Here is a 57,671-nt window from a genome sequence, read left to right as displayed (position 1 = left end):
AATTGTTAGAAATTCCTTTTAAATCAGAGGCAGTTCTTAATCCAAATTCAGGGATTGATGATGAACCGTACCTTCTTGGTTATGACTATAGTCATGTTGAGACAGATGCACTTTATTTCGATGAAACAAACAATACGATAAAACCAGAGGCTGAGCGTCGGAATGTTACTTACTTTTTTAATCGTGCTGAGTCCGAGGTGACAATTCATTACATTGATGATGCCGGGACAGTTATTTCGCCATCTGATACAATCATTGGTTATGTGAATGAGGAGCTAGAAGTAACGATTAAAGAAATAGAAAACTACAAGTTTTTATTTGAAAGAGACAATCAATTATTGAATACGGTATTTACTCGAGAGCAACAAAATTATTGGCTCGTTTATATCTTACAAGGCTCCATGCCACCAGTAGATCCATTGGATCCTGAAATAGAAGTGAGCCCAGAAAATAAACCAGAGCTGCCAGAAAATCAAGGGCTTCTGAGTATTGACTTCATTTCCTCCTTTAACTTTGGCTCGCAACCTATCTCAGTTCATGACCAAACCTATTACGCGCAACCACAACGTTTATTGAATGAAGACGGAACTGTAAATGAGATGGAAGAGCGTCCTAACTATGTTCAGATCAGCGATCGTCGATCAGCTACTGAGCGTAATGGCTGGCAGCTATCGGTTACCCAGACGAAACAATTTGAAGGATTAAAAAATCAACAGCTTACAGGTGCGAGTATTACTTTCTCAAATCAACAATTAGTGACCGCTCAAGGTGGCGATACCCCTTCTTTACAGACAGCCAACCCGTTAACGTTGGTACCAGGAAACAAGCGAGCACTGATTCGTGCAGAAGATACTGAAGGAACAGGCACATGGATCTATCGTTTTGGAGATGAGCATACAGCAAGGGAAAGTGTTACGCTCAACGTACCGAAAGGTTCAAATCCTGAAGCCACAAGCTATTCCACAACCCTGATATGGGAATTGAATGCTATTCCTGACAATTAAAAGAGAAATTTCTTTTTTCCTTTTTCTGCCATTTATTAATAAGACGGCTAGATTGGTTCGAAAAAAGATGAATAGTTCGTGTATGATCCTGGTTCATTCAAAAGAAAGTCAAGCCATGACGAACAAAGAATTAAAAGAGAAACTAAGCGTCATGCCACCAATAGTTAAAGGAAATATCAAACAAATCAAGACATATTTCAAAGAAATCTGTGGTTATGATCTAAGTGTAGAAAAGAAGAATTCTATCGTATTCAATGTGTCATAGAGTTTGTATAAATAAAAATTATCTTAAAAAAGGCTTCAAAAAAATTTTTTGAAGCCTTTTTTTGTTTTCCGCAAGTATTAAGATTAAGAACTAACGCTACTGTCTAATGACATAGTTAAGGGAAAACGTAAAGGTCTGTGTTAAAGCTAAACCTTAAAGGAAAAGATAGGAAAAAACGAATAATTTGGAAGTTACTATTTTTCGCTAATGAATTTAGACAGCAATATTATGGAGATAAAGGAATCACGATTAAGAAAGTTCACGATTGATAAAAACTTGCTAATAAATGAAACTAATTGACCTGTTCTTTCGTCATAACCTATAGAACAACGAAAGAGAGGAAATACTATGAGAAAAAAATTATTGTTAATAGCTATATTCTGTGCATTGATTCTTACGTTAGTAGTGGGTGTCACGTATAAGTACCTAATGAGTCAAGTGTATGGAGAAGAACAAACAAATTTTGAAACGCAAGTCGAAAAAACAATTAAAACTGCATTTTTTGATCGTGATATCACTCAGATTGAAGAATCAAAGAGTGGCGATAATCAATACAATAAATATTACCTGTACTATTCTGCGACTGAAAATAAAAATATTATAAAACAATTGGAAGCTCAAACTCAGGTTGCTTCGAAACAATTGAAGGATTCTCGGTCAATGGTGCTTTCCTATGTCAATGAGGAAAAGGTGAATGATGCCCTTATTAATCGACAATTAGTAACAAAGGAATATATTTGGGATGATAAAACAAAGTCTTTGAAATATTTAGGTGAAATAAAAGAACTATCTGAAATACTCTTATCCAAAAATCGAAATGAGCCTCGATTAAAAGATATTGTCAACGATGAATCAGACTTGCTTGCGATAAACAGAGTTGTACAAGAACAACTACTTAGTACTCGAACTAAATTAAAATCAACAATTGATGAGGAAGAATTAGATCAAGTGTTAACATATGACTTTTTAAGCAAGGATAGTAAGATAACCATTCTCCCTCACTCAATACAAATCGCTTTTGATAAAGAGGTCTTAGGGTTGACAAAGATGACTGTCGACATTGAAAAAATTCTGCCTTTTATTGATCCAGCAATCGTTTCTGATAATAATCTGCCAAAAAAATCCTTAGACCAAAAAAGAAACTATGTCGCGCTCACCTTTGATGATGGACCTAACGATACGTCTACGAAAAAATTACTAGGAGAGTTAAAAAAAGAAAAGATAAAAGCGACTTTTTTTGTTTTAGGTCAGATGGTTGATAAGAACCCAGAGGTCGCGAAAAAAATAGTGGGAGAGGGGCATGAAATTGGCAGTCATTCATACACTCACCCAGACTTAACTCAAGTAACTCTGGATAAAGTCAAAGAAGAAGTACTGAAGACTGATAAGGCAATATTTCATGCTACAGGGGTATTGCCAAAACTCTTTCGACCACCTTACGGAGCAGTAAACGGCGCCGTTGCCAAAACCATCGGATTGCCTATTATTCAATGGAATGTAGACTCTGAAGATTGGCAAGTCAAAAATAAAGATTTGATTGTAAATAAGGTAATTGATACTGTAGAAAATGGATCAATCATTTTGATTCATGATATCCATGAACGTTCCGTAGAATCCATTCCAGAAATGGTAAGTCAACTAAGAAAAAGAGGCTATGAGTTTGTGACTATAAGCGAATTGCTCTCTTATGGACAAAAACCACTAAATCAGTATTTTGGTTTAGCTGACCAAAGAGAAATTAAATAGCAGTCTTTTCTAGTCCCTTGGAGAGTTGTGGAAGGAGTGATCTTTATTTTTAAGAATAGAAGTCAAACAAAAAAAGTGCGCTATTATGAGCATCTACTAGAAGAACTGATAGAAGGTAAATATGATCAAATGTATCGAATTGCCTACAGTTATGTTTATGATCATGAAGATGCTTTAGATGTCCTGCAGGATAGCTTTCAAAAGGCGTTAAAAAGCTTTAGAAACACAGTAGAAATTGATAATTTTCAAGCATGGTTCTATAAAATTTTAGTAAGAACCGCGATTGATCAATGGCGAGTGAAGAGACTAAGACCATTTGGGTTAGCCTTTGAAGAAACTATAGAACTAAGTCATTTTCGTTTCGATCAAAGTGAATTTCTTGAACTAAAGGAAATTCTAGAGAGAACGCCTAGTCCGGAAAGAGATATCATCATTTTAAAATATTTTGATGGATTTACCTTGCAGGAAATTGCTCAAATACTTAATTTAAATGAGAATACGGTGAAAACGAAGATGTACCGTTCTCTTGTTCAATTTAAGCATCTTTTAAATTAGAAAAAACAAGATATGAAAAGGAGAATGAGCGAAATGAAACAGCACACGTTTGATGGAGAAAACCAGGAACAATTAAAGCGTGAAATAGTTGCGCGTTTTCAAATAGAAAAGGCAAAGGTATACGAAGAAAAGAAGCGAAAAGTACTTAGAAGAGGAGTCGAAAGCGTGATCTTGGTGGTTTTTAGTTTTTTGATTATGCTTCAAAATACTACCTTTAGAGGTTTTGCATCAGAAATACCTATTTTGGGGGATTTGGTATCAATTATAACTGGGGAAACGCTTCTGTTCAGTAAAGAGGAAGCAGAAATCACTATTGATGTGCCTAAGATAACAGAAGAAAATCAAGTGTATTCGCAATTAAATGAAAAATATCTCCGTGAAGGACAACGAGCATATCAAAGTTATATAGACGTAATAAATAAGGTGGACGAAAAACAAATGTATGTCAGTGGTACCTATGATGTGAAAGTCAATGATAATCGATTTTTAGTAATCGACCGTACGTTTGAAGAGACAGTGGGGAGCACCAATGTCGAACATCGATTTGATACATTCGATAAAAAGAACGAGGTCTTATTATCATTAAAGATGTTATTTAAAACGGAAAACTATTTAGAGGTGCTGGCTCAGGAAATTGAGCACCAAATGAAAGAGCGGATGAGAGTAAATAGCGATATCAAATATTGGGTTTTAGACTATAATGATACAAATTGGTTGGAGAATGATCCGAATTTTTATATTAATGAAAATCATGAACTAGTTATTTCGTTTGATAAATATGAAGTTTCGGCTGGATACATGGGGACACAAGAGTTCATAATACCTACTACAGTATTGAAGCCGATCTTAGTTGACGAAAATTTTTTTAATTAGATCGATAAATCAGTTTAAGCTTATTCAGAAAATGATTTCTGGATAAGCTTTCTTTTTTTCGCTAGCAAGAGCGGAAAATAAAGCCTACTTTTCTAATTGGCTTTGATACCATGAGGGGAAAAAATCGATGAACCCAGAGTCTCTTTTATACACGGTTACTACAAAGGCAATAAAAAGTCCCTTGTTGTCTGCTTTTGTGAGTAACTTTTCCACAGTGTGGAACTCCCTGAGCCTTACTACCATTATTGGATTTGAAAATAATTAGAGATCTAATTATTAGGTAGCGAATCTTTTTATTGACTTTCCTTTTTAACCGGTGTATATTCTTTTCGAATAGTTAGATACCTAACATTTGGCGAAGGGGGAGTCGTTTTGGAGGAACTGATCGTTTCGAATTTGATGCGTTCCATTATGAATAAGTCACGGGAATCGATGGAACTGCGTATAAAAGACCTGGATATCAGTCAGCAGCAAGGAAGAATGATTGCGTATATCGCACAAAATGAAGACAAAGGCTTGATTCAGAAGGATTTGGCCCAAGTGTTTCAACGTCGTGATGCCAGTATCACAAGTATGCTTCAAGGGTTAGAAAAAAAAGGGTATATCGAACGCCGCATCCCAAAAAATAATGAGCGGCAAAAAAATATATACGTTTTGCCCAAAGGAAAAGCGTTGATTGATCAAACCAATGAAGCTTTTTATGCGGCAGAAAAAGAACTGGTCCAAGCACTGAATGCAGAAGAAGTCGAAGAACTGACTCGTTTGTTAAGAAAAATCGATCAAAGTCTATGAGCAATAAGCAGTCAATCACTGCTTATTGCCTTAAAGTTAGATTTCTAACAGTTAACTATCTAATTAAAGGAGGAATCATCATGGAAGAAGTCACAATGAATGAATCCAATATTTACTACTTAAGCGAAAGTCCGGTGCGAAAGGCAATTGCCCATTTATCGATCCCGATGATGGTTGGTATTTCAACCACGACGATCTATAATTTGATTAATGCTTATTTTATTGGATTGATCCATGATACCAATATGATGTCGGCGATTACCTTGGCGATGCCCATTACGATTTTGTTGATGGCCGTTGGGAACATGCTAGGTGTTGGTGGAGGAAGCTATATCACACGACTACTAGGAAATGGAGACACTCAAAAGGGCAAGAAAGTTGCCGGCTATGCGTTTTACTCGAGCATCCTGCTCGGTGTGATCATAGGGATTGTCGCAGTAATTTTCATGGATCCGTTTATTCATTTACTAGGAGCAGGTGGTCAGACATTTTTGTATACAAAACAATATTCACTGATTTTGTTTGTTGGTGGAGCATCGTTCATTTTAAATTTTGCTTTGGAACAGTTGGTGCGTTCAGAAGGGGCATCAAAAGAATCAATGTATGGCATGTTTGTCAGTGTTGCAGTGAGTATCCTACTTGATGCATTATTGATTCTCGTCTTTAACCTACATGTGATCGGTGCAGGGCTATCACTGGTAATTGCGAATATCGCTTCAACAACGTATTATGTCTGGTTCCTAGAAACGAAAAGTGAGACATTGAAGGGCTTTTTAAAGAGCATGAAACTTTCAATCAAAGATCAGCTAGAAGTTTACAAAATAGGAATATCCGAGCTGTTTAAATCAGCTTTCATGATCGTCACCACATTATTATTGAACAATTTTTCTGCTGAATATGGGGACAATGTTGTGGCTAGCTTTGGTATCGCTGTTCGAATCACGCAACTACCGGAATTTTTAACAATGGGTCTATTTTTGGGCGTCATACCGTTATTTGCCTACAGTTTCTCTGCCCATAACACGAAACGAGTGAAAGAAGCACTGAAAGAAGTATCTTTGTGGATAGGTGGGATCTCCATCCTTTTTGCATTGATTGTGTATTGGTTGCGAGTGCCTGTGCTGGGGTTATTTACAAGTGATCCTCGTGTGATCCAAGTTGGCTTAACGATTTTAGGGGCACAGTTGGTTTCTTCGATCTTTAATGGTTTCTCTGGTTTATTCACGGGCATCTTTCAGGCATCTGGACTAGGTGCTCAGACCGGAGTGATGTCCACGATTCAAGGAACATTCTTTATTCCAATCGTTTTAGTGCTTCATCATTTCTATGGATTGGATGGATTGATTTGGTCAATGACGATTACAGAAGGTATCGCGTTTGTTGCGGGTGTCTTAATGATGATTCCTTATCTAAATAAACTAAATAAGAATGATCTGCCCGCCATGCAAAACCAGTAGCATATAAGAAGCAGGTACGTTTGAACTATTGGTTTCTGGTTGAAAAGATAGCGAAAGGTTTCTTTTCGAACATCCTATAAGGAAAGCCCAACGAAGCAAATTTCGTTGGGCTTCTTTACTTGCTATATATTTCCTTTTCGTTAAAGTAAGAGGAGATGTTGATTCTGTTATACTTACTATTGAAAAAAACTCCATTTCAAGGATAAACGATCTTTTTCATGTATCAATAGAAGAAAAGCGTCTAAAACAAATGCTATTAGCAAAATTATCAAGCGATTGAGGAATCTACTATGCAAAAAAAAATTTATAAAGTTGTCTCTGTCTCGAATAACAGTCGTCTGTTTGCGATTTTAATGGCTTTTTCAGGTGGGGCATTAGATGTCTATTCTCATAATTACTTTCATGGATTAGTTGCTACTCAAACTGGGAACATTATTTTGATGGCTTCGAATTTATCCCAATATAATTGGCAGCAAATGCTGCCTAAGATCGTATCGATCATTTTGTTTACGGTAGGATTTTTATTAGGTATTCTTCTAAAGCGCAGCAATTTCAGTCATTATTGGCGCAGTTACACCATGCTACCTGTTATTTTATCGAGCTTGATCATTCCATTGTTGTCTCAAAACTTGCACCTTTTTAAAATTGGTCTGCTTGCTTTTGGCAGTGGCTTGCTGATGCTGACGTTTACTGGAACGCAAATCGAAGGAAATCCTTATACGATCATGATGACCTCAGGAAATTATCGGAAAATGCTAAATGAATGGTATCTGTATCTGACCTCACGGAATAAAACGTCGCTTCAAAAACGCAATGCCCATAACTATACGATCGTCGTGCTCTCATTTGTCATTGGTGCTTGTTTACTAGCCTTTGTCAGTCTTGTTTTAAAAAAATATTCAATTTGGATCGTAACCTTCACGTTTCTGCTTGCTCTTTTTATTGAAATCCATCAAGCGAAAAAGACGATTCGATAGTCAAAGAAAAACCGTCAGAGGGACTCCTTCTGACGGTTTTTCTTATAAGCTGAAACAGGAATATTTTTTAGAATGTCCTCACAGCTCCGCAATCTTCCTTACGGTATTGATGGTTCGAATCGTAATCTGTTTGCCGACGCTAGTGCTGGCTGTTTTTTTCCACCAATTGGTTTTTTGATAGTCTTTGCGGAGGTAAGACCAGAAGACGACGTCTTTGTAAGGGAAAACCTGTTCAAGCTCGGCATTCGGAGCCCCGAGTTTTTCAGATAACTCCTCGTAGGTCAGCGAAGGCATCAAAAAGATCAGGTTGTCATAGATGGTTTTATCTTCCGTTCCTGACCAGTCGGGCATATGGGTCAAGCGTTCCTGCAGCTCTGATTGGCGAATGATATAAATAGCGATATCAAAGGAAAAGTCGCGTTTGACCATTGCTTTAATCGTTTCGGCAAGGGCTTGTGGATCATCCTCTTCACTGGAAAAAATCACATTGCCGCTATTCAAATAAGTGACCACATTGCTAAACCCCAATTCTTCAAAACCGGCTTTCAATTCTTTCATAGAAATTTTGTTCTTTCCACCGACATTGATGCCTCTTAATAAAGCGATATATCGTTGCATGGATAACCCCTCCTTTAAACCCCTTCTTTTAGCTGATTATAGAATGGATGGAGCGGAAGCACAATCCTGGCTTCTCAGCTACCCAAAATACGTGAGCGAGAAACGACGAATGCAAGCTTATTGGTGGAGTGGCTATGGCGCATGTATTTTTGCGCTGCTAATTAGTAAAAACGAATAAACAGCCTGTAAATGATAACAACCCTCACAAATCTGCTCAAGCAAGCGAATTTGTGAGGGGCACTTTCAGTCGTTTTCTCTGTTTCTGGCTTCGTTGTTAATCCACCGCAATCCTCACAGACACGGTCTGTACGGGGACATCATAAAAGGGATCTTCTCGTCGGCCTAAAAAGTCTTGGGCTTGTTGAGGGAAGAGGGCGTACATCAGCACGTCTTCTTCGCTTTTGGCATACTCAGCGATTTCTTCCCGAAAGGCTGGCAGTTGTGGTGCCAGTAGATCAGCTGGTCTGACGGTGATCACTTCAGCATCTCCGATGATTGTTTCTTTGATTTCGTCGGTGATGGGTGCTGGCGATTGACCGTAAAGTCCTTTGACGTAATCTTTGATCTCACTTGGGACAAGTTTGTAACGTTCTCCTGAAATCACATTCATCAAGGCTTGGGTACCGACCATTTGCGACAATGGGGTCACTAGAGGCGGATAGCCCAAGTCTGCTCTGACTTTTGGTACTTCTGCTAGGACTTCTTCATACTTGTCTTGCAATCCTTGTTCCGTCAATTGGCTGAGTAGGTTTGACAACATGCCACCAGGTACTTGATAGATCAAGGTTTTAGGTTCGATATCTTTGACTTTCGGGTTCAGTAGTCCTTCTTCGCGGAAACGATCACGAACGGGATTGAAGTGTTCCGCGATCTCAGCGACTTTCTGCAGATCAAGTCCTGTAGCAAAGCCGCAATCTTCTAAGGCGATCGCCACAGATTCGGTTGCTGGCTGACTGGTGCCGCCAGCAAAGGAGGAGATGGCGGTATCAATGATGTCTGCGCCAGCTTCCGCAACTTTTAAGTAAGTCATCTCAGCGATGCCGCTGGTGGCATGGGTATGGACTTCTAGCGGTAGATCGACGGCATCTTTGATTCGGCTGACCAGCTCGTAGCCAGTTTGCGGTGTCAAAACGCCGGCCATATCTTTGATACAGATGGAATCGGCGCCGAGGTTTGCCATTTTGTTGGCAAGGTCAACGAAATAGTCCACGGTATGGATCTGGCTAGTAGTATAAGAGATTGCTGTTTGACAGTGTCCACCGGCTGCTTTTGTGGCACGGATGGCGGTTTCCAAATTGCGGACATCATTTAAGGCATCAAACAAACGAAGAATGTCGATGCCGTTTTCAACCGATTTGGTCACAAAGTCAGCAACGACGTCATCGGCATAGTTTTTGTAGCCTAAGAGATTTTGTCCCCGTAAGAGCATTTGTAGTTTGGTCTTTTTCACTTCTTTGCGGATTGCGCGCAATCTTTCCCATGGGTCTTCATTTAAAAAACGCAGACAAGCATCGAAGGTTGCGCCGCCCCACATTTCCAAGGCATGATAGCCTGCTTGATCCATGGTTTTTAAAATCGGCAGCATATCGCTGGTAGGCATTCGCGTGGCGATCAGACTTTGTTGGCCGTCCCGCAAGACGGTTTCGGTAAATTGGATTTTTTTCATTCTTTCACTCTTTTCTGAATGATTTTACGGATCTGCTGCTGTATATCTGCTACGCTATGAGTTCTAGAACGGCCACAAACTTTGGCATCTTGTTCACAGACGTAGCAGCTTCTTGTCGGCAGTCCGATTTCGGTGCGGCTGATAGGTAAAAGCTGGTCTTGGTTTTTGGCTAAGACATCCAGATCCACCAATCGACCATAAGGATGATGGGTCTCAATCTGAACCATCATTCGTTTTAGTTCATAAGGATCTGTGGGCAGTACGAGATAATATTCCGGTCCGGTTTCCAAACTACGGTAGAGGTTTGCCAGTGGAATCAGTTCCTTGACGGCCTCTTCGATTTCCGTAATGAGTTCTTCAAAAACGGCGGTCAATGGGACAGAATTTTTCACGGGACCGGGAATATTCATGGTGGCAACAAGCAATGCCGCTTTTTCATCCGCAGCGAGAAGCTCCCGTTGAAGCGAGCTTCTATTTTCTCGTGCCTGCAGCATGTCGATTAGCGTCACAGGGGTTCCTGAAAATAGGGCATCAGACATTTTTGACCACATCAATGATCGTGCCATCGCGGTATTCGATCAAAGCGACGGTTTTTTCCCCGTACTTGATTGGTTCGGGTTGACCGACAATGCTGTAGGCTTTTTCTTTTAGCTCTTCAATGGTGTATTGGGGAATATCCAATGCTTCAAAATGGCTGATCAAGTCTTTGCGAGCAGGATTGATGGCGATCCCGATTTCCGTAACGATAACATCAATACTGGCGCCCGGAGTGACGATCGTGTTGACGGTATCGACGATCGTTGGGATCCGTCCCCGCACAAGAGGAGCGATCACTAAGCTCATTTTGCACGCCATACTGGTATCTGAGTGGCCGCCAGAAGCACCGCGGATCACACCGTCAGAACCGGTGATGACATTGATATTGAAATCCGTGTCGACTTCCAGTGCGGAAAGAATGGCGGTATCCAATTGATTGATAAACGCCCCTTTGCTTAATGGTGAGGCATACATATTGGCATCGATCTCGTAATGATTGGCGTTTTTCCCTAGCGATTGTGCGGAAGGGTGATCAAAGTCTTGGACATCGATCAGTTTTTCCACTAATCCTTCTTCTAACAGTTCCACCATGGCATTGGTAATGCCGCCGAGGGCAAAGCTGGCTTTGATCTCATCTTTGATCATTGCTTCGCGTAAAAAACGAGAAACGGCTAATGCGGCACCGCCTGTTCCGGTTTGGAAGGAGAAGCCTTGTTGGTAGTAAGGCGAGCTCGTGATGACCTTGGCTGCATACTCAGCGATCAGCAATTCTTTTGGATTTTTGGTAAAGCGGGTCGCACCTTTTGCGATCCCTGCAGGATCACCGATGGCGTCGACTTCCACGACATAATCGACATCCGTTTGGGGAATGCTGATTGGGGTATTTGGAAACGGTACCAGGGTGTCGGTGATGATCACGACTTGGTCGGCGTATTTTGCATCGACCATCGCATAGCCCAATGAGCCGCAGGTTGCTTTTCCGACGGTGCCATTGGTATTGCCATACGCATCTGAGCTAGGGGCCCCTAAGAAGGCGACATCGATGTGGATATCGCCGGCGGCAATGGCACGAGCCCGACCGCCATGAGAACGGATAATGACTGGAGCATCCATAATGCCTTCGGAGATTGCGGCACCGACTTTGTCCCGCAGACCGCTGGAGGTGATATTGGTTACGACGCCAGATTTGATATGTCCGATCAATGGTTCATGGACATTGGCGATGGAACTAGGGGCAATCGCAAGATTCTTGATGCCCATTTTTGCGATCTCGTCTAAAACGAGATTCATGATAAAATCCCCTTCGCGAAAATGATGGTGGAAGGAGATCGTCATGCCGTCCGTTAACCCTGTTTTTTCAATGGCTTCACGAATACTGCCCAAGACCTTGCTTTTGCCCGGCAGGACTGGCTCGATCTTGCGACTCGCTTCTTTGTAGGCATGGATATTGGCCGTTTCATTTTCAAAGACCCCGTATTGGTTGGCATAGCATTCAGGGATGTCTTTTCCTGCTTTGTTTAACACCATAATTACACTTCCTCCTCGGTAATCAATTTCGCTGCTTTGGCAAGGGCAATCACGCGTTCCGCTCGCTCAACGATTGGTTTATCGACCATTTTGCCATTCAAGGAGATCACACCAGAACCTTTGCTTTCGGCTTCACGAATGGCCCAGATCACTTCTTTGGCCTGTTGGATCTCGGCTTTTGAAGGCGCATAGATCCCATTAACTAGGGGAATCTGCCGTGGATTGATCACTGATTTTCCGTCAAAACCAAGCTGCTTGATGCGAGTCGTTTCAGCGAGAAAGCCATCGGTGTCATTGATATCAGAAAAGACGGTATCGATGGCGGCGATCCCTGCAGCTCTAGCTGCATGCAAAATCATACTGCGGGCAAACAACAATTCTTGCCCATCTGGGTAGCGACGGGTTTTCATATTGGTGACATAATCTTCTGCCCCTAAAGCGATCCCGATCAAGCGGTCGGAAGCTGTGGCGATGTCTCGGGCATTTAAAACGCCTTCGGCCGACTCGATGGCAGCCATCATTTTGGTGGTTCCTACAGGCAGATCGTTTTCTTCTTCTACTTGTGTGATCACAGCGGCAACGTCAATGATATCTTGGGCGGTTTCGGTTTTCGGTAGTCGAATGACGTTGACCCCCGCTAGGACCATCGCTTCGATATCAAGGGCACCCACCGTGTCGAGGCCGTTGATGCGCACGACGGTTTCGATGGCAGAATAGTCAAAGGTTTTTAAGGCAAAATGCACCAGGGTCCGAGCAGAGTCTTTTTCATTCAAGGAGACCGCATCTTCTAAATCAAACATAACGGAATCGGCGCCATACAATGGCGCATCCCGTAGCATGGCAGCATTGGCTCCTGGTACAAACATCATCGTTCTTCTTAAACGTTCCATGTGTCGATCTCCTTCCAAGCATACTGTTCTTGTTCGGCGGCCCGATGAACGGCGGTCAGAGTTCGGGCTTTGATGGTACAGTCCAATGCGCCTTTATCGGTGGCAGTGATTTTGGCCTGTGTCACGCCTAGATGGTTCAGCGTCTCAAGGATGACGGCGCGAATTTGTTTGCCGAATTGTTTTTCGACACTGCTATCGAGGGTCAGCTCGATGGTTTGGGTTGTGGTGGGCTCGATCGCGATCAAGATATCACTGGATTCAACGGAGCCGGCAACCGCACTTTTTTTGATTTCCACTTATTATCACCTCTAAATATAGTTATGCTGCATTAAAAATGAGAACGTTGTTTCTGGCAAAAATTGCTGCAAGGAAGGTAAATCTTTTTCTGCAATCGCTTTCCGAACTTTTGTAGCCGAAACGGTTGATTGGTTGATCTTCAGACGGTCAATCACGATCAGTTCAAGCTCGGGAGAAAAAACGGCAGCCATTGCCTCATTGTAGAGTTGGGTCACGGGTGAGTAAGGCTCTGAGCCTACAAAACGCGTGGTGATCGCCAACAGCGGGGCAATTTTTTCTTTGAAGAGGGTAGCATCAAAGGCGGCTTGTTTTTTGGCAATCGCCTCAGGTGCTTGCTCCTTTAAGAAATAACTGGGAAAGACCGCTGAAGAGACGAGATAGTTGTTGGTCGGCAGCACCGTTACATTTGACAGGTGAGCCAAGCCCTCCGTCACCATCTGCAGCCGTTCACTGGCAGAAAATTGTGAACGGTCTTCTGACAAAACGAACACATAAACCTGCTCCTTTTGACTCGCAGCTGTTTCAACTAAGTACAAATGTCCCTTGGTAAAAGGATTGGCGTTCATTACGATCGCGCCGTTGTTTTGTCCGATTCGTTGCCGTTGCAGTTGTTGGGCATAGCTTTCATAAGAAGGAACGCCTTGTTCCATGAACAAGATGTCTTGCGCAGCGAGCACTTCACGAAACCCGAGAGATTCAAAAAACAGACGATTTTTCGGTGCTGTATAGACGAAGGACTTAGTATAGCCCTCGTCTTTGATATGATCGCTAAGGTGCGAAATCAATTGCGTCAACAGCTGTTCGGAGCGTTTTTTTTCACAGACCACCACATACTTGATGATATTGGCATAGCAAGAAGCAGTAGCAATCAAGGTTTGCTGGTCAAAAATGCCTACGGTATAGGCAACTTCTTCACCGACGGCTAAGCCAGCACGGGTGATCAATTTTTGCCATTGCAAAAAGACTTCCGGATCTTTTTGCAGCCAGATTCTTTTTAGGGTATACATACAATGCCTTCTTTATTTTTTTACTGGGAAGAGCTTCGACAAAAGCAAGGATGCGAAGTAGATGATCAGGATCACGACAAAGACGCCGCCCCAACCGAATAACAACAATTCAAATGAAGTCAGTAAATCTTGACTCATAATTTTCCTCTCCTTTCTAGTGACCTAAGCAATCAGTGCCAGCAGTAAGCCACCGGCGATGACCGAAGCAATCTGTCCTGAAACGTTGGCACCGGCTGCATGCATCAAGATAAAGTTTTGCGGATCTTCATCTGTCGCCATTTTTTGGATGACACGGCTAGACATTGGAAACGCAGAGATTCCGGCTGCGCCGATCATTGGGTTGATTTTTTCTTTACGGAACAAGTTCAGCACTTTCGCAAACAACACGCCGCCGACCGAGTCCATAATGAAGGCAACCAGCCCTAAACCAATAACCATCAATGTATCGACTTGTAAAAATTCTTCATATTGCATTTTCACAGAAATTGATAAACCTAGGAGGATACTGATGATATTCACCAGTTCGTTTTGAGCGGTGATGGACAAACGATCTAAGACACCACATTCCCGCAAGAGATTTCCGAACATCAAAAATCCGACCAATGGCAATGAAACAGGAGCAATCAACCCTGCTACGATCGAGATCACGATCGGGAACAAAATTTTTGCCGTTTGCGAAACTTCACCGGCACGATACGTCATGCGGATTTTTCGTTCGTGCTTGGTCGTCACAGCTTTGATGGCTACCGGTTGAATGATCGGTACTAGCGCCATGTAAGAGTAAGCTGCTACCATGATCGCACCCATATATTTCGAGTTCAGCGTATTTGCGACAAAAATCGACGTTGGTCCGTCAGCGGCACCGATGATCCCGATGGAAGCTGCGTCGTTTAAATCAAAACCAAGCAGCACGGCAACGATGATCGTAAAGAAGATCCCGAATTGCGCAGCGGCACCAAACAATAAAAGAAATGGATTTTGCAGCAATGGACCGAAGTCGATCATCGCACCAATCCCGATAAACAAAAGCAAAGGGAACAATTCAGTTGAGATCCCCATATCAAACAATACTTGGAACGGGCCAGCTTCTCCACCAGCACTTAACACACCTGAGTTCGGGAAGTTCACTAACAACGTGCCCAATCCCATAGGGACCAACAAGGTTGGTTCATATTCTTTCTTGATCCCCAAATACATCAATAGACCACCGATGAGCATCATAACGATCCGTCCCGGCTCCGATCCTAACCCGACTACACCTTCAATTAACGTTTCCACTACGTCACTTCCTTTTCAATAAATTAGCCGATCGTAATCAGCAGTTCTCCTGGGTTGACCATGTCGCCCGCATTGACTGCAATGGCAACAACGGTTCCTGCTTTTGGTGCCACGATTTCATTTTCCATCTTCATGGCTTCTAAAATCATCAATGACTGGTTTTCTTGCACAGTATCCCCCACATTGACCAAGAGACGTAAAATCGTTCCCGGCATCGGAGAATGAATCGGCTCGCCATCAGCAGGAAGCGTAGCTGGCACTGGCTGTGGTGCTACTTCTGGTTCTGGTGTGCTGACTGCCTCTGGTTGAGCAGGTACCGCTGCAGGAGCCGGTGTTGGCACTGCTGGGGCAGGAGCGGTAGGTTGCGGCGCACCGATTTCTTCCATTTCGACAAGGTATTCTTGCCCATCGATTGCTATTTTAAATTTACGTAACATGTTTTTCCCTCACTTGTTTTCATTTTTTTTGGCTATTTTTTTGATTGTGAACTGAGAATCAGGCAGCTCTCCTGCGGCAATACTGGCGGCAATCAGGGCGACTCGCTTAAATTCGGGATTGCGTTTCTCAATTCTACGGATGACAAACTGACTTTCAGGGTAACATTCAGCCCCTAGTGCGGCGGCTATCAGACTGACTAGTGGATAATCTTCTGCTGGCGCCGGCTGATAGCTCGACATTTCTTGCCAAACAGATGCGGGTGGATCCGCTATCATTTCCCTTGGCTTCAGAGGAGGACTGACAGGCGCATCTGGTTCATCATGCGTTTTTTTGAACAATCTTTCAATAAGATTCATGGGCTTCTCCTTTCTCAATGATTCGTTCTCTTTCATTATAGAAACTCCTGTTCAATCAGCGAGAATTATTTCAGCTCAAAATTGTTTTTTCAGTGTTCCTTTTTTGAGAAAAGAGTGAAAAACCGATATAAACGTTGATTTATCAAGGTTTTTCTTGCGTTAATATTCTGTTAAGAACTTTTTAAACGAAAAATAAGATTTGAAAAGAGAAATTGTTTTTTTGCTGTTCTTTTTTTAAACGGGTCTTTTTTTCTATTTCTTGATTGTTTATTCTTAGACGTGTAAAGCATTCAATAACATTATTTCAATTAAGAAAAGAAAAATATTCACAAACTAGTGACGCTTGTCGCTAACAAATTACGGGCCTGTAATTTTTTTAAAATGTTTTTTGATAACGCTTACACATCTCGATGCATGAAAGGAAGAAGAAAATGTTCTTAACAATTTTGTCCTATGCCATGATTATTGTCTTCATGTTTGTCATCATGAAGAAAAAAATGTCACCCTTTACATCCTTAGTAATTATCCCATTACTATTTACCCTCGTTGCGATGGTTGCTGGTGTTTCCGAAAAAGGCAACATCGGTGATTTTGTCCTTGAGGGCATCTCCACAACAGCCAACACAGGAATCATGTTGCTGTTTGCGATTTTGTACTTTTCCATTATGTTGGATGCCGGTTTGTTTGATCCAATCACGAAAAAAATGATTTATTTTGCTAAAGGCGATCCGATGAAAGTCTTGATGGCAACGGCAGTCGTTGCCGCTGCGGTCTCTTTGAACGGTGATGGAACGACCACTACCTTGATTTGTTGTTCTGCGTTTATTCCCATCTACAAGAAGCTGAATATGAAAATGATGAACCTTGGTGTCTTGATCATTTTGCAAAACACCATCATGAACTTATTGCCATGGGGCGGACCGACTGCCCGAGCAATGGCCGTGCTGGAAGTTGATGCGGATATTCTTTCTTATTTGTTGCCAGGAATGATTTTGTCTCTGTTATATGTGATTTTCTTTGTGGCTCGCAGAATGGGGATCCAAGAACGGAAACGTTTAGGGGTTACGGAACTGACGAACGATGAGATATTAGAAATGACGACTGTGACTGATCCTGATACATTAGCGATCCGCCGTCCGAAAAACTTTGTCTTCAACGGTATCTTAACGATCGTCTTGATTGGCTGGTTAGTAGCAAGCTCCTTTATTTCTAGTATCGCTTTACCACCAATCTTGTTATTCCTTGTAGGTACTTGTATCGCATTGATGGTCAACTACCCAATTTTGAAAGATCAATCGTCACGGATCGGTGCCAACGGCGGCGACGCTGTGCAAGTAGTAATTTTAGTTTTTGCAGCGGGCGTCTTCATGGGCTTGTTCCAAGGCTCTGGGATGGCTACTGCCTTAGCGAATAGTTTCACGCAAATCATTCCTAAACAATTGGCCGGTTTCTGGGGGTTAGTTATCGCCCTGATTTCCGCACCTGGGACCTTCTTTATTTCCAATGACGGGTTTTACTTTGGGGTACTGCCGGTCTTAGCAGAAGCGGGTCGTTCGTATGGCTTCACTAATATGCAGATGGCCTTGGCGTCCTTAATGGGCCAAGCGTTCCACTTGTTAAGTCCATTGGTTGCCTTCATCTACTTGCTATTGCGCTTGACTGGCTTAGATATGGGGCAATGGCAAAAAGAAGCGGCGAAATACGCACTGGGGATTTTCGTGATCTTTGTCGTTACGATCGTACTATTAGGTCATATGCCGTTTTATATTCCACAGTAACTTCATAAAGAAACTATCGAGCAGGCTGCCATTTTGCTCGGTAGTTTTCCTTGTTTATCGATATATCTATTTTTTCCCAAAAATCTCATTTGTTTTTAGTATGATAGGAGTAAATCATGAATCCAATTATTGATGCAGTAAATAAAAATCTGGATCTGACCAAAAATAAACCATTAAAAGATTTGATCTATGAAGCGTTCAAAAAAACCATTATTTTAGGAGACATTCCCGCAGGCTCTCGCATCAATGAGAAAGAATTTTCCGATACGTTAAACATCAGCCGGACCCCAATTCGTTACGCCATGACTCAGCTGGTGGCTGAAAAACTGGTGGAACACGTACCAAAAATCGGCATCGTCGTAAAAGGGATCAGTATCAAAGATGCTTATGAGATTTACGATATCCGCAAATCATTGGATACATTGGCGACTATCAAAGCAATGGCCTTGATGAGTGAGGAGGATTTCCGGGAGATGCGCTGCTTGTTAGAACATGGCGAACAGCTGAATCGTGAGGATGATGTGGATGGGGTCTTGAAAAACTTTTCTGACTTCAATGCGTTTATTTACGAAAAAAGCCAGATGCTGCGGTTAAAAAGTATCGTGCTGGATCTGCAAGCGTACCTCGTGTATTTTCGTGACATTGCGATTCGCTCTTCTAGAAGAAGGGATGCGGCATTGGCGGAACATTGGCTGATTTATCGCGGCATGAGAACCAATGACACGGAACAGATCACGTTGTTGACCCATGAACATTTGGATCACTCCCTGCAATTTATTCTTGCTGAAATGGAGCGAAGAAAAATTGACTGATTCCCGTCTTTTTATCGCCAGCAGCTATGCAGTCAATGCGCTGCATTATGAGGTAGCGTTAGCACCCAAGCCTGGTTTAGTAGATCCTTGCTCCTCTGGTGCGCATCAGGACATGAATGTGTTTACCTTTATCAACAGTATCACTTGTTTGGCGCCTTTTTTTCAGCGCTATAGCCAAGCTGGCTTTGCCCATACAGGCGCCCTGATCCAGCTGTTTGACCAGTTACGAGGGATCGGTCAAGAAGCAGAAGAAGCGATGCTTCAGGCAACCAAAGGCATCAATACCCACAAGGGAGCGAATTTTTCCTTTGCAGTTTTGTTGGGGGCGACAGGGGTTTATTATCAACAGCATGACAAGGCTGTGCTGACGGCTGAAGATACTAATCAGATCCTGCAGCTTGCTGCCGATATCTGCCAGCATTTGGTCAAGCAAGACCTGCAGCAAATCACCCACAAAGACCAGTTGTCTTATGGAGAAAAAAATTATTTGACCTATGGCACAATGGGGATTCGTGGAGAAGCTGCAGCTGGGTATCCAACGGTCAAAAAACTGCTGGAGTACTTACGGCAGCAACCACAAAAAACCGCCGTTTCCTTGTTACGAGGGTTGGTCTATCTAATGAGTGAAACCGAAGACAGCAACCTCGTCCACCGAGGCGGCTACGAGGCGATGAAGACAGTGCAGCAGGAGATGCAAAAAATTCACGAAGCCAATCTGTCGGATACAGACTTGCTTCGTGAATTAACGACCTATGATCAAGTATTGATTGCACGCCATTTGAGTCCCGGCGGCTCGGCGGATCTTTTAGCCTTGGCCCTTTATTTCTTGCAGCTAGAAGGCGTCTCCTTCTGGTAAAAAGGTATAGCCGATCCCCCAAACGGTTTTCAAAAAACGGGCTTGCTTCGGCTCATCTTCAATTTTGTTTCGCAGATGATTGATAAAAACCATCACGGTATTGGCATCGAATTGGCCATCTTGCCAAACATTGCTGTAAATCTGTTCTTTCGAGAACACTTGATCCGGATTTTCCATGAAAAAGCGCATCAGCATGATTTCTTTTGAAGACAACTTGATGGGCTGGTCATTTTTGAAAAACTGATAGCGTTTTTGGTCAAAACGAAACATGCCGCTGCACAGATCCCCTTCCGGTTTGGCGATCCCTTTTTCTCGCAGCACGTTGCGGCGATCAAGAATCGAAACGATTTGTGCTTTTAAGAGTGCCGGTGAAAAAGGCTTCGTAATGTAGTGATCGGCACCGATCTCATAGCCGTTGATCATATCTTTTTCGTCACTTTTACCGCTCAAAAAGACGATCGGCACCGTGGGGTTTTCTTCTCGAATCAGTTGTGCCAAATGATAGCCGTCATTTTCATGCTCCAAACTGATATCCAGTAAAAAAAGATCAAAGCTGACACGAGAATTGATCGCAATCGTTTTTTCAACGGAATCAGTCTGGTAGATCAAAATGCCCGTCGATTGTAAAGATTTCCAAATCAGCCGCCGAATAGCAGGGTCATCATCAACGATTAAAATTTTTTCATCTCGCAAAATATCCGCCTCCTGTATCAATAGTATTATAGTAAATATGAAAGGGGTTTACAATGAAACCGCCATCAAAGTTTTGGCTGTATTTAAGCGTGGTCGCTACCTTATTCATTACATTGATTGGACTTATTTTTACCTTTACAAGTTATAAAAGCGCACAAAGACAAGCTGAAACCGTCGGGCTGCGGCAGTTAGAAACGGTCAACCAAGCGGCGATCAAGCTGATCAGCCGTAGTATCGAATCGTACCACATGGCTCTTGCCAATTATGCCGATGACCACCTCGAAGGTGCCGCCTTGGCTGATTTGCAGCGCCCCTTAACGTTACCAGTAATCAATTCCGCGAACAATGCCATGGTCGGATTGTTTTTGATCGACCAACAAGGTCAGGTCATCGCCCAAAATACCGCAACGTCTATAAATAAACCACAAGATCCAACGATGCAGGAACTGTTATTTAAAGATCCATCCTTAGACAAAGTATTGGCGGGTCGGCAGGTACAAAATGGGCAAGTCTATTTCGATGGTAAAGAGGCCTATTTAAATGTGTATCAGTCCCTAACCCTTGACGACAAAGAAGCGGTTCTTGTGATGCCTTTGAATCTGCAGCGCATGTATCATCATGAATTTACCACCGATCGCAATGTTTCCGGCTATACGATGGTCAAAAACGCCGATATGCGGATCGTTATGCACCCATCGGACGAACAAATTGGTTTTTCCATCGTTGAGAGCCGCAAAAAAGAATTTCCAGAGCTGGATTTCACCGATCTTGAGCGCTTGGAGCAAGAACAAATCGACAATGAAGAAGGCACCTCCGTCTATTATTCTTATTGGTGGAACGAAGAAACACTGCAAAAAGTGCTGAAATTGGCTGCTTATCAATGGATCACCATCGGCGACAGTCGGCTGATCGTCGCCAGCAATGCCGATTTTTTGGAGCAAAGCGGTCTCTTTTTACAAGATAACTTGATTTTGATTGGCCTACTGGGTTTGTTGTTTGTCATTATGATTTTATTGACCGTCCTGATCAAAAACTACATGAAACGCAATCAAGCCTATGTCGAAAACCAAGCATTGAAAGAACGACAACGGCTGTTAAAAGAAAAGCACGAAATCGAAAAAAACATTTTGCAAGAATCAAAACTGGAAACCATTGGCTTGCTAACGACCTCAATCGTCCATGACCTAAACAACTTTTTGACGCCTATGATTGGTCATCTGCAATTGCTGATCGAGGAAAACCAACACGATGAAGTCTTAGTGGGGGACTTGCAAGAAGTCTGCAAAGCGGCGGAAAAAGGCAAAGAGTTATCCAGCAATGTGCTACGTTTTTCGAAACTCGAAAGTGCCGATAAAACTGTGCAGTCGATCGCTACTACCTTGACAGAAGCCATCGATACTATGCGCGCACTGTTGCCAAAAGCCTTTTCCCTTACGTATGATATCCAAGAAGTAGGATATGCCGTCTACGAGAAGATCGATCTGCAAGTCATCATTTACAATTTGTTGATGAATGTGTACCAAGCAAATGCCGATTGCAGCATTCGATTGAGTCGCACTTCGACAGAAAGCGCCACCTTTCCATTTCGTAAGCAAGCTTTCTCCGCACAACAGGAGTTTGCTTTGATCGAAATCGTCGACAACGGTCCCGGCATACCAGAAGCGATCCAAGAAAAAATCTTTACCCGCTTCTTCACGACCAAGAGTGCCACTGGCGGTACTGGTCTAGGACTCTTTACTGTCTCTTCGATCGTGGAAAAAAACGACTGGTTGATCGATGTTACAAGTACGCCTAAAGGAACCACCTTTTATATTGGCATCCCTTTAACTGATCCCGAAAAAGCCACTGAACCCAACTGATCCAATGGGATGGTTTCAGTGGTCTTTTTCTTGGGTATGTTGGAAGGCATTGATTTTTTGCAGGACTAGCAAGACCAGTACCAAAACAAAGATCGCTAAAGCAAAAAATAGGGCATCGTTCGCCATGCCTTGCGTTAACAATAGCTCGCGCAAAATCGCAGTAATACTGATCAAAATCAAGTAACGGACGGGAATATGGTGTCCGTCCTTCATATACCGCAGCAACATCAAAATGATTTCTAACAAAATGAATAACGTGGCAATTTCTTCAATCAAAAAGGACAGGTGGGGCGCTTCACTTAAAGGAAAGAGCGTCGTGCTGATCATAAAAATCGCTTTTCCCATAAAAATCAAGACGACAACGACTAAGATCGCTAACATGCTATCAATACAGATACTGATTACTCGCTCGAACATCCGGGTCAATTTTTCCATTTGCCACTCCATTTCTGCTTTTTCTTTTATTATACAAAAGAAGGCGCAGGACAAAGAGAAAAGAACAGTGAAAGAACAATCGCGGCAATATCTTTTTGACCGCGAACTTAACGGTCATTCTATGAGCGGGACCTTTGTGGCAGCTTTGAATAGCAGAAAGTAGCGAGGAAAATATAGTATCTTTTTCCAATAAAATTAGAAAAAGATGAGAATGGATAGTTAAAATATACACAAATTATTACGAGACACTTAGTTTCTTTTTTTGTTACAATGGTTAAATAAAATAGAACTCTGTTGAAACGTTGCTTAAACAATGTTTTTATCGCTATCGAATAGAAAAATAGTCCGATCGCAAGATGTTTACCATTGTTAATAAAGTAACAAGTTAAGCAGGATTCGCAAGAAAAATGCTTCTTTTCTCATCATATATGACGGGGATCAGTGAGGAGAAAAGGGCAAAAAGAAAAACGGAGGGAAACAAATGAAAAAAAGTGGATGGTCAAAATGGGTGATTGGGGCAGCCTCATTATTGTTGCTTAGTGCATGTGGTGCCGATGGCGGTACAAAAGCCAGCAGCAGTGCGGCAAGCTCTTCTTCAGAAAGTGAAGTCACTTCAGGTGCTTCCCAACAAGAGTATACCGATCCAGCAGAGTTAAAAGATCAATATGATATCGTCATCGTTGGTGCTGGCGGTGCAGGGATGGCAGCAGCCTTGTCGGCTAAAGATGCTGGAATGAATCCAGTCATTTTAGAAAAAATGCCGATCGCAGGCGGAAATACCTTGAAATCTTCTGGCGGAATGAACGCATCAGAAACCAAATTCCAAGAAGCACAAGGCATTGAAGATTCGAATGAACAATTTTTTGAAGATACCCTTAAAGGTGGTAAAGGAACCAACGATCAAGAATTGCTACATTATTTAGTAGACAACTCTGCTTCAGCGATTGATTGGTTGGATTCAATGGGGATCACTTTAGACAATATCAGCTATAGCGGTGGTGCCAGTGTAAAACGGATCCATCGTCCTCACGACGGTTCAGCAGTCGGTACGTATTTGGTGGATGGCCTGTTGAGAAACATTCATGAGCAAGAAATTCCTTTGTTTGTAAATGCTGATGTGACAAAAATCAATGAAACAGACGGCAAAGTCACTGGCGTCAACGTGAAAATCAATGGCGAAGAAAAAGAAATCGCTGGTGATGCAGTGGTTGTTACTACTGGTGGTTTTGGCTCCAACAAAGAACTGATCGAAAAATATCGTCCAGATCTGAAAGGCTATGTCAGCACGACTTCTGAAGGAAGTACAGGCGATGGTATCAAGATGATCGAAGAATTAGGCGGCGCAACGGTTGATATGGATCAAATCCAAGTCCATCCAACAGTGGTTCAAGATACAGGTATGTTGATCAGTGAAACCGTTCGTGGAGAAGGCGCCATTTTGGTGAACCAACAAGGAGAACGTTTCTACAATGAATTAGAAACCCGCGACAATGTTTCAGCTGCCATCACAGATCTGCCAGAAAGCTATGCCTACTTGATTTTTGACAATGCGTTAGCAGGTAGAGCCAAACAAGTCGATTACTACAAAGAACAAGGTGTAGTGGTAGAAGCTGACACCATCGAAGCGTTAGCTGAAAAAATCGATGTCGATCCAGCAACCTTGAAGAAAACTTTAGATACATGGAACCAAGCAGTGGCAGACAAAGCCGACAAAGATTTTGGTCGTGAAACGGCGATGGACTATGATTTGACGGAAGGACCATTCTATGCGATTCAAATTGCACCTGGGATCCACCATACAATGGGCGGCGTCAAGATCAATACGAAGACCCAAGTGTTGAAAGAAGATGGCACACCAATCACTGGCTTGTATGCAGCAGGTGAAGTGACCGGCGGTATCCACGGACAAAATCGAATCGGCGGCAATGCTGTAGCCGACATTATGGTCTTTGGTCGCCAAGCAGGCGCGCAATCCTCTGACTATGTGAAAGAAAATGGGAAATAGGCGGCTGTTTTTTCCTAAAAAAGATCGTCTATAAAGAAAGAAACTTGGAACGAATCCTCTTAAGTGATTAGGAGGAGAATCGTTTCAAGTTTTTTTGTATTTCTAACTGAAAGGACGGAAAACTAGTCATTATAATCTTATAATGATTAAGTCGTTTATCATACATATATAAATAAACTATTTTTAAATGTAGGGTTTGCTTTTCAATGAATCGGAATCAAGGAATAAACGGATAGGATTGGTTTATTCGATGATAAAAAATTTTAGGAGGCAGAGTATGAAAAACGCATTGGTAAAATGGTCGGTCGGGGTGGCAATCTTACTTGGAGGGAGCTTGTTCTTCACGGGGAAACAAGTATTTGCTCATGGTTATGTGGAATCACCGGTCAGTCGGGGCTATCAAGGGTCTTTGGATCGCAATACGTTAGGGTGGAGCGCTGCGTTTGAGAAATATGGCAATGTCATTTCAAACCCACAATCATTGGAAACTAAAAAAGGCTTTCCAGAAGCAGGACCAGTAGATGGTCGCATCGCTTCGGCAGATGGTGGACTCGGACAAATCGGGGACTTTGTTCTTGATGAACAAGGAACCAATCGTTGGACCAAACAAGACATCAATCAAGGTCCATTGCGGGTCAATTGGCATTATACAGCGCCTCACAAGACCACAAAATGGCATTACTATATCACGAAACCAGGTTGGGATCAAAACGCGCCACTTTCAAGAGATAGCTTGGAATTGATCGCTACTGTGAATCACGATGGTTCGGCTGCCAGCAATAGCCCAAGCCATACCATTACCATTCCAGAAAATCGTCTCGGTTACCATGTCATTTTAGCGGTCTGGGATGTTGCAGATACGCCAAATGCCTTTTATAACGTGATCGACGTCAACGTTTCCGGCTCAACGGTCATTCCCGAAAAACCAGCAGCACCAGCAAATGTCCGCTCAGAACGAGTGACTAGCAGCACGGTGGCTTTAGCATGGAACGGTCAAACCGATGCGAAAGAATACAACGTGTATCGCGATGGTGCCTTAGTGGCAACGACTACTGAGCCAACTTTTACCGACACACAATTAAAAGCCAACACAACCTATAGCTATCAAGTAGAAGCAGTCGGCTTTACTGCGTTAGTTTCAGAAAAAAGTGCTGCAGTGAAAGTGACTACCTCAGCAGACAATCAAGTCGAAACCCCTTCGACACCAGGCAACCTGCATCAAATGAGCGTGACAGACAGCAGCGTGTCCTTAATGTGGCAAGCATCGACTCATACAAATGGGATCGCTGGATATGATGTTTACCGCAATGGCGTCAAAATTGCTACGGCCACAGGAACAACCTATGAAGACACGAATCTAGCAGCGGATACAACCTACAATTACCAAATCAAAGCAATCAGCAAAACGGGCGAACAATCCGCTTTCAGTAACCAGCTGAGCGTGAAAACCAATGCCAAAGAAGAAACTGAAACACCTGGAGGCGGGGAGTCAGAATACCGTGTGTGGAAACTAGGAACTTTCTCTGCACCAGAAGTGTATACAAGCGGTGAAATCGTGAGCCATAAAGGCAGCAACTATGTCGTGATCAACACCCACTCAAATTACGGGGACACCACTTGGTCTCCTGATCAAGCACCAACCTTGTTTCAGAAGTTGTAACCCTTGAATGAATCAGTAACGCAAGAGCAGTGCGGTGGCACTGCTCTTTTTGGCTCTTTTATGAGGAAATGATTGAACCTTGTTTGATTCGTGCAACCAATTGGACGAATTCGTTTGAGGAATGCAAAAACAGGTGCTGCTATGCATCATGCGTAGCAGCACCTGTTTTTTGTTCTTGATCAAGAATAGAAGAAACGGATCAAGATCCCACCTAAAATCAGCACGATTGCACCGCATAAACGGTTGGCCATTTGGGCAAAAGCAATCATTTCCATTCTATCAGAGGCAGACAATACAGCGATATTACCTGTTCCCCCCATGGAGTTGTTGATCATACCGGCGCCAATTGCGGTTTCAACGGGGTACATCCCCAATACCATCCCGAAGAACCAGCTGGCAGCCCCCATAGATACGACACTGGTTAGGCAAAGCACGACAAATTGCCAAGTAAAGGCAGAGGCCAATGTTGACAGATCGATCAATGCCAAACCAATCCCCGCCAAGACTGCGTGGGTCAAATTCGTCATCACAACATTGTTGAACATCACCACAGAATCTTCGAGTTTCTTAGGGACAATATTCAAGGCTTTCAGAATAAAGACAATCACGATCATAAAGGCATACTCGTGAATTTTAGGGAAAAAGTCGCTTAAAATCGCACCAACGACCAACAGTGAAAAGGAAAACAGCATCCCGACCCCGATTTGTTGGGCATCAAGCGTTATTTTTGGTTTTTCTAATTCTTCTTTCGTGGCATTGATCAGGGTGCCATGGCCATTGTATTTGGTTTTAGCAAAGGCCTTTGCGATAAATAAAGCACCAATAATGGCAAGAATATTCCCGAAAGTAACTGCTGGCGCTAATTGAGAAAAGATGGCGGCTTGATTGCCGTTTGCCAAGCCATCAGCATAAATTTGTGAAAGTGGGGTGATTCCCGCCCCCATCCCGCCAGACATCATTGGTAGAGACACATACATCACCGAATCAGCGAATCCATTGCCTAGCAGCATACCGACAAGGCCGACGGAGAAAAAGCCTACTACCATGGTGATCAAAGCAACAGGAATGAATTTCGTAGAAGCCTTCACCAACAAATTGCGGTTCATACCTAAAATCGAGCCGCAAATCAAAGCGGCAATATAGAAATCAAGAAAACCAAAACCGCCCCCCATGAAGTCACTGACCGCGTCAATGACTTTCGTGGGAACGAGATGGAAGGAGGCCAAAAGGGTGGCACCAAGCAGGGTAAAAACTGACCCACCGCCAAGATAAGAATTCATGATCGGGAGTTTTTCCCCAATGAAATACAGCAGGTGTCCTAAGGCAACCAGTAAAATGGTGATCCCGACCATATTTAATGGCAACTTGTCTAAGGCAATCGCACTGAATATGACAACCATGAAAAAGAGATACAAGGGAAGACTAATTCCCGAAATCGTCATCGTTTTTAATTTATTCATTTTTCAGACCTTCCTAGTATGTTGGATACCATTTAAGATTTTGGACAGCTTTTGCCATATCGGTTTCTTGCGCTTGGGCTAGTCCTTGTTCTTTGGCTTTATTGGCAACTGCTTCAGCCACTTTGATAGAAACGTCCGCAACGTATTCAAATGGTGGAAGAACAGGTGCACCAGGTTGGCTCAAATCAACCAAACCACTTAATGAGTGAGCAGCGGCACCAATCATTTCGTCGGTCAAGAGAGAGGCTTCTGAAGCCAACATACCTAACCCTAGACCAGGATAGATCAAGGCGTTGTTTGCTTGACCGATTTGGTAGTCGACCCCTTTGTATTGGATCGTTCCTGAAGGGACACCGGTTGCCACAAAGGCTTTTCCATCAGACCATTCGATTACTTGTTCAGCCGTTGCTTCTAATTTTTTGGTTGGATTCGAGATAGGGAAAATCACTGGACGAGCTGTGTTTTCACACATCGCTTCCACAACTTCTTTGGTAAAGGCGCCGGCATTGGTTGAAGTACCGACCAAAATCGTTGGTTTTGCGACTTTAATGACATTGATCAATTGCGTCATATCGCCAGCATTGGCAAAGTCAGCCCGTTTTTTGGCAAATGGTTTTTGTGCAGGAGTCAAATCGGACATATCATCGAACAAAAGCCCTTGTTTGTCAACCATAAAGAAATGATTGTAGGCTTCTTCTTCTGAAAGACCTTCGCTGACCATTTCGGCATGGACACGGCTGGCAATCCCGGCACCAGCGGAACCACCGCCATAACATAAGTAGACTTGATCCGTTAATTTTTCACCTGTAATATCTAATGCGCCGAAGATACCGCCCAGTACAACGATTCCCGTTCCTTGGATATCATCATTGAAAGTTGGAATCGATTGTTTGTATTTGTCCAAAATCGTTGCAGCATTTGAACGGCCAAAGTCTTCCCAATGCAAGTAAAGTTTAGGGAACAATGATTCTGCCGTTTGAACAAATTGATCGATGAATTGGTAGTAGGCATCACCGTAGACACGTTCTTGACGATTGCCTAGATACAAATGATCCTCTAACAATTCTTTTCGGTTCGTGCCAGCATCGATCACGATTGGTAAAACAGAAGCAGGGTCGATCCCAGCAGCTGCTGTATAAATCATCAATTTACCGACAGAAATATCGACACCTTGGACACCCCAGTCACCAATCCCAAGAATCCCTTCAGCGTCAGTGGCTACGATCAAGCGAATGTCTCGATCGCCAGCGGCATTTTTCAACGTTTCTTCGATATTCTCTGGATGATTGATATCTAAATACGCTGCATATTGAGGATCCACAAATAGGCGGCTGTAATTTTCAATGGTATCGGCAATCGTTGGATCGTAGACGATCGGATTGAATTCAACGATATGTTGGTTGAACAAATAGTAGAACAATGTCCGATTGGTATTAAAGATCTCCATTAAAAAGTGACGTTTTTCAATGTCTGATTCTTTGGTGACATATTGCAAATAGGCTTGTTCTGCTTGTTCTTCGATCGTTTGCACGTGAGGGGGCAATAAACCGATCAACCCTAGTTCTTTCCGTTCTTCTTGTGTAAACGCAGTTCCTTTGTTTAAAAAGGGGTTATTTAAAATGTCATGTGCTTTCATTATGTTCCTCCGATAGGTGTATTTTGAGTACTCGTTCATTTCCATTAGCTACTTTAATCCTCGGACAGAATTATAGTCAACTATCGGTGGTATAATAAAAATTATTTATAACAAAACCGCTGCTAGTTTAAACCGGTTAAGGGAGGAATCAGACGATGAATATACGAGATTTAGAATACTTTAACGCTTTGGCAGATATGCTTTCTTTTACCCAAGTGGCGCATAAATTTGCGGTCAGTCAACCAACCGTCAGCTACGCTGTCAAACGCTTGGAAGAGCATTATGGCTGTGATTTGATCGTGCGAGAAGCCTCACATCGCTCCATCTCATTGACCACGGAAGGGGAAATTTTGAAGGCTCATGCGCAATATATCTTAGATGAATTTGTGACCTTAGACAGAGCCATCGACCATGCCAAAAACAACCGCACCCACATCGGCCTGCCACCGATCATTCGTTCCAAAGTCTTTTCAAAACTCTTAGATGAAAAAGAGATCATCCGCTTTATTTCGAAATTTCACTTGGTATCTGGGGGATCCAATGAATTGCTTTCAAAACTATTGTCAGGAAAAATCGATTTTAGCTTGCTGGGCAGTGTCAATCCCCTCGTCCACCCGAATCTGCAGGTGAAATTATTGCATCAGCAAGAGTTTTTTATTTTTGTGTCAAAAGAAAACCCATTAGCTAAGAAAAAGGAAATCTCATTTGAAGAAGCTGCCGAATATCCCTTTATCCTATTGGAAAAAGGCTATACCCACATGCGCGCCTTTCAGAATTTAAGTGAGAAATCAAAGAAGAAGCCGGAAGTCCCTTTTTATTTTTCAGACGTCCAGACGATTGGCCAGCTGGTCAGTTCCAATATCGGCATTACCTTGATGACGGAATTTCCTGTGTTTCAAGAAATGGAAGGCTTAGTGAAAATACCGCTAGTCCCTGAAGATAAGGAAATTTTTTATATTCAATATGCCTATTTAAAGAGTGCGATGTTGAATCAAGAGGTTCAAAAGTTGATTAGGATCTTGGATGAGCTGTCCTGGGAGGAGGAAGGATGAGGAATGGGGATTTCTTGAGGTAAGGTCAGAGAAAAATGGTGCAGGTGTGTGTTCTTCGGATGTTGAAATAAAAGGGATCTTTCAACGCGGGACAAGACGAATGGATGGTTCCTTTAACCAATGAAACGAGAAAAAGCTTCCTTTTTACCAATCAAGATTTCTATGGAATCGAAGATAGTAAGAGATACAATATAGTGCCATTAGAAATATTTTCTGGTGTTGATGAAGTAAGTTACCAGTTGATCAAGAAAGTGATCCCTAATAGCCTACAGTTTTATTCATTTTAAGAATAAGCAAAAAGAGAAAATTTCAGAACCCCTCTCACACACCGTATCGTGTGATGAATCTTACCAAAAATAATTCAAATGAAGTAGCAAAACGTATAAGATAAAGAACATGTTAGTGAAAACGAAGCGTTCGTATTTTGATTCAAATGAATCGAAATTGACGCTAATAATTCTGCAATATCTGGTATAGTTTAAGTTGGTTAATCAAATAACCCATGACAAAAATGTAAGTTGTGATTTTATTACCTAAATGATATTTTCTTATTGTGGATTGATAAAAATCTATAATAAGAAAATGGAAGAGGTTGAATCATGGGTATTAAGTTTAAAATTGGTGTAGCAGCTTTGGTAACGATTTTAGGTCTAAGTGTAGTAACGTCTGGTTTGACTGCTCTAGCCACAGAAATAGAGCAAGAAAACCGTGTTTCATTGTATAATATTGAAGAAGAAACTGACACCATCTATGATTCTAAACAGGACGAAACAGCAACGATTCAAATAACAGATGACGTTTTAATTATCAATGGAGAAGCTTATAATCAAGAAAAACTAGAATCTCTTTTAGCGACAGCAGAGGAAATTGGTCAAGCTAGTAACGGCGGACGACAAAAGAGATTTGCAGCTGCCGCAGGAGTTTACTTTATTCCTGGTATTGGACAAGTAGCTTTGGCTGCGACTGGAGCGATTGTTCTGGGGGGCATTACGATTGGTGCTGGGCATTGGGCATACAGCACAATTAAAAATTACTTCGAAAATAACAAAAGTAGTGGTCCTGTAGGGAAGGAGAACAGAAAAAAACAAGGACGGGAAGTTAACGAGAAGAAAAAGAAAAACGGTTGGAAATCGAATTCAAATAAAAAGACAAACCGTCCTATGAAAAAACATACTCCTGGTAGAGGACACAAAAAGGGGGCTCAGTAAATTTTGATTAAACTAAATTTAAAACCTTCAACTAATAAATTTGTAGCAAAGAGTATCTCAGAATTTGTCAGCTGGTTAAAGAAAAATTATGATTTTCCTTCTGCTGTACATGTTAATGTGACTGGAGCAAATTATATTACAAATGGAGTAACGGGAGAAAAAGCTACCGCAACTTGTTATCTGCCATGTTCAAAATATGAAGTTGCTGAGATAAATATATCAACTGGTGATTTTTTTGAATTTGTTAAAGCAGAAGGAAAAGATAGTGCAATATATACAATTGTTCACAGTATTTGTCATGAAATACAACATTATTATCAGTGGATTGATGATTCGACATTAAATGAAGAAGAAGCCGATCATGGAGCAGATGAAATGACCTATGAATATATTGATTTTCGAGGTTTTTTATATGAATAAGTTTGAGAACATTGAGTATAATATAGTATGAAGAAAATAGACTTTTTATCTTTTAATAATCACCTAATCGAGCTATATTCAAGAAATTTTATAGAGAATGGAGACGAATCTTTTTCACTAGGGTATATATTAATGGAGCTAGATTCATTTATTGTATTTATGTCAATTAGTGAAATTGGCACACTGGAAAGTATTCAACTGAGAAGCAAAAAATTTATAACAAATATTTTTAGTAATACTGAGTATACAAAAATGTATGATTTTTTTGTTAGTTACTCTAAAAAAATGAACGCTTTTGATGGATTTTCATTAGAGAAATCAGTTGCTTTAACTGAGAATACAACGCCTAAAGAGATTTTGAATACGGCATTGAAGCGAAATAAAACGATATCGATCATAACGTCAATCGACGAGAGTATACTAACAGGGAAAATTGTTTTATTAGATATAAATAGATTGGTACTCTCATTACTAGATTATGAAAATATTGAAATAGATCACAAACAATCAGTCAGCTTAGAAACTATTCTATGTATTGATGTAGTTAGTGTTGAGAATTATTTATATGATAAGTATTTAGTAATGAAAAACGCCAATTAGATAAATTGATTTTTCGTATAATATTAACTTCGCTACAATTCTCTGAGCCCGATCATTCATGATCGGGTATTTTTTATTATAATCAGCTTCAATAAATTTAGGACAAATTTCTAGGAGAGAGGACTGAAGTTTATTCTCTTTCTAACGCTAGCTCGGGTCGTACGGAAATGAAATGGTTTTAGCATCATAATTTACTATTTGTCGAGCGAAAGAGTACCAAAAATATCCGCTTGAAATACTCGAATAAAAAAATTGGTGAGTGCTGAAAACAGATTTAATGATCTGATCAATACGTGGACAAAAAGTTTCAGATGTTAGAAATTAATGAAAGGGAATGTTCAACAGAATATTTAATCAGAATACTTATCAAGAAACCTTAAGTGTTTAAGATGCTTAGTATAATCGATGAAAAAGATAGTGATTGGATTTAACGAGAAAGAAGTTGTTTTCTATCAAAGAAATATGGATGTACGCAATCATTGGACAGTGGCGGCTATTTTTAGAAGAGTAATTGCAAGGAAAATGTAAAAAAATTTCGTACATTTTTTTGTGTTCAGAAATACGTAACAAAATCTAAGTTCAGTTATTCAGTCGGTATTAAGTTATGGTAAAATTTACGATGAAATCGATCAGCCTATAAATCAAGAAGATTACCAGAATACTGACCTTTTATTTTCAAGGGATTACTAAAATAGTTAACCTTATCGTGCAAAAGCAAAAAAGATAGATCGAAGAGGCTGGTGGAAAAGTCGAATCTTTAGAAGAGTGGGTCCCTCCCATGAAAAGATGAGGGGCAACAAATAGAAAGGCGAATACGGTAGAATAGCATGTTTTCAGGGATGTAACATGATAATTGCGTGCCTGTTTTGTCGAACACAATGTATAATCCTACTTGTTAGATATTTCACAATTACTATCTGAGAACCCTAGCTATTTATCTGGCGGTGAAAAACAAAGAGTAGGAATTGCTCGAGCACTGATTACTGATCCAAAACTTATTTTGGCAGATGAACCAACTGGTTCACTAGACTCAGAGACAGAATTAATGGTATTAGATATTTTTCAAAGAATTGAATGGAATAATACGAGCTTTGTAATGGTGATACATGATGCTTCCGTAGCAAATATTTGCGATGAGCTATACATGTTAAAAGATAGAAAACTAGAGAATTTTCAAGACTTTAGAAATATCTAAAATAATTTTGAATTCTACTATCAGCCGTAGCAAGAGATATTACCAGCGAATTTTGAAATTGATTTAATTCATAATGGAAGGGGTCAGAAACTTTTAAGTTTTTGATCCTTTTTTGATTCCTCATTTCATAGCTCTTTCAGCAGCTCAATTAATTAGGTCAGAAAGTATCTCCATTTAAAGGACATCAGAGTATACATTGTTGACCTTTCTTTTAGGTGATGTATAAATCATTCTGGATGGTCGGATATGTTGAGCAAAATTAGTCTTTGAATAGATAGAATATTCATTATTGAACTGCTAAGAAGAGTGTTCAGAAAATGACTAATTTCTGGACACTCTTTTTTAATACTATAATTTATATGTATCACTCTATTTTTGTGTTCATAAACTCGTAACTAAATCATTGTTCAATGAAAATTTAGATTTATGAGTATTAGGATAAATCTTGGAAGGGGTCAGAAACTTAATAGTTTATGACCCTTTTTAAGATTAACTTATAAACAGAATTATTTATAAAAGTGCTATATTTAAGATATTTTAAACATGGCCAATAAGATGGTCTCAAATATAAGACCTAATGCAATTTTTATTTAAAGGAGACTATAATGAAAACCGCAACAATAATTTCAGAAAATTAGGAATGAATTTAAAAATGTTTTCGGTTGTGTTTTTTATCACAATGATGCTCAGCTGAAACATTTATTTAGAAATTTATAGGAGAGTAAATAATGAAAAAGAGAGTTATAACTACTACTTTAGCTGCGGGATTTATTCTAGTGTTTGCAGCGGAAGCTCATGCGGATACAATCAATGGTCATCATGTTACACGTTTAAGTGAAAGCCGAGCAGTTGATGATAAGGGAGATAGATGGTCTAAGGACGGCAATGTCTGGTTCAATGATGAAACAAGAGAATACGGCAAGATCGTCTCCGATTCATTAGAATCAATACAAGGCTCATCATATTACCCTGAACTAAAGGAACCTGACTCAGACAAACCGAACGAATTAGTTCAAATACAAGTGCAAGATGAAGGAACATCGGTACACCAACAAATGTTAACAACAGCAGGTACCACAGAATCTAAATCAAACCAAACAAATGAATCAACAATAGAAAGTCAAACGGGAATGACTGTTGGAGCAACTGTAGAACAACCAACAACAACAGATCCGACCTTAGGAACGACAACGATCACAAAAGAAGCTGTACCAACCAAAACAGAAGCAACACAGCTCGAAGAAGATACAAGAATGGCTGGTACCACAAAGACAAGATCAAACCAAACAAATGAATCAACAATAGAAAGTCAAACGGGAATGACCGTTGAAGCAACTGTAGAACAACCAACAACAACAGATCCGACATTAGGAACGACAACGATTAAAAAAGGAGCCGTACCAACCACAACAGAAGCAACACAGCCCGAAGAAGATACAAGAATGGCTGGTACCACAAAGACAAGATCAAACCAAACAAATGAATCAACAATAGAAAGTCAAACGGGAATGACCGTTGAAGCAACTGTAGAACAACCAACAACAACAGATCCGACATTAGGAACGACAACAATCACAAAAGAAGCTGTACCAACCAAAACAGAAGCAACACAGCTCGAAGAAGATACAAGAATGGCTGGTACCACAAAGACAAGATCAAACCAAACAAATGAATCAACAATAGAAAGTCAAACGGGAATGACCGTTGAAGCAACTGTAGAACAACCAACAACAAAAGATCCGACATTAGGAACGACAACGATCACAAAAGAAGCTGTATCAAGCAAAACAGAAGCAACAAAGTCCGAAGAAGATACAAGGATAGCCGAAACTAGTGGAAAAGGATCGAACCGAACAAATGGCTCAACATCAAAAGAAAAGACAAAAACGGATGTTGTAGCGAAACCTGTTAGGTTTTTAAGTTCAGCTAAAAAAAGCGTTCCCATGAGAGCTATCAAAAAAGACACTGCTTTCTCTAATATTTTATCTAAAAACAACGGTCATACTTTCCCAAAGACTGGTGAAAGTACGCTATTTTCCAATATTTTACAAGCTGTAGGTTTTTTAGTTATAAGTGTCCTAGGTGTAGTTAGCATAAGAGTGAAGAAAACAAAGAACTAATCAATTTAATTAATTGATTTGGATAATAATTTTCTCCAAACGTCATCTGCCGGGTACGCAGAAACTGTATAGAAATCAAAATAGGCAAAGACTGAAGCTATTGTGATCAGTCTTTGCCTAGATTCTCAGTGAAAGCATAATCTTTAGGTGCCATAGAACATCAAAAATAGAAAAGGAGAATAATTTATGAAATGGTTTTTTATGATATGCACTTTAGTATTACTCAGTTTTATTTAGAAATGTATCACGTTTTTAGAGAGGGATAATGCATGTTTGGAGAAACGATTAGAGAAATACGGCTAAAAAAAGGATTTAGTCAAAAAGAAGTCTATAGAAATATTATCTCAAAATCATATGCGATTGAATTTGAGAAAGGGAAACATAATATATCTTCTGATGTCCTTATTAAGATATTAGAAAACTTGTCTATGGATATTAGCGAGTTCTTGTTTATTGCCAATGGCTATAAATTAAATGAACAAAATCATTACACTTATCATTACGCCAACCTATCTAATAAGCAAGACATAAAAGGATTAGCGTTACTTTTAAAAGAACTAGAAAGAAAATCAGGACAAATAAATGCGATCAGAGTGGCTGAGGTACGCTCGAGAATAAGAATTTTACAGCATTTAGAAGTTTATGGAGTATACAATACCGCTGTCGTTTTAGAAGAAGATAAGCAACTGATTTTGTCCTATTTAATGGGGATTGAAAGCTGGACGCTTCAAGAAATACATTTATTTGCCAATACACTAGATTTTTTAGATCACGAATTTATATTTATCTTTTTTAAAAGAGTTTCTAAACTGCTGGAGTATTATATTCAATTTGAGAAAGGCAGAGAAGTATATTGTGGTCTCCTGATTAATATTATTGAATATACATTTGTAAAAAATCAGTATGAGTTTGCAGAAGTTTTACTTACCCAATTGGGGTTGTTATCCACCAGTTTCCAAGACTTTTTTTCGAGAACGCTGTACAAATTTTTTGAAGGATTACTGATTATGAGGACAGTCAATGAGGAGCAGGGAAGAACAATGGCAACAAGAATGCTAGACATCATGGTTGAACTTGATCAAGCACCTTTATCAAAAATGTTCTCGTTATTGTTGGAGTAACATGCTGATTCCAGTGTATTAAATCTATGTTGAAGTTAGAAGCTACTAAATATAATGTTTAAGACAGCGCCATGCAAGGTGACTCATAGATAGGCGCTTTGTGAAGATATAGTTCAAAAAGTATAGGGAATCTCAGAAGCAAAGGTTCAAAAAACTAAAACGTTTTTGAACTCTTTTTTTTATTGCTTATTTTCATAGGTTTATAAAAGGAAAGTGGAATTCAGCAAATCTGGAAAGTCTGAAATACCAGACCAAAATGTTTCGAACAAACGAGGTTTGATAAACTATACATTGTGCTTAATGTCACAATAGTGCTCCGGCAGAACTGGTTTTCTGATGATTTACTTTTTAATCAAATCTAGGACATTGACATTGGCCATTTTTCAATTATGGATAGGATGGAGTCGATTTGTAACTGAGTTTATTTTCGTTGCTTTTCAACAAAGGGTAATGAGAGAGTGAGTAGCGACTATCATCGTCTAAGTTAGCAAACAATATAAAAAAACTATCGAAAGATAGAAGTATAAATAATTAAAATGAGAGAGGGAAGAAGTGTATGAGAGAAAGAAGGAAACAAACAAGGATCGGAAGGTATATTGAAGAGCATAAGAAAGGGTGTGTCCTAGCTCTTGCTGCACTGGGAATGATCTTTTCATTTAGTGTGGGCGCCTATGCAGCGATTGCAACGACGTTTCATTTTTTGGGGACAAAAGACGATTCCATAAGAATTGCACAAGTTTTAAGCGCTTTGGGGATAGAGATTAAAGGTCAAAAAGCCCAAATAGCACAACTAGTCCAAGAAAAAGCGGAAGCTGAAGCAGCAAAAGCAAAAGCGGAAAGTGATTTACAAGCGGCCAATGAAACAATCGAAAACGTGCAAGCCCAAAATAGTGAAGCTTCTGCTGCTGTAAGTGGTGCGAACGCCAATGTTAATAAGGTAGCGCAATATGCAAAAGATTTAGAATCTGCAAATACGAAGCTAAAGGATTATGCGAACGCAGTTGCTGCGGACGCCGGTTTAAGCGATAGCTCCATAGACGTCGATAATACCAATGATGCGTTGAGTCAAGTGGACAGTGAACTGCAAGCCGCAATTAGTAAAGCTAATGACAGCAATGGAAGTAAGGAAAAAGCGCAACAAGCTGTCGATGAAGCAAACAAAGCAAAATAGCATAGAATCTCTAAGATAGATTCGGTTTTCCCTGCAATAGTCGTGCTGCTTGAATAATTTTTTGAGTGTATAATAGAAAAACGAGTGAACATACGCTTATATTTTAGGAGCAATGTTTCCTTTCGCTGGGACTATTTATAAAGAAAGGTATCTAGAAAATGAATCCTCTCTAGATACCTTTTTTATGTACTTAAGTAGGAAGATCGTTTTTTATGGTAGATTCAATCAAAATTGTTAAGGAAATTCTCTTGTATCAATAATCATTTTTTACAAAATTAAAGAATTTACACCTTAGAGATTTTGGCAGTTCAAGGCTACTCGTTTATTTTCTGAACGAGTAGCTTATTTTTGTATCTATAGAATCGGATACAACTCATTGTTCACTTAAAAATCAGATTTGTGAGTATTAGAACAGCTCATCAAAAGTGAACAGAAACTTAAAAGGTTTTGATCCTTTTTAGTTACTTATTTCATAACTCCTTAAGTAATTCAATAACTAGATCAAAAAGGTATTATTTCAGAGAACAGTAGAGTATACTCCATGGATTTTTTGCCGAATGAAATATACAAATCATTATTGGCAGCTAAATATGTTGCGCAAAAATAAATTTCGGATAATGGAATGTGCATTATGTAACTATTAAAAGAGTGTTCAGAAAATGACTAGTTTCTGGACCCTCTTTTTTTATGACAATTGAAGCACGTAGCTTTCGTTTTGTGTCTATTGATATACAAAATATTGTTCATTTAAAAAGAAAGTTTATAGAAATAGAGACACTTTAATTGTTGCGGAAAGAACATATGTAACAATACGTAACTACCGTTGCGTATTTTGTATTGTTTTTTGAACAAAATTCAACAAACGTAATGAAAGATGGGATTATCATTCAACCTATCGGTAAATCAAAAAGCTCCTCTAGAAAAAAGTGGCGAGCGCTCGGATTATTTTTGACGGATTGCTAGAAGTTGATATTGAAAGCAATCAGAAAGTACATTGTACGTGTTAAGAGAGAAGGATTCTATAGAGCTGAGTTTATTAAATCAATTGTTCAATATATTTCAAGTGGGAAAGGAAATAATAAGACTGTTGATTATTATAAATGCTGATTTATAAAAATTAAGAAAAATCATTTTAATTTATTTTCCTGAAAACGCCTAATAAATCAGCATTTACAAGTCTGTTTTTGAATTTTTTTTATTTTGTAGTTTTTTTTTGAAAAAAAGGCATTGACCTTAAACCTGGTTTAACCCGTATATTAATTTGTGAATTAAATATTTAATAATGAACTATCTCACTTTTATGAAATGAGGAAATTATATTGAAAACAAAGAAAGAACGAAAGAAACACGCAATCCGATGGATTCTATTTACGGTAATCCTAAGTCTTGGTTTTTTTTATCAAACAGGCTATGCAGATGAGGTGAATAATTTTTCGATTCAAACGTTAGATGAGGATGGAAATGTAAATGCGCAAGGCTATTACCATTTCGACGGTCTGCCGGGAGAAAAACGTGAAGTTTCTATTAGGATTTATAATGCGTCTGATGTAGCAATTACGGTAAAAGCTGCGGTGAATCCCGCTTCCACCAATGAAAATGGTATCCCTGGTTATTTGGCAGAAGACACGTACGATGATTCATTAACGCATCGAATGGATCAATTGGTCAAGATTGACGAAGCAAAACGTACGATTCCAGCGTTAGGTTTTGTCACCATGAAAGTAGTAGTTTTATTCCCAGAAGAAGACTGGGCGGGAGACATTCTCGGAGGGATTCGGTTTACGGAAGAAGTTAAAAATATAAGCGAACAAACAGTAGTTCATGAAGTTGCGTACACCGTTGGTATTTTGTTAAACAATAAAGACGGGGAAACAGTTGAAAATGACTTGCATTTACAAGACATTACAACAGGACAAAGAAATTATCGAAACTTTATTGAAGCTAACATTCAAAATAGTGCAGCATCGATTGTTCGCAATATGAGTGTTGAATCTACTGTGACTGAAAAAGGGGGGAAAGCAGCGATTTATACGTACGATGTCTACGATCTTCGCATGGCGCCCAATTCTAATTTTAATTTTGGTATACCAACGGGGGAACGACCCATAAAGGCTGGGGACTATGTTCTTAAAATGAGGGTAAAAGCAGATGGGAAGGAGTATCATTTTGAAGAAAATTTCACGATTGCCGCGTCAGAAGCCCGCCAGTTAAACCAAAGTGCAGTGAATATTGATGAGAGGACGCCTTATCTATCTTATCTGATTTTAGGGGGAATTGGACTTCTTATTCTCCTGATTATTGGCAGATGGATTAGAATTAATGGGAGAAAGAAGGCTGAATCGCTCTAAAAAAATGCTGGTTTATAGTGTTCATCCAGCTGAAACCGGAAGGGGAAAAATACTAAATCAATTGAGAATAAAGGAGAATAAGAAAGCAACACGTACGAACAAAACAAAGAAAAAACAAAAAAATTGGAGGATGAACAATGAAGAAAACAACAATCACAATAGCAGCAGCACTTTTAGCGGGAAGTATGGGACTAGGTACATTAATTAGTCAGGCAGCAGAAGTAGAGTATGAGGATGCGACGAACGCAAGGACAGAGGGAACGGTGATTATTTTAGAAAATGATTCATCTAATCCGGTGATTCCAGATCCAGAAAATCCAGGAGAAGAAGTAGATCCTGAAGTACCAGTTAACCCCCACCCAGGCCGACTAAGAATCAATTATGTTTCAAACTTTGATTTTGGTAAGATTCCGAATATTTCAAGTGAAATCGTTCAAGAGGCACGATTGGACCATGTATTTTCTGGTACATCAGAAGAAGGACGGGTACCATTTGTCGCAACAGAAGATCGTCGTGGGAGTGATCGATTAGGCTGGGAGCTGCAAGTTTCACAGCCTAAACAATTGAGTGATGCAAGCGGACATGAGCTGCAAGGAGCAACGATCACCTTGAGTGGTCTGCGTTATGTGAATCCCACATCAGCTACGCCCATTGCGAATCAAAACGAGATTGTATTAGGAGAAGCCGCACAAACTTTGGCAACCGCCAATGCTTCACAGGGTGCCGGTGCATGGACACTAGCTCTGGGGAATGCGAATGCAGAAGGACAGACTGATGGCGTTGTCTTACGTATTCCAGCCAATACCACAAAAAATGATACGGCTTACTCAACTGCACTAGTTTGGGAGTTGGTCGCGGATCCAACAAACGCATCTGGAGAATAAGGGGATGTCCCCTATTCTCCAGTACAGAAACCAAAGAGAAAGGGATAGTCCAATGAAAAAAGTCTTACTTGTTTTTGTGTTGAGCCTAGTTCTATCAACTCATTTTTTATTTCCCGCGATCGTTGTGGCCACTGTGATCGAAGAGTCTACGAGTGAATCTGATTACGAAGAAGAGATCCAAGAAACTAGTAATAATCAGGAGCAGCAGGGAGAAGAATCGGAGACAGAATCAGATGGATCCTCTGATCAAACAAGTGCAAAAAATCTGGAAGAGTCATCAATTGAAGATACTGTCGAGGGAGTTATTGAAGATCAATTGCAAAGAAATCAAAGATTAACTAGCATTGTCACTAGCACAATAAGTGATTGGCACATAGATGAACCAATTCTAATCGCTACTATTAATATGGAACTTACGACTGCGTTTAACGGAGTGAATCCCGGAGCGTACAATGTGGCACGTGTTTATGGAATCAGTAATCAGTTTTCAAGATTTAGTGTTCGAGCGGTTGATGCGCATGGAAATGATATCAGTGCTGCCTTTTTTACGGACATTAGGTCTGATTATGTAGATTTTCGAACGAGAGCAGATAGTTCTCCAGGAAATGGTTGGATTACTCTTGAAATTTTTGGTTTTGTTAATAAACATGCGCCTGTAAATATTATCTTTGACGGTTTAGGAGGATATTTCGATTTTGGGGAACTTACTTTCGGAATATTTGTCGTAAATATGCGTGGCGATACGGTTAGAAGAGAACCGGATGTGACATCCAGTACACGTTTAATGGCCTTGGGGGGAATACTCAATGTAACTCATATTGATGAGTCTGGAAAGGAGATAGGTGATGCTGAGTCAAATCTTGGGATGCCAGGGGCGGAATATACAACAGAGGCTTTAAATTTGGACGAATTTTATCTTCTAGAAATCAGAGGTGAAGCTTCTGGAAACTATATTTTAGGAAGAGTCATCGAAGTGACCTATGTTTATGCGAAGAGTGCATTGACAGCAGAAGTTGTGCCTCAAACAATTGATTTAGGTGGTCGATTGACGGAAAGTCAGCTTACCCAGGCCATAACCAATGTTTCGCTTAATGGAGGCTTGTTATCGAGTGATGAGTATACCCTTAATATAAATAAATCTCCAGATACGAGTATTGTCGGAACAACAACCAGTGCTTCTGTAGTATTAAACCACAACAGAACTAGTCAACAATTAATACTCGAGATACCAATTACAGTTACTTTCGGAAACGCAATAAGATTCAGTGGGTTTAATGACTATAGTGCTGGGATCTACACTTGGCATTCCGACATTGGAATTATCACTGCTCGAAGAGGAACGACAAGCACGACAGGAAATGTACACAACAATTTTTCTGGTATTTATTATAACTTTAGCATACATGATTTAGGTGATAACACGCGGCGTGTCATAGGCACTGATACGTTGACCTATTCGTATGATGTAAGAGGAACTCAAACGATTGCTTCAGCTGTTTCTGACTTTGGGAACGGTTTTGGGGAGACAAATGCTAAAGTTGGCGATATTGTCGAAGTCTATCATCGTGAACCTACACGACTCAGAAAATATGACGCCCCCCATTCTGAATCTGAAAGAGTAAATAGCTTGAATAATCGTGCATATTTTGAATTGACAAGTAATGGATACAGCCTATTGACATTTGATCGAGCACACCCAAATCCTACCACTATTCAGTTAGGAATGTCTGAAAAAGAATTGGAGGCAAACATATCAAAATATTTAGATCTTTCTGACACCAGTCATGTCTCGATTAGCGGTTTTCAAGAATATCCCGATACATCCAAAATCGGACAAGTAGTCGGAATTATTCGTGTTGAAGAACGTTTGAGTACTGGGAAATTTATTCTACGTGATTATGAAGTGCCTTTTACGGTTGAACCAGGTCGGTTGGAGCTGGCTAATGTAACGAATGGAAATTTTAATTTTGGAATCATTGAGCAATCAAGCCGCCATCAAGAGGTAGCGGCCAAGGGTGAACACGCACCAACCATTACGATTGATGATTACAGCAATACTACGCAATGGTCCATTTTTGTTTCTGCTAGTCCATTTGTGAATTCAGAAAAGCAAGTGTTGACTGGGGCAACGATGATACTCAAAGATTTAAGTGTCCAAGAAACGGTCCATACGGGGTTCACGGTTCCGTCAAAAGACATTGTATTGAGCCACACTCCGAAGTTAGTTGGGGCAATGAGCAATCCCAATGAATTATATGAAGGAGAACATGGTACAACAGAGATTCAAATTGGGGAAGTAATGAATGGATCTTTGACAGGCGTTCAATTGAGATTGCCGGCGAATACGCCAGTGGATGATGGGACGTATCGCTCAGTGATCACTTGGGAACTAGTGGGTGATCCTACGTTAGGAGGAAGCGAATGAAGAAAATACTAATCGCACTCTTTTTCAGTATAATTTCTCTTTATATGAATTATTCAAATTCTTTGCCAAGCGTAGAAGCATCTACTTATGAGAATCAAGCGGGGGTACAATTTTATCAGAGAGAAGAGACAGTAAGTTCTGAACAAAATGAATTAGATAGTCAACCATCAGAAATAGATATTCAGAAGAGTCTGCCACAAACAGGAGGAGTAATTTCTTCAATGAGCTTTTTGGGAGGCAGCGTAATCTTAATAGTTTGGTTAATAAAAAAGAAAGAAAAGACAAGTTGATTTTTTTTCGGTACTATATGTTTTTGTGTTTAACAATATGAAAAAATATAATAGAAACATATAGTACCTTAATATCTTAATAATAAGCAATTAAAGTAACGTAGTAGTTTTAACATCATTTTATAAAGGAATATCTTGATAATCGAGAAATAATAGATTGCAAAAGTGTAGTGTTTAGGAAATCATTCCTACGATAAATAATACTACATACATGATGAAACTTTGGGAATGATTACTTAGAAAATGTTCATTTTAATCCCTCTGCTTTGATTGTTTTCATAGATAATGATCAGTTACAGAAGCCAAAAAAAGTAGTAGTCAATAGGCCGGTTATTTTCTAAACCTCCGACGATGTACTGTGCGACTACACTGGAGTAATCGGCAGAATCTTGTATATCATCCAATAACTGATTCAAGTTATTTTCACTATAGTCGTATCTATCAACAGTTAACGCCCCACCAAAGTATATTTCACTTGATTCCGCAAGGTGATCTTTAGGAATAGTGTTATTGGGAATGTCTATAATGCCAATTTCTTCTGTTATGGTATCAAAATGATCTCCAGTAAATAATAATAAAAAATTTGTTGGATTATTTAATAAAGAAGAAATGTGTTCTTTTTTGTAAAGATCAAGAGGTTCAAATTTCGAAAAAGGAAACTCTAGATTTAGGTTTTTCTCTCCGTTTAAACAATGATTGATATGAGCAATATCCTTTATTCTTGTATTAAGTACTTTTGATACAGCATTTAATTGTTTGATCCAGTTGTCAACGGTAATAAGAGTATTGTTTAATATTTGGTTTCTTTGATCCAAATCACCATTTAAATGAAGGGTTAGATCGGTAATGGGAATTTCTAAGTTTCTAAAAAAAGTAATATCAACTAACTGTAATATAGAATGAGCATCAAAATATCTGTAGTTATTCTCTTCGTCTCTACTCAACGAAATTAGTTGTTTTTTTTCCCAAAACCGGATAGTTGAAGGTTCAATATTGAATAGATTAGCAATTTCCGTTATCGTTCTTTTTTTATTTGAGATAACTATTCCTCCTCTTTTTTGTAACTTATAGAGATATATAAGTAGTAGAACACATCATCTTCGACTTTGAAATTCGATTAAAGTAATCTTAACTTTCTAAAATACTATAAACAAATAGACCATATTCTTCAACTCTATTTAAAAGAATAGTAATGCATTATTTTAATTCTATCAACTAATCAGTCAGGACATTGTGAAAGTAAAAACGCAATTCTTCTATTTTGTATAAATCACCAACTGTTGATTTTGAAAGTTTAAAAAATCAACAAATTCGTATTTTGAAATAAAGCGAAGGGTAGTATTAATGAGGTATAGATTCAAGGGAAATTAATAAGCTGTAGTAGGAAATGAATAAAGAAACTCATTTTCTATAAAAAAAGCATTGTCATTGAATTGAGCTTTCTTGCCTAAGGATAAATAAAAATTTACAAATACTTAAAGGTTCTTCCAATCCACTTAGATTATAGATCTTATAGTACTTGGCATTTGGATAACGAGTGAAATATCAATTATTTATTAAGAGGACGATTGCTTTTTAAAAACTAGACCTCAAACCAACTTTAATGTGTATAGTTCAGCGCAACAAACAACTTGCGTTTTTCTTTTAATTTTCAAATAGGTCATTGTTCACCTGTAAAGGAAGCATCTTCTTTCAGAGGCTTTCATCTAGGGAAAAACAATAAATGAAACCGGCTTATAGTATTGATTTCATTTTGGAAAGGACGAAAATTATGATCGAAATCAGTAATCTATCTGAATATATCAAAGAATTTCAATTTGAAGAAAAGCAGTTAAAAGCACATCCGTTGATAAAAAATTATATTGAAAATCAAGTTCAAAAATTAAAAGAATTGATAGAAGCATTAACGTCCGCGAATTTTTGGATTGATATTCCAATAATTATGGGAATAGATTCTAAGTTAGTATTATTACGAGAACTCATTATCACTATTGAAGATTTTGATTTTTCAGACGAAGAAGTGTTAAAAATAGTAGAACAAGATTATCCATACTACAATAAAGAATTATGTGGATATAAATTGAATGATGTAACTAGCCATTCACTAATTTTTAAAATAAAGTGATCTGGAAAAAGAATCAAGGAAAAGTAGTCTTTTATAATATATTTTGAAGTCAGGGATGGAATCCTATGAAGACGTAATAAAATTTCTAACCGAACGATAGAGGACAGACGTGAAAAATTGCGAGAAGCTAAACGTGCTTATTGAATCCTATTCACTTACCAACTATGACACGGGAAAAGCAGAAGTGGTCAAAGGTAATGCAGAAATGATCTATCTTATCATGAATCTGGGCATCTCTTCGACGTTTGGTCCACATCGGGAAGACTTTCACTAACTATCATTTAACAAAGATAGAAACTTTCATTCTTTAAATTTTGTTCTGGGGTTGTTAAAAAACAAAGAGGAACTATTATTACATAATACCAAGTATCTTATAAAAATAATGATTATTTTTGGTTGAAGGAACTCTGTCCTTGCTTGAAAAGTATTTACTATAGAATACATTATTACTACAATAGATGAGATATAAAAATAGGTGGTTAAAAAAATACCACGATGGAGTTGGCAGATGAAAAAGAAAATCTTTTCCTACATATCTTTGGCAAGTTTAATAGTACCTTCTTTTTTTGTTCCCATTGTGAATGTTCGATCAGATGAGCAACAAGAAAGTGTAGCACAAGCAACTAATGAAGAATCTGAAAATATGAGTAATTCGATTACAACGCTGGATTCTTCAACAACGCAAAGTGAATCTTCTGATACTTCGACAGAAGATAATAATGAATCCACGGAAGAAACAACAACGCAAAGCTCTTCTAACAACGCAAAATATTCTGGCGAAGATCAGGGGAATAGCCAAGTTGAAAATGAGACGACAAGTCAAAGTTCTGCAAATCCATCTGAGGTCGCAGTAAATAATGATCAAGAAGATTTTGCAGCTTGGCTTCCGGATCCAGCACTACAATCCGTAGTTGCTAAATCTTTAGGTATAGATGTGTCCGAAATCACGAAGGAACAGATGAGCAAACTTCAGACTCTCTATATCTACGCTGCAGATTCCGCTATTGCTGATTTGACAGGCTTGGAATATGCAACAAATCTATCATCATTTTATATGAGCGGCCAAAATCAGGTTACTGACTTTTCCGTTCTCACTTCGTTAAATAACTTAGTTTATGTATATTTGATGGGTGCTAATGTAACGGATGATAATGTACCAAACTTTGGTGCCAGTTTAACTAGATTAAATCTTAGTTCCGCAAATGTAACCGATGCTGTATTTTCAAAAATAGTTCATATGAAAGGACTAGAGTCGCTAAGTTTCGAGTCCAATATGAATATTACGACAATTGCACCTCTGGTTGCATTACCAAATCTAACAGAATTAAGAATACAGTTCTGTGGCGTGACAGATTTTACTGTGATAAATGAGTTTCCCAAATTATCAAACTTAGCTGCTTATGGCCAAAACACAGGAAGAAATGATGCGATTACTTCATTATCTGCAAAAGAGTTAAATTACGATCCCGATAATCAATCATTTTTTGTTCCATTTTCCATTATGCCTAATCGTTTAACAAATTTTGATGGATATCAGCCTCCTTTTACAAAATCGAATAGTACTAGTCAGACGTACTTTGATTTGAATGGTGTACAGGTACCCTCCTCAAGATTAAGTATTACAGAAGATGGGATTACTGTATCTGGGGTTACTCAAAGTGAATTTGAAAGTATCGAAACAATGGAGTATAACGCACGACTGAATAATCCTGCCGGATCCTATGCTCAACCAGATGGATATAGTTTTTACGCCATTTCTTCAGGAACCTATTTGCACCAATTTTCGATCAATCATCAAGAAGCCGCTGCAGATGTTACGGTGAGTTATATTGATACTGAAGGGAATGAATTGAAGCCTTCTCAAAAAATTAGCGGTAATATTGGTGAATCTTTTGATGCAACAACGCCAGAGTATAAGTTAGAAATAGACGGGTATACTATAAAAGAAGTTCAAGGTAATCCGACGGGAACCTTCAGTGATACAGCGCAAGAAGTCGTGTACGTATATGAACGCAGCGATGCAGCACCAGTCACGGTGAAATATCAAGATTCCGAAGGGAATCAGTTGGCAGATCCAACCGTATTAAGCGGAAAAGTAGGGTTACCATATACAAGCGAAGCCAAAGAGATCCCAGGGTGGTATGTAGTAGAAACCCCAGATAATGCTTCCGGCACCTTCAGTGATACAGGGCAAGAAGTGGTGTACGTGTACGAACGCAGCGATGCAGCACCAGTCACAGTGAAATATCAAGATTCCGAAGGGAATCAGTTGGCAGATCCAACCGTATTAAGCGGAAAAGTAGGGTTACCATATACAAGCGAAGCCAAAGAGATCCCAGGGTGGTATGTAGTAGAAACCCCAGATAATGCTTCCGGCACCTTCAGTGATACAGGGCAAGAAGTGGTGTACGTATATGAACGCAGCGATGCAGCACCAGTCACAGTGAAATATCAAGATTCCGAAGGGAATCAGTTGGCAGACCCAACGGTATTAAGCGGAAAAGTAGGGTTACCATATACAAGCGAAGCCAAAGAGATCCCAGGGTGGTATGTAGTAGAAACCCCAGATAATGCTTCAGGTACTTTCAGTGACGCAGCTGAAGAAGTCGTGTACGTATATAACACTAAAGCGCATAATCCTAAGAACAATGGTAATTCAAATAATCATTTACCAAAAACTGGACAACAGATTAAAGGACAACTGATTTTAAGTAGTGTCGGAGCTTTGTTAGTCACACTCGTATTTGTAGCAATTAAAAAACGTAAAAGAAGTAATCGATAAGAGGAAGAAAGAGTGTTCAGAAAATGATCGTTTCTGGACACTCTTTTTGAATCAAATTTCTAATAATGCTATTCGATATTGTGTATAGAAACCTACAATGAAATCTATGTCTAGATAAAATAGGAGTCGCTAAATATAAGAATAATTCATTTAAGGAATTGCAAACTTTAAAGTTCTTGATTCATTAATGATTCACCTGTTTTTTCATTTTTGATTAGGCTCTTTTTATTATGTTCATTTAAGCTAACGGTATAATTTTTTTGGAGGCTGACTTTTCATTGATAATTAAAATTTATTTATTGTGAATGATTATAAAAAGTTCTGAAAATACTAAAATAATAAAGGGAGTTTGTCAAATAATATAGAGAAGATAGCTCATTAATCAATCTGAAAAACACCTCTAGGCTAGAGATATAGCTTAGAGGTATTTTTATGACTAATTATGGTAAGATTATTAAATAAAAGTTGTCTTCATTTCAAATCGCATCGAATCCTCAAGTGCGGGAGATTAGTAAATGAAAAGGTCCATTTGGGGTGAGCTAATCTTTACAAGAAAAGAAGGTTGATTTAGATAATGAAAGAACGGGGAGAAGAAATGAAAAAGAAACATAAAGTGATACAAATGTTGGGTGGGGCTACACTCTTATACATCTTAGCGGTCCTGTTTATAGGGGGCGCAACACTATTGCTGTTCAAAAATCTTACCTTTTTGATTGAGCCAGTAGTTAAAGTATTTCAGGTGGTTCTTCCTCCGTTAACTATGACGCTCGTTTTATATTTTGTACTTAAACCAGTTGTAAAGTTTTTGGTAGGGCTAGGACTTTCAAAAGTACTGAGTATTATTATTACATTATGCACACTTACTGCTGCCTTCATCTTGTCAACTGCCCTCGCACTGCCGTTACTTATCCAACAATTTGAACGATTGATCGAAAACTTCCCAAATTATTTGATCGAAGCTGAACGAGTAATAGAAACTTTTATACAAAATACTAGATATGAACAAGCATATCATGAGGGACTCGAGGTTCTGGCGAATTGGATAAATCAAGTTTCTAATAATGTGGGCGTATATCTGGGCAATATTATTTTCGGTGCTTCACAAGTGTTTTCAACGATTACCCATGTCCTATTGTTGTTATTGACAGTGCCGATCATCACGTTCTTTTTATTGAAAAATGACCGTCAATTTGTAGAGTATTCTTTAGGTATCTTCCCCCCTAGATTACGTCATGAAGTCAAAGAAATCATTCGGACGATGGAAAATCAGGTGGGCGCCTATCTAAAGGGCCAACTAGTCGTTTGTGTGATCATAGGAACATTGACTTTTATTGGCTTCTTAATTATCGACATGCCTTTTTCTGGAAGCTTAGCATTTCTTGTTGGCGCAACAGCTATCGTTCCTTATATCGGACCGGTTGTAGCCTTTTTCCCTTGTGCAATCATTGCAATCATGACGTCTCCTACGATGTTCATTCAGTTGTGCATTGTCTGGATCGTTGTTCAATTATTAAATGGGGAGCTGATCGAACCTCAGGTCATGGGAAAACATATGGTGATCCATCCAGTAACAATTATTTTTGTGCTATGGATAATGGGTGAACTTTTCGGCATGTTTGGGTTGATTTTCGGTATACCACTTTATGCAATCGTGAAAGTGTTAGTGGTGTTTGGGTTTCGAAAATTTAAGCAGCGATACAATCGCATACATGCGGAAGATGTTCCCTATGAAGAAACTGAATTTAGTTTAGAATCATACACTAAGAAAAGCAGCCATGGTTAACGAGGGAAACCTGTTGAACAAATGAATTCAAGTACGCATGTCCTGCTCAAATTGATCGTCATAAAAGGTGCGATCCAAATTGATCGTTTGAGTTAAATCATTTGCTTTGATAGTGAAAGAAAGATTTTTAATACATAGAGTGCTTGGAAATATCTATTTTCTGAGTACTCTATTTTTAGTTTGGGCCGATGAATTTCCGATAATTAAGTTTTCCAGTGTCAGAAATTCATTGGATCATGACTCCTTTATAGCCATTCCAATAACTTGTCGTTTTTCTACGAAAGAGGCTGCTTGACTAAGCAGGAATCAACGCGCAACAATGATAAGCGCCAGATGGATAGACTACCTATTTGACATCTGATTTCCCAAATGATATAGTTTCCAAATAGAAATCAATTTGAAGGGAAGTTTTCAATGAATAATTTAGAAGAGGTATTAGTAAACTTACAATGTGAATTGGTGGCTGAAAGAACCAGACTAAATCCTAAAACAATTAGTTGGCTTCAATATGATATTTTAAATATTCTAAATTCTGAAATTGAGATGCGCCCGTCAAAAATGAGTGTTTTGCTAGGAATTAGTAGGACAAAACTTTCAAAGGCGTTAAAAGAGCTAAAATTAATGAATTATATTCAACAGAAACCCAATGATACAGATGGTCGAGAACTACTCACTTTTTTGACAAAAGAGGGAAGTCATTTATTAACAACTATTGATAATGGACATACACACTTATCTGAAATCGCAAATGCAGTTTTTAACCGGAAGGAAAAAGAGCAGTTCGCTGAACTAGCAAAGAAATATTTAGAAGCGCTTAAAACGGAAAGGCTGAGGTATGATGAATGATCTCATTTCTATCGAAGGAGCTAAAACAAACAATTTAAAAAATCTTTCTCTGAAATTTTCTAAGTATCAAGTAACTGTCGTAACAGGTGTTTCAGGCTCGGGAAAATCTTCTTTGGTATTTGATACCTTAGCAGCTGAATCCCAACGATTACTAAACGAGACCTATTCGAGTTATATCCAACAGCTACTACCTCACTATTCTCAACCGATCGTTGATAAAATAGAAAATCTACCAGTATCTATTGTGATTAATCAGAAGAAACTAGGAGGAAATGCACGTTCCACAGTTGGAACTGTAACAGATATATATTCAAGTTTAAGGCTGCTATTCTCGAGGGTTGCAACCCCTTTTATTGGATATTCTATGAATTATTCGTTTAATAATCCCAAGGGAATGTGTGAAGTTTGTAAGGGATTAGGTGAGGTCAAAGAGATTGATGTCGATAAGTTAATCGATTTTGACAAATCTTTATCAGAGGGAGCTATTCAATTTCCTACTTTTCAATCGGGAGGATGGCGCCTGTCTAGGTATACAGAATCTGGTAATTTCGATAACAATAAAAAAATTAAAGACTACCTAGCAGAAGAATTGGACCGTTTACTAAATGATCTCGGTAGCACTCCAAGTAATCCTACGAATAATTGGCCAAAAACTGCACGTTATGAGGGGATCATTCCCAGAATTACCAAAAATTTTATCGAAAAAGAGAGCACGCAATATAGTGCACCATTAAATCACATTCTGCAAGTGAAAGAATGTCCCAATTGTCAAGGAACTAGAGTAAGTAAACTTGTTCGCTCTGCAAAGATAAATGGAAAATCGATCGCAGACTGTGTAAGGATGCCTATTCCTGAACTAAGCAAATTTATTAAAGGGATTCATTCTTCTGCTGTTCAGGTGATTTTGAAAGATTTAAGTAAGAAACTACAGAGTTTGGAGGAGGTTGGCTTAGGCTATTTGTTTCTTAACCGTCCAACAGCAACATTATCTGGTGGAGAATCTCAAAGAATAAAAATGGTTAAACATCTTAACAGTGCACTTAGTGATATTCTATACATTTTTGATGAGCCTAGTATTGGACTCCATCCAGAAGATATTCAAAAAATAGCAAAGATAATTAGGGGGTTAAAAGATAAAGGAAATACTGTTGTTCTTGTTGACCATGATCCGGATATTATACAAATTGCAGACCATATCATTGAGATCGGTCCAGGATCCGGGGATAGCGGTGGAAAAATCACCTTTGAAGGAACCTATGATGAACTACTGAAGTCGAACACCATCACTGGAAGAGCGTTGGCAGATCAGTTGAACGTTAATACACAAAGACAACAATTTTCTTCCTATTACGAATTAAATGAGGTTAGTTTGCACAATGTTGTAAACGCTTCTGTGGTGTTGCCAAAACAAGCATTAACGGTTGTAACCGGAGTAGCTGGTTCTGGGAAGAGCACACTCATTCGCTATCTTTTCAAAAAAAAATATCCTGAAGCAAGTATATTAGACCAGAGTCAGATAAATGGCAACATTCGCTCAAATGTTCTCACGTATCTAAATGTCTTTGATAAAATTCGGAGCATCTACGCGCAATGTTCTGGTAAAAGTGCCTCTCTTTTCAGCTATAACGGTAAAGGAGCATGTCCTCTGTGCAAAGGCAAAGGAGTGATAAAAATGGATTTGGCTTTTATGGGGGATGCAGAGCAAGTTTGTGAGAAATGCCGAGGAAAAAGATATAACGATGAAGCCTTATCTATTTTATGGCATGGTTTCACTATTTACGATATTTTACAATTATCAGTTCGAAAAGCAGTAGATTTGTTTGATGATCGCTTATTGATCAGAACGATGCAAATTCTCATGGATGTTCATCTAGAGTATATGAAGTTGGGGCAGTCGCTAGATACATTTTCTGGTGGAGAACTTCAGCGTTTAAAGATAGCAAAAATAATTGCTCAAAATACTTCTAACTGTCTAATATTAGATGAACCATCTACCGGCCTTCATGAGGCGGATATTGACAGGCTGTTATTATTGTTGAATAAACTTTTGCAAAAAGGAAATACATTGATTGTTCTAGAGCACAATCTCAAAATAATTAGTCAGGCTCAATGGCTTATCGAAATGGGACCTGGCGGGGGGAACTTTGGAGGTAAAGTATTGTTTCAAGGGTACCCAATAGACTTATTAACGTTAGAAGATTCATACACAGCAAAACATTTGAAAAGATATACAAAAAACAACAATTAAAAAAGGTGTTTATAAGAATTTTAGTTCATGATTTTTTTAACAGCTATATGAGGGGAAGAAATTTAATAGCTTTTGATCTTCTTAATTTTTCGACAAAGAGTGTTAAGAAAGTGACGAATTTCTGGACACTCTTTTTAGATACAATAATTTATATGTGTCACTGTATTTTTGTGTTCATAAACTCGTAAATAAATCATTGTTCATTTAAAATTTAGGTTCATGAATATTAGGACAATTCTTAGAAAGAGTCAGAAACTTAATAGTTTTTGATACGTTGGTAAACTCTCATTGAAATAAGCTCGAGAGAGCGTCATAAACTTATGTCGTAAATCTAATGTGAATTTTAGTGATTTTAAACAACGAATTGGATGTAACCAATCAATCTGCGTTAGACAAGGTTAAATAAAAACTTAGCAAGCAAAAAGAAAGAAATTATACGATTCGGGGAAAGTAAATGAAAACGAAGTTGATTCATTCACTACTGTACTAAGCAATCATCTTCATGAATTTGGTTTTGAAATTAGGAGAAATTTGGATAGTATTTCCACTTGGAATGTTTGTAAAAGGAGAGTACAGAGAAGTTTTTCTCGGTATTCTCCTACTTTTTTGAGACAAGCTTATGCAATACACCCATTTTCTAAGAGTGAGTAAAAAAGTAAATCAAGCCCATTATTGTTGCATATGCAACAATAATGGGCTATTATAGTGCTAGATAGGGAGGGGATAGTTCGTGGAGGATATCCTTCGTGAGATAGGATCAATCAGTAGAATGTTGGAATCAATTGCTAATATTGAATTTAAAGAGGTTCAACTCAGTAAAGGGCAATATATTTACTTAGTTCGTATATTTGAAAATGAAGGAATTATTCCTGAACGATTAGCCGAACGGATCAAAGTTGATCGCACGACTTTGTCCAGGGCGGTAAAAAAATTAGAGGAAAATGGCTTCATTCTAAAAGAGTCAGACAAAGAAAATAAAAAAATCAAACACTTATACACAACCGCCAAAGGGAAACAAGCGGTTCAATTAATCATAAGAGAAAATAACTATTCAAATAAAGTAGCGATTCAACAGTTATCTGCTTTAGAAAGAAAAAATCTTGCGGAAATGCTGGCAAAAATAAAATCTTCGGTAGAAGTTGATTGGGTCAACGTCAAGAATGGGATCAAAAGAGACTATTGAACGAATAACGCAACTGGGGAGATTGGATCTGATTGAATGTACATTCATGCTACCTAGGGTAGGAAGCACAGGTAGCTGATATTTTGTTAAAAAGGATATAGCTCGGCTGGCTGCTGAAAAAACAGAGAGCCTGAAAAATAAAGGACATGAATTTGTTCAAATAAACTAAGTAGGAGTGTAGAGAAAGTGAAGAAAATAATGATCGATCAAGAATTTTGGGCGCTATTTCCAGAAGCCCAAATCAACTGCCTTGTTGTAAAAAATATAAACAATGTTGCGGATGTTTCACAAGAGACGTTTTTTACTAACTTGCTAAAAAGTAGTAAAGAGCAAGCAAAGCGCTACTTAACGACCGACACCTTCAGTGAAAACCAGGTGATCCAAGATTGGCGAAGTGCTTTTCAGCAATTTAAAACGAAAAAAGGGGTACGCTCTTCCATCGAAGCACTGTTGAAACGGGTGAATCAAGACAGAGAATTTTCTCCCATCAATCCTTTAGTAGATATTTATAATAGTATTTCCTTGAAATATGGTGTCCCTTTAGGCGGAGAAGACCTCGATACAATCGTTGGCGACCTTCATTTAGGCGTTGCAAAAGGTGGCGAATCTTTCTTTCCCTTAGGTGCAGATACTGATTCCCCAGCCTTGGAAAAGGAAGTCATTTACTATGATGAGAAAGGTGCAATCTGTCGATGCTTAAATTGGCGGGAAGCCCAACGTACGATGCTAACAGAAGAGACCACCAATGCTGTTTTATTCATTGAATCGATCAATGAAACGCAACGGGCTCGGGCGAATGAAGCAATCAAAGAGTTAAGTCAGTTGGTTCAAGAGTATTTTAAAGTAGCAGGTAATGATTATGTGCTAAGTAAAGAAAGTCCTGAAATCATTTTGTAAGGGCGAGCTTCTTGTCTATAGGATAAGGATGTACACGTACTTTTTCTCGATTTTGCATACCATTCTCTCATTTTGATTGATCGGTCATCGTGAAAATCTTGACCCAAATATTCGGATGTGCAATAATTAGGTGGAATTTAAATAATGACATTAGATTTGTTCGCCGGAATAAATCTTATTGAAGTCAGAAAAACTAACCTTAGGCTTTTATGGTTAGTTTGTCTGACTTCTTTTTTGTTTTAGGAGGTATAGGCAGATGTTAAAAGAACAATTGAAAGAAAAAGGAAAGAGCCCTAACCAGTCGGGACTTTCCAGTAAAGAAGCAGAAATGAAGCTAGAGAAATATGGGTTTAATTCCATAGAAAGCACAGACGAGAAGCATTTTTATGACTATTTGAAAGAGTCGATGAAGGATATTACCATCTTGATTTTAATCGTTGCAACGCTCTTATCTAGTTACGTTGCATTTCAAAACCATCCTGATGATTTTACGGAACCAATAGTCATCTTTTCAATTGTCATTCTTAATCTATATTTGTCGATTCGACAGCAAAAACATGCGGAAAAATCAATGAGTGAATTAAATAAAATGAGTGTTCCCGTGAGTAAAGTATTCAGAGATGGGGTGTTAAAAGAGATTGAAAGTTTGAACATTGTTCCTGGTGATATTGTTCAGTTGGCATTAGGGGACCGTATTCCAGCAGATGCTAAGCTTTTAACGAGTAGTAATTTCTTTGTTGATGAGTCGTTTCTAACTGGTGAAAGTGAACCAAGTGAAAAAGATCCCACCTATATTTCTTCTAAAGAAGATTCTTTAGGGGACAGAAAAGACTTGGTTTTTTCTGGCTCATTAGTAGTCACAGGAAAAGCAAACGTTCGAGTTGAAAAGACAGGAATGAATACGGAAATTGGTAAAATATCGAGCTTATTAAGCAAGGAAGAAACAACCATAGCACCTCTACAAATAAAAATGCAAAAACTGGGGAAAGTTCTAGGCCTAATCGCTATTCTCTCTGGCTTTCTAGCGATTGCTATAGGAATCAGCAAAGGATTGTCTTTAGAGACCAGTATCATGACTGCAATATCAATGGCTGTTGCTGCTATTCCAGAGGTTTTGCCAGTCGTAGTAACAATCTCTCTAGCTGTTGGGATGAGGAATATGGCACTGAAGAAAACCATCGTTAGGACTCCTTCAACAGTAGAAACCGTTGGGGGTGTTTCAATCATCTGCTCAGATAAAACTGGAACAATTACCGAAAATAAGATGATCGTGAAAGAAGTTATTATGATGAAGGATAGACTGACTTCCTGCTTAGAAATAACAGAAGAGAAGGAAAAAAATCTCTTGTTTCTCTTCTATCTTGCTAGTTCGATGGAAGAAAATGCAACAGTAACCAGTAATCCAACAGAGTTGGCGATCAGAAAAAAACTGGCATCGCTCTTCACTAAAGAGGAACTAGGTAAAGTCGCTTCAACCTTTGAACAGATTCATGAAG

Annotated in this window: 50 protein-coding genes (2 of these 50 only partly in view); 34 read left to right on the top strand and 16 right to left on the bottom strand. The window is 39.3% G+C overall.

Annotation, left to right across the window (positions count from 1 at the left end; all coding sequences use genetic code 11):
• The 7 genes from IGJ01_RS16560 to IGJ01_RS16530 all read left to right on the top strand — a co-directional run.
• A protein-coding gene (locus tag IGJ01_RS16560; RefSeq protein ID WP_008381816.1) for a WxL domain-containing protein crosses the window boundary here: on the top strand, positions 1-1,004 show its end. It extends 1,369 nt beyond the left edge of the window; the window shows 1,004 of its 2,373 coding nt (coding positions 1,370-2,373); its start codon lies off the left edge, out of view; the stop codon is at positions 1,002-1,004.
• 613 nt (positions 1,005-1,617) lie between these two features.
• Entirely contained in the window at positions 1,618-3,015 is a 1,398-nt protein-coding gene (locus IGJ01_RS16555; protein WP_430601259.1) for a polysaccharide deacetylase family protein, read from the top strand.
• Between the two features lie 36 nt (positions 3,016-3,051).
• Positions 3,052-3,570, top strand: a complete 519-nt coding sequence (locus tag IGJ01_RS16550) for an RNA polymerase sigma factor (protein WP_005233050.1) — start codon at positions 3,052-3,054, stop codon at positions 3,568-3,570.
• Positions 3,571-3,603: 33 nt separating this feature from the next.
• The gene (locus IGJ01_RS16545) at positions 3,604-4,443 is read left to right on the top strand and encodes an RsiV family protein (RefSeq protein WP_229045661.1); all 840 of its coding nucleotides are present in this window, start codon (positions 3,604-3,606) and stop codon (positions 4,441-4,443) included.
• Between the two features lie 411 nt (positions 4,444-4,854).
• Entirely contained in the window at positions 4,855-5,235 is a 381-nt protein-coding gene (locus IGJ01_RS16540; protein WP_016613715.1) for a MarR family winged helix-turn-helix transcriptional regulator, read from the top strand.
• A gap of 80 nt (positions 5,236-5,315) precedes the next feature.
• Positions 5,316-6,692, top strand: a complete 1,377-nt coding sequence (locus IGJ01_RS16535) for an MATE family efflux transporter (RefSeq protein WP_430601258.1) — start codon at positions 5,316-5,318, stop codon at positions 6,690-6,692.
• A 290-nt stretch (positions 6,693-6,982) separates the two neighbouring features.
• A complete protein-coding gene (locus tag IGJ01_RS16530; RefSeq protein WP_429962042.1) occupies positions 6,983-7,669 on the top strand; it encodes a YoaK family protein in 687 nt (228 codons plus the stop codon).
• Between the two features lie 78 nt (positions 7,670-7,747).
• On the opposite strand, the gene IGJ01_RS16525 is transcribed toward IGJ01_RS16530, so the two are convergent.
• The 11 genes from IGJ01_RS16525 to IGJ01_RS16475 all read right to left on the bottom strand — a co-directional run bounded on the left by IGJ01_RS16525 (position 7,748) and on the right by IGJ01_RS16475 (position 16,319).
• Positions 7,748-8,287, bottom strand: a complete 540-nt coding sequence (locus tag IGJ01_RS16525; protein ID WP_086316677.1) for a DUF1697 domain-containing protein — start codon at positions 8,285-8,287, stop codon at positions 7,748-7,750.
• 274 nt (positions 8,288-8,561) lie between these two features.
• The gene (locus IGJ01_RS16520; RefSeq protein WP_429968183.1) at positions 8,562-9,953 is read right to left on the bottom strand and encodes an oxaloacetate decarboxylase subunit alpha; all 1,392 of its coding nucleotides are present in this window, start codon (positions 9,951-9,953) and stop codon (positions 8,562-8,564) included.
• Positions 9,950-10,504: a citrate lyase holo-[acyl-carrier protein] synthase gene (gene citX / locus IGJ01_RS16515; protein ID WP_430601629.1), complete on the bottom strand. Its 555-nt coding sequence runs from the start codon at positions 10,502-10,504 to the stop codon at positions 9,950-9,952. Before citX ends, IGJ01_RS16520 begins: the two co-directional genes overlap by 4 nt.
• Entirely contained in the window at positions 10,485-12,017 is a 1,533-nt protein-coding gene (gene citF, locus IGJ01_RS16510; protein ID WP_429968878.1) for a citrate lyase subunit alpha, read from the bottom strand. The genes citX and citF overlap by 20 nt, the downstream gene beginning before the upstream one ends.
• A gap of 2 nt (positions 12,018-12,019) precedes the next feature.
• Positions 12,020-12,907, bottom strand: coding sequence for a citrate (pro-3S)-lyase subunit beta (citE, locus tag IGJ01_RS16505; RefSeq protein ID WP_005233062.1), 888 nt, complete (start codon positions 12,905-12,907; stop codon positions 12,020-12,022).
• A complete protein-coding gene (citD, locus tag IGJ01_RS16500; protein ID WP_005230465.1) occupies positions 12,895-13,203 on the bottom strand; it encodes a citrate lyase acyl carrier protein in 309 nt (102 codons plus the stop codon). The genes citE and citD overlap by 13 nt, the downstream gene beginning before the upstream one ends.
• Before the next feature lie 12 nt (positions 13,204-13,215).
• Positions 13,216-14,211, bottom strand: a complete 996-nt coding sequence (gene citC, locus IGJ01_RS16495) for a [citrate (pro-3S)-lyase] ligase (RefSeq protein ID WP_430601257.1) — start codon at positions 14,209-14,211, stop codon at positions 13,216-13,218.
• 12 nt (positions 14,212-14,223) lie between these two features.
• Positions 14,224-14,349 carry an OadG-related small transporter subunit gene (locus IGJ01_RS16490; RefSeq protein WP_008381833.1) on the bottom strand — a complete coding sequence of 42 codons (126 nt, stop codon included), beginning with the start codon at positions 14,347-14,349 and terminating at the stop codon, positions 14,224-14,226.
• Between the two features lie 24 nt (positions 14,350-14,373).
• A complete protein-coding gene (locus IGJ01_RS16485) occupies positions 14,374-15,489 on the bottom strand; it encodes a sodium ion-translocating decarboxylase subunit beta (protein WP_005233072.1) in 1,116 nt (371 codons plus the stop codon).
• 23 nt (positions 15,490-15,512) lie between these two features.
• Positions 15,513-15,926 carry an acetyl-CoA carboxylase biotin carboxyl carrier protein subunit gene (locus IGJ01_RS16480; RefSeq protein WP_194188581.1) on the bottom strand — a complete coding sequence of 138 codons (414 nt, stop codon included), beginning with the start codon at positions 15,924-15,926 and terminating at the stop codon, positions 15,513-15,515.
• 9 nt (positions 15,927-15,935) lie between these two features.
• Positions 15,936-16,319 (bottom strand): hypothetical protein, encoded by a 384-nt coding sequence (locus tag IGJ01_RS16475; RefSeq protein ID WP_430601256.1) that lies wholly within the window; start codon positions 16,317-16,319, stop codon positions 15,936-15,938.
• Between the two features lie 395 nt (positions 16,320-16,714).
• Here IGJ01_RS16475 and IGJ01_RS16470 point away from each other — a divergent pair, with 395 nt between their 5' ends.
• The 3 genes from IGJ01_RS16470 to citG all read left to right on the top strand — a co-directional run bounded on the left by IGJ01_RS16470 (position 16,715) and on the right by citG (position 19,729).
• Positions 16,715-18,061 (top strand): CitMHS family transporter, encoded by a 1,347-nt coding sequence (locus IGJ01_RS16470; protein ID WP_034872423.1) that lies wholly within the window; start codon positions 16,715-16,717, stop codon positions 18,059-18,061.
• Between the two features lie 116 nt (positions 18,062-18,177).
• The gene (locus tag IGJ01_RS16465; protein ID WP_005233081.1) at positions 18,178-18,873 is read left to right on the top strand and encodes a GntR family transcriptional regulator; all 696 of its coding nucleotides are present in this window, start codon (positions 18,178-18,180) and stop codon (positions 18,871-18,873) included.
• On the top strand, positions 18,866-19,729 hold the full coding sequence (gene citG, locus IGJ01_RS16460) for a triphosphoribosyl-dephospho-CoA synthase CitG (protein WP_244732686.1): 864 nt from the start codon (positions 18,866-18,868) through the stop codon (positions 19,727-19,729). The genes IGJ01_RS16465 and citG overlap by 8 nt, the downstream gene beginning before the upstream one ends.
• On the opposite strand, the gene IGJ01_RS16455 is transcribed toward citG, so the two are convergent.
• Entirely contained in the window at positions 19,706-20,422 is a 717-nt protein-coding gene (locus IGJ01_RS16455; RefSeq protein ID WP_008381846.1) for a response regulator transcription factor, read from the bottom strand. The genes citG and IGJ01_RS16455 overlap by 24 nt on opposite strands.
• Before the next feature lie 53 nt (positions 20,423-20,475).
• On the opposite strand from IGJ01_RS16455, the gene IGJ01_RS16450 reads away from it, so the two are divergent.
• Complete coding sequence (locus IGJ01_RS16450; protein WP_430601255.1) at positions 20,476-22,281, top strand: ATP-binding protein; 1,806 nt, start codon at positions 20,476-20,478, stop codon at positions 22,279-22,281.
• A 15-nt stretch (positions 22,282-22,296) separates the two neighbouring features.
• On the opposite strand, the gene IGJ01_RS16445 is transcribed toward IGJ01_RS16450, so the two are convergent.
• Positions 22,297-22,716: a phosphate-starvation-inducible PsiE family protein gene (locus IGJ01_RS16445; protein WP_074934197.1), complete on the bottom strand. Its 420-nt coding sequence runs from the start codon at positions 22,714-22,716 to the stop codon at positions 22,297-22,299.
• A gap of 481 nt (positions 22,717-23,197) precedes the next feature.
• Between IGJ01_RS16445 and IGJ01_RS16440 the strand changes: the two genes are divergently transcribed.
• Entirely contained in the window at positions 23,198-24,721 is a 1,524-nt protein-coding gene (locus IGJ01_RS16440) for a flavocytochrome c (RefSeq protein ID WP_005233089.1), read from the top strand.
• Positions 24,722-24,998: 277 nt separating this feature from the next.
• Positions 24,999-26,381, top strand: coding sequence for a lytic polysaccharide monooxygenase (locus tag IGJ01_RS16435; protein ID WP_008381854.1), 1,383 nt, complete (start codon positions 24,999-25,001; stop codon positions 26,379-26,381).
• Positions 26,382-26,560: 179 nt separating this feature from the next.
• Here the strand turns inward: IGJ01_RS16435 and IGJ01_RS16430 are convergent, their stop codons facing one another.
• Both IGJ01_RS16430 and IGJ01_RS16425 read right to left on the bottom strand, forming a co-directional pair.
• Positions 26,561-27,841: a 2-hydroxycarboxylate transporter family protein gene (locus IGJ01_RS16430; RefSeq protein WP_005230514.1), complete on the bottom strand. Its 1,281-nt coding sequence runs from the start codon at positions 27,839-27,841 to the stop codon at positions 26,561-26,563.
• 13 nt (positions 27,842-27,854) lie between these two features.
• Complete coding sequence (locus IGJ01_RS16425) at positions 27,855-29,516, bottom strand: malolactic enzyme (protein ID WP_337447220.1); 1,662 nt, start codon at positions 29,514-29,516, stop codon at positions 27,855-27,857.
• Between the two features lie 116 nt (positions 29,517-29,632).
• Here IGJ01_RS16425 and IGJ01_RS16420 point away from each other — a divergent pair, with 116 nt between their 5' ends.
• The 12 genes from IGJ01_RS16420 to IGJ01_RS16365 all read left to right on the top strand — a co-directional run bounded on the left by IGJ01_RS16420 (position 29,633) and on the right by IGJ01_RS16365 (position 44,311).
• Positions 29,633-30,529, top strand: a complete 897-nt coding sequence (locus IGJ01_RS16420) for a LysR family transcriptional regulator (protein WP_008381857.1) — start codon at positions 29,633-29,635, stop codon at positions 30,527-30,529.
• A gap of 599 nt (positions 30,530-31,128) precedes the next feature.
• Positions 31,129-31,737 (top strand): hypothetical protein, encoded by a 609-nt coding sequence (locus tag IGJ01_RS16415; protein ID WP_008381860.1) that lies wholly within the window; start codon positions 31,129-31,131, stop codon positions 31,735-31,737.
• Positions 31,738-31,740: 3 nt separating this feature from the next.
• A complete protein-coding gene (locus IGJ01_RS16410) occupies positions 31,741-32,157 on the top strand; it encodes a hypothetical protein (RefSeq protein WP_008381861.1) in 417 nt (138 codons plus the stop codon).
• A gap of 27 nt (positions 32,158-32,184) precedes the next feature.
• Complete coding sequence (locus IGJ01_RS16405) at positions 32,185-32,757, top strand: hypothetical protein (RefSeq protein ID WP_008381862.1); 573 nt, start codon at positions 32,185-32,187, stop codon at positions 32,755-32,757.
• Between the two features lie 892 nt (positions 32,758-33,649).
• Entirely contained in the window at positions 33,650-33,952 is a 303-nt protein-coding gene (locus IGJ01_RS16400) for an ATP-binding cassette domain-containing protein (protein ID WP_430601254.1), read from the top strand.
• 728 nt (positions 33,953-34,680) lie between these two features.
• Complete coding sequence (locus IGJ01_RS16395) at positions 34,681-36,072, top strand: hypothetical protein (protein ID WP_430601253.1); 1,392 nt, start codon at positions 34,681-34,683, stop codon at positions 36,070-36,072.
• A gap of 269 nt (positions 36,073-36,341) precedes the next feature.
• Positions 36,342-37,193, top strand: coding sequence for a helix-turn-helix domain-containing protein (locus tag IGJ01_RS16390; RefSeq protein ID WP_016612623.1), 852 nt, complete (start codon positions 36,342-36,344; stop codon positions 37,191-37,193).
• A 556-nt stretch (positions 37,194-37,749) separates the two neighbouring features.
• On the top strand, positions 37,750-38,364 hold the full coding sequence (locus IGJ01_RS16385) for a hypothetical protein (RefSeq protein ID WP_008381639.1): 615 nt from the start codon (positions 37,750-37,752) through the stop codon (positions 38,362-38,364).
• Between the two features lie 1,319 nt (positions 38,365-39,683).
• Positions 39,684-40,712 (top strand): DUF916 and DUF3324 domain-containing protein, encoded by a 1,029-nt coding sequence (locus IGJ01_RS16380; protein WP_008381641.1) that lies wholly within the window; start codon positions 39,684-39,686, stop codon positions 40,710-40,712.
• A gap of 137 nt (positions 40,713-40,849) precedes the next feature.
• On the top strand, positions 40,850-41,596 hold the full coding sequence (locus IGJ01_RS16375; protein ID WP_008381643.1) for a WxL domain-containing protein: 747 nt from the start codon (positions 40,850-40,852) through the stop codon (positions 41,594-41,596).
• A gap of 52 nt (positions 41,597-41,648) precedes the next feature.
• Entirely contained in the window at positions 41,649-44,021 is a 2,373-nt protein-coding gene (locus IGJ01_RS16370) for a WxL domain-containing protein (RefSeq protein ID WP_237714965.1), read from the top strand.
• On the top strand, positions 44,018-44,311 hold the full coding sequence (locus tag IGJ01_RS16365; protein ID WP_008381647.1) for an LPXTG cell wall anchor domain-containing protein: 294 nt from the start codon (positions 44,018-44,020) through the stop codon (positions 44,309-44,311). The genes IGJ01_RS16370 and IGJ01_RS16365 overlap by 4 nt, the downstream gene beginning before the upstream one ends.
• A gap of 293 nt (positions 44,312-44,604) precedes the next feature.
• On the opposite strand, the gene IGJ01_RS16360 is transcribed toward IGJ01_RS16365, so the two are convergent.
• On the bottom strand, positions 44,605-45,321 hold the full coding sequence (locus tag IGJ01_RS16360) for a MerR family transcriptional regulator (RefSeq protein ID WP_081487947.1): 717 nt from the start codon (positions 45,319-45,321) through the stop codon (positions 44,605-44,607).
• 761 nt (positions 45,322-46,082) lie between these two features.
• Between IGJ01_RS16360 and IGJ01_RS16355 the strand changes: the two genes are divergently transcribed.
• The 9 genes from IGJ01_RS16355 to IGJ01_RS16315 all read left to right on the top strand — a co-directional run.
• Positions 46,083-46,436 (top strand): DUF7006 family protein, encoded by a 354-nt coding sequence (locus tag IGJ01_RS16355; RefSeq protein ID WP_008381652.1) that lies wholly within the window; start codon positions 46,083-46,085, stop codon positions 46,434-46,436.
• A gap of 109 nt (positions 46,437-46,545) precedes the next feature.
• Complete coding sequence (locus IGJ01_RS16350) at positions 46,546-46,710, top strand: N-acetylmuramoyl-L-alanine amidase (RefSeq protein WP_008381653.1); 165 nt, start codon at positions 46,546-46,548, stop codon at positions 46,708-46,710.
• A gap of 234 nt (positions 46,711-46,944) precedes the next feature.
• Complete coding sequence (locus tag IGJ01_RS16345) at positions 46,945-49,218, top strand: MucBP domain-containing protein (protein ID WP_430601252.1); 2,274 nt, start codon at positions 46,945-46,947, stop codon at positions 49,216-49,218.
• A 595-nt stretch (positions 49,219-49,813) separates the two neighbouring features.
• Entirely contained in the window at positions 49,814-51,001 is a 1,188-nt protein-coding gene (locus IGJ01_RS16340; protein ID WP_035006938.1) for an AI-2E family transporter, read from the top strand.
• A 414-nt stretch (positions 51,002-51,415) separates the two neighbouring features.
• Entirely contained in the window at positions 51,416-51,847 is a 432-nt protein-coding gene (locus IGJ01_RS16335; RefSeq protein ID WP_008380308.1) for a MarR family winged helix-turn-helix transcriptional regulator, read from the top strand.
• Positions 51,840-54,095 carry an ATP-binding cassette domain-containing protein gene (locus tag IGJ01_RS16330; RefSeq protein WP_008380306.1) on the top strand — a complete coding sequence of 752 codons (2,256 nt, stop codon included), beginning with the start codon at positions 51,840-51,842 and terminating at the stop codon, positions 54,093-54,095. The genes IGJ01_RS16335 and IGJ01_RS16330 overlap by 8 nt, the downstream gene beginning before the upstream one ends.
• Positions 54,096-54,825: 730 nt before the next feature.
• Positions 54,826-55,278, top strand: a complete 453-nt coding sequence (locus IGJ01_RS16325) for a MarR family winged helix-turn-helix transcriptional regulator (protein WP_008380304.1) — start codon at positions 54,826-54,828, stop codon at positions 55,276-55,278.
• Positions 55,279-55,476: 198 nt separating this feature from the next.
• Positions 55,477-56,175, top strand: a complete 699-nt coding sequence (locus IGJ01_RS16320; protein WP_035006931.1) for a B3/B4 domain-containing protein — start codon at positions 55,477-55,479, stop codon at positions 56,173-56,175.
• 256 nt (positions 56,176-56,431) lie between these two features.
• Positions 56,432-57,671: the beginning of a cation-translocating P-type ATPase gene (locus IGJ01_RS16315; protein WP_005233166.1), read on the top strand. Its footprint extends 1,322 nt past the window's final position; only the first 1,240 of its 2,562 coding nucleotides appear in the window; its start codon is at positions 56,432-56,434; the stop codon falls past the right edge of the window.

Origin of the sequence: Enterococcus sp. AZ089 (assembly GCF_050547225.1) — a bacterium.
Classification (GTDB): Bacteria; Bacillota; Bacilli; order Lactobacillales; family Enterococcaceae; genus Enterococcus_D; species Enterococcus_D entomosocium.
This window is presented reverse-complemented; position numbering and strand designations above follow the sequence as displayed.

Bases quoted from the DNA above. Each gene is read 5' to 3' on its own strand.
- citX (WP_430601629.1), bottom strand. From the start codon at position 10,504: ATGTGGTCAAAAATGTCTGATGCCCTATTTTCAGGAACCCCTGTGACG.
- IGJ01_RS16355 (WP_008381652.1), top strand. From the start codon at position 46,083: ATGATCGAAATCAGTAATCTATCTGAATATATCAAAGAATTTCAATTT.
- IGJ01_RS16535 (WP_430601258.1), top strand. From the start codon at position 5,316: ATGGAAGAAGTCACAATGAATGAATCCAATATTTACTACTTAAGCGAA.
- IGJ01_RS16330 (WP_008380306.1), top strand. From the start codon at position 51,840: ATGAATGATCTCATTTCTATCGAAGGAGCTAAAACAAACAATTTAAAA.
- IGJ01_RS16525 (WP_086316677.1), bottom strand. From the start codon at position 8,287: ATGCAACGATATATCGCTTTATTAAGAGGCATCAATGTCGGTGGAAAG.
- IGJ01_RS16465 (WP_005233081.1), top strand. From the start codon at position 18,178: ATGAATCCAATTATTGATGCAGTAAATAAAAATCTGGATCTGACCAAA.
- IGJ01_RS16470 (WP_034872423.1), top strand. From the start codon at position 16,715: ATGTTCTTAACAATTTTGTCCTATGCCATGATTATTGTCTTCATGTTT.
- IGJ01_RS16420 (WP_008381857.1), top strand. From the start codon at position 29,633: ATGAATATACGAGATTTAGAATACTTTAACGCTTTGGCAGATATGCTT.
- IGJ01_RS16530 (WP_429962042.1), top strand. From the start codon at position 6,983: ATGCAAAAAAAAATTTATAAAGTTGTCTCTGTCTCGAATAACAGTCGT.
- IGJ01_RS16375 (WP_008381643.1), top strand. From the start codon at position 40,850: ATGAAGAAAACAACAATCACAATAGCAGCAGCACTTTTAGCGGGAAGT.
- IGJ01_RS16480 (WP_194188581.1), bottom strand. From the start codon at position 15,926: ATGTTACGTAAATTTAAAATAGCAATCGATGGGCAAGAATACCTTGTC.
- IGJ01_RS16540 (WP_016613715.1), top strand. From the start codon at position 4,855: ATGAATAAGTCACGGGAATCGATGGAACTGCGTATAAAAGACCTGGAT.
- IGJ01_RS16490 (WP_008381833.1), bottom strand. From the start codon at position 14,349: ATGAGTCAAGATTTACTGACTTCATTTGAATTGTTGTTATTCGGTTGG.
- IGJ01_RS16365 (WP_008381647.1), top strand. From the start codon at position 44,018: ATGAAGAAAATACTAATCGCACTCTTTTTCAGTATAATTTCTCTTTAT.
- IGJ01_RS16415 (WP_008381860.1), top strand. From the start codon at position 31,129: ATGGGTATTAAGTTTAAAATTGGTGTAGCAGCTTTGGTAACGATTTTA.
- citF (WP_429968878.1), bottom strand. From the start codon at position 12,017: ATGGTGTTAAACAAAGCAGGAAAAGACATCCCTGAATGCTATGCCAAC.
- IGJ01_RS16440 (WP_005233089.1), top strand. From the start codon at position 23,198: ATGAAAAAAAGTGGATGGTCAAAATGGGTGATTGGGGCAGCCTCATTA.
- IGJ01_RS16390 (WP_016612623.1), top strand. From the start codon at position 36,342: ATGTTTGGAGAAACGATTAGAGAAATACGGCTAAAAAAAGGATTTAGT.
- IGJ01_RS16425 (WP_337447220.1), bottom strand. From the start codon at position 29,516: ATGAACGAGTACTCAAAATACACCTATCGGAGGAACATAATGAAAGCA.
- IGJ01_RS16385 (WP_008381639.1), top strand. From the start codon at position 37,750: ATGAGAGAAAGAAGGAAACAAACAAGGATCGGAAGGTATATTGAAGAG.
- IGJ01_RS16520 (WP_429968183.1), bottom strand. From the start codon at position 9,953: ATGAAAAAAATCCAATTTACCGAAACCGTCTTGCGGGACGGCCAACAA.
- IGJ01_RS16445 (WP_074934197.1), bottom strand. From the start codon at position 22,716: ATGGAAAAATTGACCCGGATGTTCGAGCGAGTAATCAGTATCTGTATT.
- IGJ01_RS16340 (WP_035006938.1), top strand. From the start codon at position 49,814: ATGAAAAAGAAACATAAAGTGATACAAATGTTGGGTGGGGCTACACTC.
- IGJ01_RS16395 (WP_430601253.1), top strand. From the start codon at position 34,681: ATGAAAAAGAGAGTTATAACTACTACTTTAGCTGCGGGATTTATTCTA.
- IGJ01_RS16450 (WP_430601255.1), top strand. From the start codon at position 20,476: ATGAAACCGCCATCAAAGTTTTGGCTGTATTTAAGCGTGGTCGCTACC.
- IGJ01_RS16405 (WP_008381862.1), top strand. From the start codon at position 32,185: ATGAAGAAAATAGACTTTTTATCTTTTAATAATCACCTAATCGAGCTA.
- IGJ01_RS16555 (WP_430601259.1), top strand. From the start codon at position 1,618: ATGAGAAAAAAATTATTGTTAATAGCTATATTCTGTGCATTGATTCTT.
- IGJ01_RS16545 (WP_229045661.1), top strand. From the start codon at position 3,604: ATGAAACAGCACACGTTTGATGGAGAAAACCAGGAACAATTAAAGCGT.
- citE (WP_005233062.1), bottom strand. From the start codon at position 12,907: ATGGAACGTTTAAGAAGAACGATGATGTTTGTACCAGGAGCCAATGCT.
- IGJ01_RS16435 (WP_008381854.1), top strand. From the start codon at position 24,999: ATGAAAAACGCATTGGTAAAATGGTCGGTCGGGGTGGCAATCTTACTT.
- IGJ01_RS16320 (WP_035006931.1), top strand. From the start codon at position 55,477: ATGATCGATCAAGAATTTTGGGCGCTATTTCCAGAAGCCCAAATCAAC.
- IGJ01_RS16370 (WP_237714965.1), top strand. From the start codon at position 41,649: ATGAAAAAAGTCTTACTTGTTTTTGTGTTGAGCCTAGTTCTATCAACT.
- IGJ01_RS16430 (WP_005230514.1), bottom strand. From the start codon at position 27,841: ATGAATAAATTAAAAACGATGACGATTTCGGGAATTAGTCTTCCCTTG.
- citC (WP_430601257.1), bottom strand. From the start codon at position 14,211: ATGTATACCCTAAAAAGAATCTGGCTGCAAAAAGATCCGGAAGTCTTT.
- IGJ01_RS16335 (WP_008380308.1), top strand. From the start codon at position 51,416: ATGAATAATTTAGAAGAGGTATTAGTAAACTTACAATGTGAATTGGTG.
- IGJ01_RS16475 (WP_430601256.1), bottom strand. From the start codon at position 16,319: ATGAAAGAGAACGAATCATTGAGAAAGGAGAAGCCCATGAATCTTATT.
- IGJ01_RS16345 (WP_430601252.1), top strand. From the start codon at position 46,945: ATGAAAAAGAAAATCTTTTCCTACATATCTTTGGCAAGTTTAATAGTA.